This is a genomic window from Butyrivibrio hungatei (genome assembly GCF_001858005.1).
GTDB classification, from domain to species: domain Bacteria; phylum Bacillota; class Clostridia; order Lachnospirales; family Lachnospiraceae; genus Butyrivibrio; species Butyrivibrio hungatei.
Map to the genome: position 1 here is coordinate 1,149,043 of NZ_CP017831.1, position 57,671 is coordinate 1,206,713.

Annotated in this window: 58 protein-coding genes and 1 pseudogene (2 of these 59 only partly in view); 54 read left to right on the plus strand and 5 right to left on the minus strand. The window is 38.7% G+C overall.

Translation table 11 applies throughout. The features are described 5' to 3' along the window. The 18 genes from bhn_RS05555 to bhn_RS05640 all read left to right on the plus strand — a co-directional run. Window positions 1-325: the 3' portion of a hypothetical protein gene (locus tag bhn_RS05555; RefSeq protein WP_071175758.1), read on the plus strand. The gene continues 173 nt to the left of window position 1, outside the view; the window shows 325 of its 498 coding nt (coding positions 174-498); its start codon lies beyond the left edge, outside the window; its stop codon occupies window positions 323-325. Between the two features lie 222 nt (window positions 326-547). Further along, on the plus strand, window positions 548-1,039 hold the full coding sequence (locus bhn_RS05560) for a hypothetical protein (protein WP_071175759.1): 492 nt from the start codon (window positions 548-550) through the stop codon (window positions 1,037-1,039). A 337-nt stretch (window positions 1,040-1,376) separates the two neighbouring features. Further along, a complete protein-coding gene (locus bhn_RS05565; protein ID WP_071175760.1) occupies window positions 1,377-3,938 on the plus strand; it encodes a GGDEF domain-containing protein in 2,562 nt (853 codons plus the stop codon). Window positions 3,939-4,120: 182 nt separating this feature from the next. Beyond that, window positions 4,121-4,852, plus strand: a complete 732-nt coding sequence (locus bhn_RS05570; RefSeq protein ID WP_071175761.1) for a 4Fe-4S binding protein — start codon at window positions 4,121-4,123, stop codon at window positions 4,850-4,852. Between the two features lie 4 nt (window positions 4,853-4,856). Beyond that, window positions 4,857-5,399, plus strand: coding sequence for a PadR family transcriptional regulator (locus tag bhn_RS05575; RefSeq protein WP_071175762.1), 543 nt, complete (start codon window positions 4,857-4,859; stop codon window positions 5,397-5,399). Between the two features lies 1 nt (window position 5,400). Next, entirely contained in the window at window positions 5,401-5,889 is a 489-nt protein-coding gene (locus tag bhn_RS05580; protein ID WP_071175763.1) for a flavodoxin family protein, read from the plus strand. 23 nt (window positions 5,890-5,912) lie between these two features. Next, window positions 5,913-6,530, plus strand: coding sequence for an HAD-IA family hydrolase (locus bhn_RS05585; RefSeq protein ID WP_071175764.1), 618 nt, complete (start codon window positions 5,913-5,915; stop codon window positions 6,528-6,530). A 62-nt stretch (window positions 6,531-6,592) separates the two neighbouring features. Beyond that, window positions 6,593-6,805 (plus strand): hypothetical protein, encoded by a 213-nt coding sequence (locus bhn_RS05590; protein WP_236845973.1) that lies wholly within the window; start codon window positions 6,593-6,595, stop codon window positions 6,803-6,805. A gap of 1 nt (window position 6,806) precedes the next feature. Continuing rightward, window positions 6,807-7,367, plus strand: coding sequence for an AAA family ATPase (locus bhn_RS05595; protein WP_026487986.1), 561 nt, complete (start codon window positions 6,807-6,809; stop codon window positions 7,365-7,367). Between the two features lie 247 nt (window positions 7,368-7,614). After that, entirely contained in the window at window positions 7,615-8,592 is a 978-nt protein-coding gene (locus bhn_RS05600; RefSeq protein ID WP_071175766.1) for an aminopeptidase, read from the plus strand. A 3-nt stretch (window positions 8,593-8,595) separates the two neighbouring features. Next, window positions 8,596-8,952: a hypothetical protein gene (locus tag bhn_RS05605; protein ID WP_071175767.1), complete on the plus strand. Its 357-nt coding sequence runs from the start codon at window positions 8,596-8,598 to the stop codon at window positions 8,950-8,952. A 14-nt stretch (window positions 8,953-8,966) separates the two neighbouring features. Beyond that, window positions 8,967-9,521, plus strand: coding sequence for a DUF2087 domain-containing protein (locus bhn_RS05610; RefSeq protein ID WP_071175768.1), 555 nt, complete (start codon window positions 8,967-8,969; stop codon window positions 9,519-9,521). A 70-nt stretch (window positions 9,522-9,591) separates the two neighbouring features. Then, window positions 9,592-9,771: a hypothetical protein gene (locus bhn_RS05615; protein ID WP_071175769.1), complete on the plus strand. Its 180-nt coding sequence runs from the start codon at window positions 9,592-9,594 to the stop codon at window positions 9,769-9,771. A gap of 252 nt (window positions 9,772-10,023) precedes the next feature. Continuing rightward, on the plus strand, window positions 10,024-11,361 hold the full coding sequence (locus tag bhn_RS05620) for an ATP-binding protein (RefSeq protein ID WP_071175770.1): 1,338 nt from the start codon (window positions 10,024-10,026) through the stop codon (window positions 11,359-11,361). A 17-nt stretch (window positions 11,362-11,378) separates the two neighbouring features. Further along, complete coding sequence (locus bhn_RS05625) at window positions 11,379-12,158, plus strand: carbon-nitrogen hydrolase family protein (RefSeq protein ID WP_071175771.1); 780 nt, start codon at window positions 11,379-11,381, stop codon at window positions 12,156-12,158. 187 nt (window positions 12,159-12,345) lie between these two features. After that, the gene (locus bhn_RS05630) at window positions 12,346-12,927 is read left to right on the plus strand and encodes a low molecular weight protein-tyrosine-phosphatase (protein WP_071175772.1); all 582 of its coding nucleotides are present in this window, start codon (window positions 12,346-12,348) and stop codon (window positions 12,925-12,927) included. 217 nt (window positions 12,928-13,144) lie between these two features. Beyond that, window positions 13,145-13,993 (plus strand): DegV family protein, encoded by an 849-nt coding sequence (locus bhn_RS05635; RefSeq protein WP_071175773.1) that lies wholly within the window; start codon window positions 13,145-13,147, stop codon window positions 13,991-13,993. Window positions 13,994-14,094: 101 nt separating this feature from the next. After that, on the plus strand, window positions 14,095-14,469 hold the full coding sequence (locus bhn_RS05640) for a desulfoferrodoxin family protein (RefSeq protein ID WP_071175774.1): 375 nt from the start codon (window positions 14,095-14,097) through the stop codon (window positions 14,467-14,469). On the opposite strand, the gene bhn_RS05645 is transcribed toward bhn_RS05640, so the two are convergent. Then, window positions 14,470-14,793, minus strand: coding sequence for a YolD-like family protein (locus bhn_RS05645; protein WP_071175775.1), 324 nt, complete (start codon window positions 14,791-14,793; stop codon window positions 14,470-14,472). A gap of 1 nt (window position 14,794) precedes the next feature. Beyond that, the gene (locus bhn_RS05650; protein WP_071175776.1) at window positions 14,795-16,063 is read right to left on the minus strand and encodes a Y-family DNA polymerase; all 1,269 of its coding nucleotides are present in this window, start codon (window positions 16,061-16,063) and stop codon (window positions 14,795-14,797) included. 109 nt (window positions 16,064-16,172) lie between these two features. Here bhn_RS05650 and bhn_RS05655 point away from each other — a divergent pair, with 109 nt between their 5' ends. The 11 genes from bhn_RS05655 to bhn_RS05705 all read left to right on the plus strand — a co-directional run bounded on the left by bhn_RS05655 (window position 16,173) and on the right by bhn_RS05705 (window position 31,956). Continuing rightward, window positions 16,173-17,750: a helicase HerA-like domain-containing protein gene (locus tag bhn_RS05655; RefSeq protein WP_071175777.1), complete on the plus strand. Its 1,578-nt coding sequence runs from the start codon at window positions 16,173-16,175 to the stop codon at window positions 17,748-17,750. A gap of 234 nt (window positions 17,751-17,984) precedes the next feature. Beyond that, window positions 17,985-18,431: a hypothetical protein gene (locus bhn_RS05660; RefSeq protein WP_071175778.1), complete on the plus strand. Its 447-nt coding sequence runs from the start codon at window positions 17,985-17,987 to the stop codon at window positions 18,429-18,431. 353 nt (window positions 18,432-18,784) lie between these two features. Further along, a complete protein-coding gene (locus bhn_RS05665) occupies window positions 18,785-19,552 on the plus strand; it encodes a flagellin (protein ID WP_083385763.1) in 768 nt (255 codons plus the stop codon). A 398-nt stretch (window positions 19,553-19,950) separates the two neighbouring features. After that, the gene (locus tag bhn_RS05670; protein WP_071175779.1) at window positions 19,951-20,880 is read left to right on the plus strand and encodes an ABC transporter permease; all 930 of its coding nucleotides are present in this window, start codon (window positions 19,951-19,953) and stop codon (window positions 20,878-20,880) included. Between the two features lie 17 nt (window positions 20,881-20,897). Continuing rightward, a complete protein-coding gene (locus tag bhn_RS05675) occupies window positions 20,898-21,956 on the plus strand; it encodes an ABC transporter permease (RefSeq protein WP_071175780.1) in 1,059 nt (352 codons plus the stop codon). A gap of 42 nt (window positions 21,957-21,998) precedes the next feature. Next, the gene (locus bhn_RS05680) at window positions 21,999-22,985 is read left to right on the plus strand and encodes an ABC transporter ATP-binding protein (protein WP_071175781.1); all 987 of its coding nucleotides are present in this window, start codon (window positions 21,999-22,001) and stop codon (window positions 22,983-22,985) included. Continuing rightward, on the plus strand, window positions 22,985-23,971 hold the full coding sequence (locus tag bhn_RS05685; RefSeq protein WP_071175782.1) for an ABC transporter ATP-binding protein: 987 nt from the start codon (window positions 22,985-22,987) through the stop codon (window positions 23,969-23,971). Before bhn_RS05680 ends, bhn_RS05685 begins: the two co-directional genes overlap by 1 nt. A 65-nt stretch (window positions 23,972-24,036) precedes the next feature. After that, entirely contained in the window at window positions 24,037-25,923 is a 1,887-nt protein-coding gene (locus bhn_RS05690) for a peptide ABC transporter substrate-binding protein (protein WP_071175783.1), read from the plus strand. A gap of 426 nt (window positions 25,924-26,349) precedes the next feature. Next, a complete protein-coding gene (locus bhn_RS05695; protein ID WP_071175784.1) occupies window positions 26,350-29,487 on the plus strand; it encodes a toll/interleukin-1 receptor domain-containing protein in 3,138 nt (1,045 codons plus the stop codon). Window positions 29,488-29,513: 26 nt separating this feature from the next. Continuing rightward, window positions 29,514-31,157 carry a SulP family inorganic anion transporter gene (locus bhn_RS05700; RefSeq protein ID WP_071175785.1) on the plus strand — a complete coding sequence of 548 codons (1,644 nt, stop codon included), beginning with the start codon at window positions 29,514-29,516 and terminating at the stop codon, window positions 31,155-31,157. A gap of 34 nt (window positions 31,158-31,191) precedes the next feature. Then, window positions 31,192-31,956 carry a PHP domain-containing protein gene (locus bhn_RS05705; RefSeq protein ID WP_071175786.1) on the plus strand — a complete coding sequence of 255 codons (765 nt, stop codon included), beginning with the start codon at window positions 31,192-31,194 and terminating at the stop codon, window positions 31,954-31,956. Window positions 31,957-31,997: 41 nt separating this feature from the next. Here bhn_RS05705 and bhn_RS05710 read toward each other — a convergent pair whose 3' ends face one another. Beyond that, on the minus strand, window positions 31,998-32,501 hold the full coding sequence (locus bhn_RS05710) for a hypothetical protein (protein WP_071175787.1): 504 nt from the start codon (window positions 32,499-32,501) through the stop codon (window positions 31,998-32,000). Between the two features lie 177 nt (window positions 32,502-32,678). On the opposite strand from bhn_RS05710, the gene bhn_RS05715 reads away from it, so the two are divergent. The 5 genes from bhn_RS05715 (at window position 32,679) to bhn_RS05735 (ending at window position 36,636) form a co-directional block, all read left to right on the plus strand. Next, window positions 32,679-32,891: a CRISPR-associated endonuclease Cas2 gene (locus tag bhn_RS05715; RefSeq protein WP_071175788.1), complete on the plus strand. Its 213-nt coding sequence runs from the start codon at window positions 32,679-32,681 to the stop codon at window positions 32,889-32,891. 178 nt (window positions 32,892-33,069) lie between these two features. After that, entirely contained in the window at window positions 33,070-33,918 is an 849-nt protein-coding gene (locus tag bhn_RS05720; protein ID WP_071175789.1) for a hypothetical protein, read from the plus strand. A 1,180-nt stretch (window positions 33,919-35,098) separates the two neighbouring features. Continuing rightward, a complete protein-coding gene (locus bhn_RS05725; protein WP_071175790.1) occupies window positions 35,099-35,290 on the plus strand; it encodes a hypothetical protein in 192 nt (63 codons plus the stop codon). Beyond that, window positions 35,287-35,856 (plus strand): hypothetical protein, encoded by a 570-nt coding sequence (locus tag bhn_RS05730; RefSeq protein ID WP_083385765.1) that lies wholly within the window; start codon window positions 35,287-35,289, stop codon window positions 35,854-35,856. Before bhn_RS05725 ends, bhn_RS05730 begins: the two co-directional genes overlap by 4 nt. Window positions 35,857-35,991: 135 nt before the next feature. After that, window positions 35,992-36,636 carry a PD-(D/E)XK nuclease family transposase gene (locus bhn_RS05735; RefSeq protein WP_071175791.1) on the plus strand — a complete coding sequence of 215 codons (645 nt, stop codon included), beginning with the start codon at window positions 35,992-35,994 and terminating at the stop codon, window positions 36,634-36,636. Window positions 36,637-36,695: 59 nt separating this feature from the next. Here the strand turns inward: bhn_RS05735 and bhn_RS15410 are convergent. Beyond that, window positions 36,696-36,866 (minus strand): annotated as a pseudogene (locus tag bhn_RS15410) (HU family DNA-binding protein); the annotation flags it as partial. A 395-nt stretch (window positions 36,867-37,261) separates the two neighbouring features. Here bhn_RS15410 and bhn_RS05740 point away from each other — a divergent pair. The 13 genes from bhn_RS05740 (at window position 37,262) to bhn_RS05805 (ending at window position 51,292) form a co-directional block, all read left to right on the plus strand. After that, the gene (locus tag bhn_RS05740; protein WP_071175792.1) at window positions 37,262-37,552 is read left to right on the plus strand and encodes a hypothetical protein; all 291 of its coding nucleotides are present in this window, start codon (window positions 37,262-37,264) and stop codon (window positions 37,550-37,552) included. 800 nt (window positions 37,553-38,352) lie between these two features. After that, on the plus strand, window positions 38,353-40,092 hold the full coding sequence (locus bhn_RS05745; RefSeq protein WP_071175793.1) for a DUF6709 family protein: 1,740 nt from the start codon (window positions 38,353-38,355) through the stop codon (window positions 40,090-40,092). Window positions 40,093-40,468: 376 nt separating this feature from the next. Next, on the plus strand, window positions 40,469-41,959 hold the full coding sequence (gene trpE, locus bhn_RS05750) for an anthranilate synthase component I (protein ID WP_071175794.1): 1,491 nt from the start codon (window positions 40,469-40,471) through the stop codon (window positions 41,957-41,959). A 17-nt stretch (window positions 41,960-41,976) separates the two neighbouring features. Beyond that, entirely contained in the window at window positions 41,977-42,555 is a 579-nt protein-coding gene (locus tag bhn_RS05755) for an anthranilate synthase component II (protein ID WP_071175795.1), read from the plus strand. A gap of 118 nt (window positions 42,556-42,673) precedes the next feature. Next, window positions 42,674-44,065 carry a PhoH family protein gene (locus bhn_RS05760; RefSeq protein ID WP_071175796.1) on the plus strand — a complete coding sequence of 464 codons (1,392 nt, stop codon included), beginning with the start codon at window positions 42,674-42,676 and terminating at the stop codon, window positions 44,063-44,065. A 1,004-nt stretch (window positions 44,066-45,069) separates the two neighbouring features. Then, a complete protein-coding gene (locus bhn_RS05770; protein WP_071175798.1) occupies window positions 45,070-45,282 on the plus strand; it encodes a FeoA family protein in 213 nt (70 codons plus the stop codon). A gap of 30 nt (window positions 45,283-45,312) precedes the next feature. Further along, window positions 45,313-45,534: a FeoA family protein gene (locus bhn_RS05775; protein WP_071175799.1), complete on the plus strand. Its 222-nt coding sequence runs from the start codon at window positions 45,313-45,315 to the stop codon at window positions 45,532-45,534. Window positions 45,535-45,594: 60 nt separating this feature from the next. Beyond that, window positions 45,595-47,883 carry a ferrous iron transport protein B gene (gene feoB, locus bhn_RS05780; RefSeq protein ID WP_071175800.1) on the plus strand — a complete coding sequence of 763 codons (2,289 nt, stop codon included), beginning with the start codon at window positions 45,595-45,597 and terminating at the stop codon, window positions 47,881-47,883. A gap of 305 nt (window positions 47,884-48,188) precedes the next feature. Continuing rightward, window positions 48,189-48,368: a hypothetical protein gene (locus tag bhn_RS05785; protein ID WP_071175801.1), complete on the plus strand. Its 180-nt coding sequence runs from the start codon at window positions 48,189-48,191 to the stop codon at window positions 48,366-48,368. 30 nt (window positions 48,369-48,398) lie between these two features. Next, window positions 48,399-48,662 carry a heavy-metal-associated domain-containing protein gene (locus tag bhn_RS05790; protein WP_071175802.1) on the plus strand — a complete coding sequence of 88 codons (264 nt, stop codon included), beginning with the start codon at window positions 48,399-48,401 and terminating at the stop codon, window positions 48,660-48,662. Window positions 48,663-48,674: 12 nt separating this feature from the next. Beyond that, complete coding sequence (locus tag bhn_RS05795) at window positions 48,675-48,914, plus strand: Fur family transcriptional regulator (RefSeq protein ID WP_071175803.1); 240 nt, start codon at window positions 48,675-48,677, stop codon at window positions 48,912-48,914. 67 nt (window positions 48,915-48,981) lie between these two features. Beyond that, the gene (locus tag bhn_RS05800; RefSeq protein ID WP_083385769.1) at window positions 48,982-49,929 is read left to right on the plus strand and encodes an RluA family pseudouridine synthase; all 948 of its coding nucleotides are present in this window, start codon (window positions 48,982-48,984) and stop codon (window positions 49,927-49,929) included. 58 nt (window positions 49,930-49,987) lie between these two features. Beyond that, complete coding sequence (locus tag bhn_RS05805) at window positions 49,988-51,292, plus strand: DNA polymerase Y family protein (RefSeq protein WP_071175805.1); 1,305 nt, start codon at window positions 49,988-49,990, stop codon at window positions 51,290-51,292. Window positions 51,293-51,685: 393 nt separating this feature from the next. Here the strand turns inward: bhn_RS05805 and bhn_RS05810 are convergent, their stop codons facing one another. Continuing rightward, window positions 51,686-52,627, minus strand: a complete 942-nt coding sequence (locus bhn_RS05810; RefSeq protein WP_083385772.1) for a CPBP family intramembrane glutamic endopeptidase — start codon at window positions 52,625-52,627, stop codon at window positions 51,686-51,688. Window positions 52,628-52,708: 81 nt separating this feature from the next. Between bhn_RS05810 and bhn_RS05815 the strand changes: the two genes are divergently transcribed. The 7 genes from bhn_RS05815 to bhn_RS05840 all read left to right on the plus strand — a co-directional run. Continuing rightward, complete coding sequence (locus bhn_RS05815; protein WP_071175806.1) at window positions 52,709-53,485, plus strand: class B sortase; 777 nt, start codon at window positions 52,709-52,711, stop codon at window positions 53,483-53,485. 165 nt (window positions 53,486-53,650) lie between these two features. Further along, the gene (locus tag bhn_RS05820; RefSeq protein ID WP_071175807.1) at window positions 53,651-54,208 is read left to right on the plus strand and encodes a CAP domain-containing protein; all 558 of its coding nucleotides are present in this window, start codon (window positions 53,651-53,653) and stop codon (window positions 54,206-54,208) included. A 121-nt stretch (window positions 54,209-54,329) separates the two neighbouring features. Next, complete coding sequence (locus bhn_RS15705; protein ID WP_161487301.1) at window positions 54,330-54,500, plus strand: hypothetical protein; 171 nt, start codon at window positions 54,330-54,332, stop codon at window positions 54,498-54,500. An 18-nt stretch (window positions 54,501-54,518) separates the two neighbouring features. Further along, window positions 54,519-54,860, plus strand: coding sequence for a PilZ domain-containing protein (locus tag bhn_RS05825; RefSeq protein WP_071175808.1), 342 nt, complete (start codon window positions 54,519-54,521; stop codon window positions 54,858-54,860). A gap of 107 nt (window positions 54,861-54,967) precedes the next feature. Further along, entirely contained in the window at window positions 54,968-56,152 is a 1,185-nt protein-coding gene (locus bhn_RS05830; RefSeq protein ID WP_071175809.1) for a nucleotide sugar dehydrogenase, read from the plus strand. A 5-nt stretch (window positions 56,153-56,157) separates the two neighbouring features. Beyond that, window positions 56,158-56,943, plus strand: a complete 786-nt coding sequence (locus bhn_RS05835; protein ID WP_071175810.1) for a biotin--[acetyl-CoA-carboxylase] ligase — start codon at window positions 56,158-56,160, stop codon at window positions 56,941-56,943. 178 nt (window positions 56,944-57,121) lie between these two features. Continuing rightward, window positions 57,122-57,671, plus strand: the 5' portion of a protein-coding gene (locus bhn_RS05840) for a biotin transporter BioY (RefSeq protein ID WP_071175811.1). The gene runs 14 nt beyond the window's last position; the window shows 550 of its 564 coding nt (coding positions 1-550); the start codon lies at window positions 57,122-57,124; its stop codon lies off the right edge, out of view.

Below are 57,671 nucleotides of genomic sequence, written 5' to 3' on the forward strand. Positions count from 1 at the left end.
GGAAACAAGGGATAACTTTTCTTCTGCAAATCTGGTCATAGGAGAGCATCATACCAGAGATAATCTTAATGTGTTCATTGATATGCTTCAGAATCTTAAGTTTGATAATGAAGTGACACCATATGCCGTATGCTACAGCATACTGGGGATGAGAAATCTAAAGGTTAATTGCGGAATACTGGATTATGCCAAGGAATCAAAGGACGAAGAACTCTATAGATCTTTACTGGAATTTACGAGAGTACTTATAGAAAAAATACAGATAGATGACGAGAAAAAGCAGATAATTGACGAGATGAAGGAACTGCTAAGCTACTACAAATGAGCTCTAACCTCCGTCCCTAGGGCTCATTAGCTCAATGTCTTTTCAGTAAATGAACCCGCAAGGAAATGCTATCAAAAGATTGGATTTGTTGAGAGAAATGTAACAAAAGAAGCGGTTAATTTCGGGGATGAAACATGGGACCGCATAAATATGTTAATTAAATGCTAAAATTCTCTGTTATAATAGGACGGAAAATGATCTATGACATGGAGGGAGAATGTTATGAAAAAATTTAGTGTTATCTTAGCTGCGACAGTTATGGCTGCTTCATTAATGGCATGCGGAACAGGCGCTTCTGGAACTGGAGAATCAGCATCTGAATTATCGGTTGAAGCATTAAGTACTGAAGAAACAGCTCCAGAGCAGGCTGAAGACACAGCTCTTGGAGTTCCTGAAGTAAAAGATGGTGTAATGCAGGCAGGAGAAGATTGCGTAGAGACTTATTTTGAGTGGAGCCCTGTTGATGGTGCAGATGGATATGAGGTTTCTGTACTCAACAAGTACTATGCTGAAACAGAATTCACAGAGCCAGCAGAGGTTTATGAGACAACTGATTGCAACTATACATTAGGAGCTCAGGATTACTGGGATTTCCTTATCAAGGTAAGAGCTTATAAGGGAACTGGCGCTGACAGAGTTTATGGTGAGTGGAGTGAAGAGGCAGCAGGCTTTACTTATGATGATAGCGAGATTGCTAATGATCCTACTACATAAACTCAGGTCTTGGACTTAGTTTTAAGATCAGCGGCGGATATCTTACAGAGATCGGCATCTGGTCATAATTTGATGTGTTTATTAGTCATTCCCAGCTAGTTAATGGTTTTTTAATGAACGCTTTATTGTTAAAATGCTATACTTTATATTGAAAATAATATATTCAATGAGCGTTTCTGTATTCATGAACATGAAGAGAGCCAGGATATTAGCTTGGGACATGACGGTGTGTTTTTAAATGCTCTATATTTTTTTCTCTATGGCTTTAATATCAGCTTTCTTACTGATGTGTGATACCTGAAATGATCACATATGGAACGTTAGAGCGAGGTTCTAAGTGGGTAAAGTTTTGGTAGAAAGCAGAGAAGAATATTTGCTTACAAATTTAGAGCGAGCAATTAATAGTGGCTGGATTGAAGTATATTCTCAGCCTGTAATCCGTGCGTCTAATGGCAGGGTATGTGAGGAAGAACTATTTGCTCGATGGGATGACCCTGCTCTTGGAATTCTTAACCCATATGATTTCATACCAGTTTTAGAAAAAAACGGTGTTGTTGAACGTTTGGATCTTTATATCTTGGAAAAAACACTTGATAATATCAAGCAACAATCTAGTGTTGGAGTTAATTTTGCAACTACATCCATCAATATCTCATTGACTGATTTTCAGAACAAGAATTTTGTAAAAGAAATAGAAGCCAGAGTATCAGCGGCAGGCGTTTCTAGAAGTAAGATTGCCTTCGAACTATCTGAAAATACAGCTTTGATAGAAAATCATAAAATAGCAGTTCAGCTAGCAAAACTTAAGAAATTAGGTTATAGGTTAGAAATAGATGATTTCGGCTATAACTGTATTCCTCTTATGCTATCCCCGTTATTCCATTTTGATGCATTGAAATTGAATATGGAATTGATAAGACATGTTCCTACCAGCCAGAAAGCTGTAACAATCGTGGATGGTCTTATTAAGATGTCCAGAAAGCTTGGTATGGATGTTATTGCCAAAGGGGTAGAAGACAAAAAACAGGTAGATTATTTATGTGAGATAGGCTGTGCCAAGTTTCAGGGCTTTTATTATAGTAGACCTGTAGCTACTGCTGATCTTTATGACTTTGCCAGAACAAATAAACAATTCCTTACAATTGAAGATGCCCGGGAAGAGGAATATTACACCCAGGTAGATAAGATCAATATTCATGAATTGTATTATACAAAAGAAAATAGTGGAAAGATCAAAAATAGAGATAACGAAGCACCTATCGCTGTACTGGAGATAAGTGATGATGAAATGAATATTATCAGAATGAATAATGCGTTTACACGTTTTATTAGCGAGAATTTTCCAGAGAAAGAGAAAACCCGCAGCATCAGGTTTAGTTCAATGAGCGATGCTCCAGGAGCTTATGTCATTTCTACAATTAGGAATTGTGTTTATTCCGAGGAAAAGTCTATTATTGAGGATAGAACTCCAACTGGTAAAACGGTTCATATGATGATCCAGAAGATTGCAGAAAATCCCGTGACAGGTCGCGTTGCTGTACTATTTTCGATCATTTTCATCGAGAATTTATCAAAGAACGCAAAGTCTTTATCATACAACTATATCGCCAGAGCGTTATCAGAGGACTATGTTGCGTTATATATTGTTGATATAGAAACAAATAATTTTGTTGAATACCATACGGATGCACATAATCACAATATAACCATAGAAAAGACGGGTAAAGACTATTTCTATGATGCGCGCAATGATGTAGAAAACAAAACATATTATGAAGACAGAAAAATGTTCAGGGAACTGTGCACCAAAGAAAATGTTTTAAAGCAGATTGCCGAGCTTGGCGCTTTTTCCATGACTTATAGAGCTGATGATGAAGTGGGAGTGCGCTATGTTAATTACAAGGCAGTAATTGACAAAAGTGATGATAAACATATAATCATCGGAGTAAATAGCGTTGACAGACAGATAAAACTGCAGCAGGCTTTTAAATCACTTCAGGAAGAAAAGACCATTTTTTCCAGAATAGCAGCTCTATCTGGAAAGTTTTTTGCTATATATACGGTCAATCTTGAAGATAATACATATTCTGCGTATAAGACAGCGCAGGGAAAGCGGCTCATAGGAAAAAAAGAAGGCGGAGATGATTTCTTTGCTGATGCCAGTGAAAGAATAAATAAAGTAATTCATCCAGATGACTTAAAAGAATTTAAGAAATTTTTTAAAAAAGATAATCTTCTAAAGAAAATATCAGATGATGGCTTTTTTGAATATCAGTACAGACTGCTCGTTGGAAAAAAGCAAATATACATTAAGCAAAAAGGAATCACTATCACAGAAAATGATGAGCAGAAACTGGTCATTGGCCTCATAAATATTGATGAAGAGGTTAAAAAAGATAAAGAGTATGCTGAGAATCTTTCTGTTGCTGAGACTATGGCTTTAAAGGACGAGCTGACAGGAGTAAAGAATAAGAATGCCTATGCGCTGGCGGAAAAGGAATTGGCTAATCTGCTTAAATCAGGTGAGATCAAGAGATTTGCACTGGTAGTTTCTGATATCAATGACCTTAAGTATATAAATGACAATTTCGGACATAAAAAGGGTGATGAATTTATCAAAGCAGGCTGTAAGATCCTTTGTGAAACTTTCGCACATAGTCCTGTCTACAGGATCGGCGGTGATGAGTTTGTGATCATAGTCCAGGGAAAGGATTATGATGAGCGCAACTACTTAATGGGAGTTATAGAGAAGAAAAATAATGATAATAAACTGCGTGGTAATGTGACCATGGCAGTCGGCATAGCTACTGGAACCAGTAAATCAGTTATAAATGATATCTTTATTAAGGCAGATGCCAAGATGTATGAGAAAAAGAAGAAAATGAAAGAAGAGATGTAGACTAGTAATTCTTATGGAGAGTACGATACCTTAATTGAGAAAATGACACTTTTTGATAAAAAGATTCATCGAGATGATGGGTCTTTTTTTATTTGTTGACAGAAAAAGAAATTGGTCTCATAATATATCAAAATGATATATATCATTTTGATATATTACTTTAACAAGAGGAGTATAAAATCATGAGACAAAAAGTAAGAAAGTGCCTATTACTTATTTCTTTTCTGTTATTTCCTATTACCATTTGGTATTTTTCTCCATATCTGATCATCAATGCAGCTATGGAGCATATCATAAATGGTAGCTTTATTGTTTTTTGCTTGATGCTTGTTTTATCAATGTTTTTTGGAAGGGCATGGTGCGGATATTTTTGTCCTGCTGGAGGACTTCAAGAATGCGCCATGAGAGTAAATGACAACCCAGCCAAGCAAAAAAATAGAGACAAGATAAAATATGTTATCTGGACAGTGTGGATAATTGCAGTGATAGCATCATTTATCTGTGGGAAAAATGATGTTAGAATTAATCCATTCTATATGACAGATCATGGCATTTCTGTTTCGGGCATAACTAATTATGTTGTGTACTACGCGGTGATCATGCTGCTTGTTATACCATCAATTATTCATGGACGAAGGGCGGCTTGCCACTATATTTGCTGGATGGCGCCGTTTATGGTGATCGGAAGTACAGTCGGTAGGTGGCTGCGCCTTCCTCAGCTGCATGTAGAGGCAGAAGCAGAAAACTGTGTCAAATGCGGCCTTTGCAATAAGGCTTGTTCTATGGGACTTGATGTTAGAGAAATGGTCCAAGCTAACAGCATCTCTAAGAATACGGAATGCATACAGTGCGGAGCCTGCGTTGATGGATGCCCCCAAAAGGCTCTAAAGTATAAATGGACATGGAAAAGGTGAAAAGATGGCAAAAGATAGAAAGATAGACGTTGTAATCCTAGGTCTTTTAGCACACGAAGATCTAACAGGATACGACATTAAAAAACAGATCGATGGCGCAATCTCTTTTTTCTGGAAAGGGAGCTTTGGGAGTATTTATCCAGCTCTTGGCGAAATGGAAAAACAGGAACTTGTAAAGCGAAAGAAATCGGATAAGAGTAGCGGCCGCGAAAAAATAGTTTATCAGATCACCAAGGATGGAAAAGAGACCCTAAAGGCGTGGCTAAATGATGAGAAGGCTATAAACGACCTTAAATACGAGACTCTTTTAAAAATGTATTTCGGCGGCATACAAGATAGAAGCGTGACAATCCGAAATATTGAGATTTTTGAGCAGCAGGTAAAAGAGAATCTGGAAGTCCTTAAGTTTTATAAGGGAAATCTGGAGAAGGTTCTTGATAATGAGGACCATGTTCATTACTATCTGACAGTTTTGTTTGGAATTGAGACTTATGAGGCTTATTTAAAATGGTGCAATAAGGCCAAAAAGATCATGAAGGAGAAATGATATGAGTACAGCGGTTGTTTATTATTCAATGCTTGGAAATAGTGAGATGGTAGCTGAACATATAGCCAAAAAGCTTGGCGCAGATGTTATACGAATTGAGCCTGACAAGGCTTATCCTGACAAGGGCGCAAAGAAATTCCTGTGGGGCGGAAAAAGTGCAGTGATGGGCGAGATGCCAGTACTTAAGCCTTACGAATTTGATGCCTCCAAGTATGATAAAGTCATTATTGGCTTTCCTGTTTGGGCTAGCCGACCTGCACCTCCAATCTGGACATTTTTAAACGAACAAAAAGATGTGCTCAAAGAAAAGAAGATTGCAGTGTTTGCTTGCCAGAGTGGAAACGGCGCAGAAAAGGCTTTTGACAGGATCAAAAAGCAGATTGGCGTGGAAAAGTTTGAAGCAGAGCTCATACTCATCGATCCAAAGACCAGGGGTAATGCGGATAATGATGGTAAGATAGATTCTTTTTGTGATAAACTTCATAATTAAGAAACGATGGCAAGGTTAAATATATGAATAAACAGCATAAAATAAAAGGCTTGTTTTTTGATTTTGATGGTGTCATCACAATTGAAAAGCAGGGCTCACCAACGATAATTTCTTATATTTCAAAAGAGGCAAATATTCCAATTGAAGTTGTTGAAAATGCGTATTACAAGCATAACGATGATTTGCTCTATGGCGATATTACCCATAGAGATATGTGGGAACAGTTTTGTTCTGATATAGGAAAAACATTAGATTTTCATATGCTTGAAAAGGCATTTATGAATGTTACTTTCGATGAGAAAATGCTTGATCATATAAAAGATAAGCATAGCGATTATCTCATTGGAATGATAACTGACAACAAGGCTGACAGAATAAATACCATTGTTAATAACACGGTACTTAAGGATTTGTTTGATGTTGTTATAATTTCAGCAGATGTTCATAGCAGAAAATCTGAAAGAAAAATTTTTGAGGAAGCTTTAAAGCAGTCTGGACTTAAGGCAGAAGAGTGCGTGTTCATCGATAATACTGAATCTAATTTGAAGATTCCGTCTGAAATGGGATTTAAAACAATTTTCTTTGATGATGAAAAAAGGGATTATAGTGATTTGTATACTGGTCCTGGGGGACGGGGTTAGTGGACCATTATTTAGGGATGGCACAGAATTAAAAATTGTTTCCAACTTTATGAATAGTATTTATGGTAAAATATAGCAAATGCGAGGTAAATGCTATGTGTGATGTTAAGAAATATAGTGACATATATAAAGAAATATCAAAGTTAAATGCTCAAGATACATTACAGCTTGTGCTAGAGAGCGAGACAGAAGACGAGAAGGATTTCTATGAGATGATAGGGGACTATCTTCTTCAAAAAAAGCAGCAAGAAGTACTAGAGAGGAATACAAACTGAAATGAAAAAGTACACTATTGTTGCTGGCGTCAACGGAGCGGGAAAAACTACTCTTTATGATGCAGAACAGCTTCAGAAATCTGAATATAGAGTTAATGCTGATGAAATATTAGTAGAAGCTGGCGGTGATTGGAGGAATGCCTCTGACGTGATGAATGCTGGTAGAACAGCAGTAGAGAGGCTAAAGCATTATATAGAGGATGGTGTAAGCTTCAATCAGGAGACTACGCTTTGTGGCAATTCTATTCTTAATAATATCGCAAAGGCGAGAGATAATGGTTACTTAATTGAGGTGCATTATATTGGACTATCCAGTGCTGAACTAGCAAAAGAAAGAGTTGCGAAAAGAGTTGCTGATGGAGGCCATGGAGTAAGTGAGGCGGATATAGAAAGAAGATATGAGCAATCTTTTAAAAATCTGATAAAGATTATTCCAATATGCAACTTGGTTGCTCTTTATGATAACACTGAAGGGTTTAGGAGATTTGCAATTTATAAAGATGGTGTGCTTGTAAGGAAATCTCATAAAGTTCCGGACTGGTTTGAAAAAGTTTGCATATAATAATGTCGGGTGAAAAGAGGCTTTGGCGATAGCTATTCTTGAAAAACTCTTAATAAAGAAAACCTAATATTATTGATAAAACGCAGTTTATAGGAAGGCTAATCCAAATTGATTTAGGATTGGCCTTTTTTTAATGCAAATAATTAGATAGATATCAAAATAAAATTGACAACTTAAATTTGTTGATGTAAAAATAATATAAAATAATTAGATAGATATCTAAAAGAAAAATGACTGGAGAATAGACATGAATCAAAATACTATTGGGAAAATGATAAACGCCATGAAGATATCGACTGACGATATAGTCCTGCTCAATTATTGGAGTGAGGGAGATGACAGTGAACTTAAACTGTTTGAAAACGAGTTAAATAGTAAAGGGATTAAATACAAGACGTTGAACTTTACAGAGGAATTTCTTATAGAGCTTGCGGGTAAAGGTGCTGAAAATATAGATGACAGCTTTTTTGAGCCGGTCAAAGATTGTACAATGGTCATAGATGTTCTTCAAAGACCTGCCGGAATGCCTCCAAGAGGACTTGAGAAAGATAAATATGCAGAGTTTTCTAAGGTTCTTAGATCGCTTTTTTCGTTCATGAGTAGTCACGAAAAGCTTATTCAGATTACTATGCCGTCACAGACTAATGCTGCACTTGCAGGAGAAGACTATGAAGATTATAAGGTCAGGATGGATAAGGCTTTGAATATTGACTACGAAGCACTTGCCTTAGAATGTCAGAAGAAGATCGATAGCTTTACTTCAAATATCATAACAATAAGAACCGGTGAAGATAGTACACTTAATATGGATGTTACTGGAAGAGAGTGGATCATTGATGCGGGAGAAGGCGCTTTTCCGTGCGGCGAGATTTATATAGCGCCATTAGAAGATAAGACAAACGGAACTGTTTTTTACAAGAATCTGTTTATTGAAGATGTTGGCTCTTTTGACAATATAACAATAACAATAAAGAATGGAAGAGTAACAGATTCTGACTGTGATGCGTTTAATGAGCTTCTTTCCGGACAGGAGGAAGGGGCAAGGATAGTCGGAGAACTTGGAATTGGCATGAATCCGGCAGTTGTATATTCAGGAAAAGGGGCTGCTCTTGATGAGGACGCACTCGGAACATTTCATATCGGACTTGGAATGAACTATTTGTTTGGTGGAATCAATAAATCAAGATTTCATATGGATTTCGTAAACGTGGGAGAGATTTTGTAAACTATGGAAAACAAGATTAAAGAATTAAAAGAATTTATGGCAGATGAAAAGCAGAAGACACAGTCCCGGATAAATTCTCTTATTGCTGATGACAGAGAGGATGAAGCCAGAGCATATAGGGCTGCTCTTAACATTTATGATGTTTTTACTTCACTCATAGATGTGCCATATAAGCAGGCAGCAGGAGATGAGAGGGTCTTCAGAGACGGCTTTAAAAAGCTATCTGTTAATGTCCCTGCGCAGTGGAGAAATTCTCTATCGAAAGCAAAAGAGCATGATGATGCAGAGAAGATCATGATTGAAGAAGCCAAGCTTAAAGTGGCCGACAGTATCATAGAGAAATTTGATGAATTGTTTTGAAACGGGAGGTAATCATGACGGATAAGGAAGCAATTGCGTTTTTTAAATGCCTTGCAGATAAGTCAAGACTGTCCATACTAAAGTCACTTATGGTAGAAGATATGTACGTTGAGCGCCTTGCAGAGCGCCTTGAACTGACCTCTGCCACAGTTTCTTTTCACCTGAAAAAACTCGAAGATGCCGGGGCTGTTAAGTCTTACAAAGATCAGTACTATACTATGTACTCCATCAATAAGGATCTTTTTGAGGTTAATATCATTGATATCTTAAGTGAAAAGACATCTGAGAGTGAACTGCAAAAAGAACGCGACGATGCATACCGCAAAAAGGTAATTGATGCTTTCTTTGAATATGGCAAGCTTAAATCAATTCCCAGTCAGCGCAAGAAGGAAAAGATTGTTCTTGAAGAAATTGGAAAAGCATTTAAGAAGGGCAAAAAGTATACAGAGAAAGAAGTAAACCTGATTATCGCTGATTTTCATGATGACTTTTGCACTATCAGGAGGGATATGGTAGCAGAGGGAATCTTAGAAAGAAAAGACGGGGTATATATTCTTACTGTGATATGATAATTTAGCACTATATCAAGGAGATAAAATCAATGATAAGAATTCTTTTCGTCTGCCACGGCAGGATTTAATGCCAAAGCAAAGAATGGCGGAAATAAGCCATTGGCAGGCAGAGTGGTATCTGATTTACACCTTGTTTACACCTTTTGATTTGGGAAGGAGCACACCTCTGAAAGAGAGAACCAAAGATATGATCAAAATACTGTTCATCTGCTGGGGCAAGAGATTTCAGCAAAGCGGAAAGCCTTGAAAATACGGCATTTTGAAGATTTTTCAAACGGATTTACACCCCGTTTACACCTTTTAAGGTGAACTACCCGATGAGATGAGAGCACTCTGCGTTATGCAGGGTGCTTTTTTGCGGTGACTTGGAAGAAACGGTACTATAATCAGAAATAAATTTTGAATAAACGGAACAATGTCCTTGAAGTATTGAAGAAATGGTACTATAATTCATTTATAAGTTTGAAGAAATGGAACTATGTTGTTTTGAGGAGATAGTATGTTTAAGAGAAAAGCTTTAGAAAAGCTAAAATATTGGAAAGAAAAAAAGGCACCAAAGTATTCTGTGCTTCTGGAAGGGGCCAGGCGTGTTGGGAAATCGACAATTGCCGAAGAATTTGCAAAGCAAGAGTATAGGTCATATATAAAAGTGGATTTTGCTAACATAACGCAGGATGTTCTTGATGTGTTCGATGACATAGCAAATCTGGATATTTTTTTTCTTAGACTGCAAACTGCAACTGGGATAACGTTGTATAAAAGAGAATCCGTTATTATATTTGACGAGATCCAGCTTATGCCTAAAGTGCGCCAGGCTATAAAGTATCTGGTTGCGGACGGAAGATATGACTATATTGAGACCGGTTCTCTGATCAGTATAAAAAAGAATGTCAAGGATATAGTGCTTCCATCTGAGGAGATGAAAATACAGATATATCCGATGGACTATGAAGAATTTATGTGGGCCATCGGAAATGATACCTATGGCGTATTGCGGGATTTATATAAGCTTGGGAAGCCGGTTGGAAATTCCTTAAACAGAAAGCTGATGCGGGATTTCAGAATTTATATGGCGGTAGGCGGAATGCCTCAGGCTGTAGAAGCTTATGTGGAAGGCAGGAATTTTACAGAAATCGATGAAGTAAAGAGAGAAATCATAGATTTGTACAAAGACGATTTTTTCAAGATCGATGATACCGGACTGATTGGAAGAATGTATGATTCCGTTCCGACGCAGTTGGCAACGGATAAAAGAAGCTATGTTATTTCGGCAGCTACAGGCAAAAAAAAGATCGATAAAGATTTAGAGCGTTTACATGATCTGCTAGATTCAAAGACGGTATTATCATGCCATAATGTCCTTAATCCGAGCGTTGCTTTACCTCAAACGAGAGATGATGATACGTTCAAACTCTATTTGGCTGATACAGGGTTATTTACTACCATGATTTTTAGATCATCAGGAAAGACGGATGAAAATATTTATACGAAATTGTTGAGCGATTCACTTCCTGCAGATTTGGGATATTTATACGAAAATGCAGTTGCTCAGATAATTGCCGGATCGGATATAGACCTTTATTATCACACATGGGAGAAAGAAAACAGTTCCCACTACTATGAGGTTGACTTTTTGCTTGCTTCGAAAACAAAGATAGTTTCGATTGAAGTTAAGTCATCCGGAATCGGTAAGCATGAATCAATTACAGAATTTCAGAAAAAGTATTCTAAGCATGTTTCGAAGGAAATATTGTTATCACAAAAAGATATAGGCAATAGTGAAATGCTGAAATTATATCCAATATACATGCTGCCATTTTTAATTGAAGACCTATGAAAGGATGAGAAAGAGTTATGAGGTTGGCGGCCTATCAATTTGCCGTATGTGGTGATATTGATCATAATCTTGAAATAATAAAAAAAGCTATAGTGAGCGCATCAGAGAATAAGGTGGATTTGATTATATTTCCTGAATGTGCTTTGACAGGGTATCCGCCTCGTGATATTGCCGGTTCAGACAGAATCAATGTCAATGTGGTTTCTGAAGCTATACAGGAGTTACAGAAACTGGCAGACGAACTGGATATTCACATTATAGTAGGTACAATCGATTACGTTGATTCAAAATATTATAACAGAGCGTACTTGATTTCACCTACCAAAGCCAAACGATGGTATGATAAACGGGCACTCTATGGATGGGATGAGGATAATTTTGCACTCGGCGATGAAAATGGAATATATGAAATAGATGGGATAAAGATTGGCGTAAGAATTTGCTTTGAAGTACGGTTCCCTGAGTATTTTAGAGAACTGTATAGGGAAAATACCGATTTGGATATTGTGCTGTTTTATGATGTGGCTGATAAAGAGGATGAGATTCGGTACCAGATGATTCGTGGACATCTGATTACAAGAGCTGTAGAAAATATCACACCCGTATTATCTGTAAATGCGATTCATCCCTATCAGACAGCGCCTACCTGCTTTATCAATGCATCAGGGGGAGTAGGTAAAGAACTGGATAAGAATAGTGAGGGAATGCTCATATACGATTTTGAAAAACAGGAATTAAACTTTGGCGAAATTGGGCGTAAGCGATATTCGGACCAATTGTCAGGATCTTCGACCTGAAGTTTATGGAGTTTAGAAAATGGAAATTGTTACGGATTATTCAGAGGTCGTGATAGAGACAAGTACCTAGTTTAGATGAACAGAAAAAAATAGTTCGGGTCTGTCACCGTGATATATGAACACAATTTTTATCCCGTAACGGTGCGCATTACAGGGAATAACTCGGAATTTCAAGGAGCCAAAATCAATGATAAGAATCCTATTCGTCTGCCACGGCAACATATGCCGTTCAACAATGGCGGAGTTCATAATGAAGGACATTGTAAACAAGCAAGGGCTTTGGGGCAAATTTCATATTGAATCCTCAGCCACACATACAGATGAAATCTGGAACGGAGTTGGAAGTCCGGTATATCCGCCGGCAAGAGCAAAACTTCGTGAACACGGCATAGGCACAGATGACAATGAACTAGGCGTTGCAAACAAGAGAGCAAGGCTTACTTCCAGAAATGACTATGACAAGTTTGACTTCATCATTGGCATGGATAGTGCTAACATTCGTGACTTAAACCGGATTTTTGGCGGTGATCCTGATAAAAAAGTTTTCAAGATGCTCGACTTTACCGACAGAGACGGTGATGTGGCAGATCCTTGGTATACAGGCAATTTTGATGCTACCTGGAGAGACTGCTCTGATGGATGCCATGGACTTTTTAGACATATCTTAGTGGACAAGAGATTTGCAAAAGAACTGGCAGAAGATGAGGAAAATGAAATGATAAACAATGATGATCTAGGTCTCATTCACGACGATTTTCCTAGAGGCTAACGTAAACAAAAGCTAGATAGCACGTATTAGGAGTTGTAACTAAAAAGTTGCAACTCCTATTTTTTTATGCTATTCTTCATGTTATGTCTGTGGAAACTTGTTTTATGACCATTGGTCATAAATGACGATAAAATGTAAAGTAAGCGGAAACTAGAACACTAACAAGGCAAACCAAAAGACAAAAAGAATAAATAAAGCAACAGTTAGGGATAATACAATGGCAGTAAGGATAATTACAGATTCAGCAAGTGATATATCACAGGAAAAGGCAAAAGAATGGGGGATAACAGTACTCCCATTAAAAGTAAGATTTGGAGATGAAGAGTTCCTTGATGGGGTAACCCTTTCAAGCACCGATTTTTACAAAAAACTCGTGGAAACGGACGAGATACCAAAGACAAGTCAGATATCTCCATATGATTATTCAGAGGAATTTAGAAAGGCGGATGAAGCAGGGGATGAAATAATATATTTCAGCCTTTCTTCAGGAGTATCAGGATCATATCAGAGCGCATGCATAGCAGCGGAGGATTTTTCTGACAACATAAACATCGTTGATACCAAGCAGTTCTGTATCTCGGAATATATAATAGTTCAAAGGGCTGTGCAGCTGCGAGATCAGGGACTTAATGCTAAAGAAATCATAGATACCATAACACCGGAGCTTCAAAAAGCTCACGTTATCGCAGTATTTGACACTCTTGAATACTTAAAGCTTGGCGGAAGAATATCATCTGCTGCGGCTTTTGCAGGCAACATTCTTATGATCAAGCCGGTCATAACCATAGAAGAGGGTGTTGTTAAAGTAATTGGCAAGGCCAGAGGTTCCAAGAACGGTCACAATATGCTCATGGAGTTTGTCAAAAAAACTGGAGGCATAGATTTTGATAAACCAATATGCCTTGCTTATTCTGGTTTTTCAGATGAAATTCTCAAAAAATACGTGGAAGATTCCAAGGTGTTGTATGAAGGACAAGAGGATAAAATCCAGTATGCTGTAGCGGGAGCTACTATAGGCACCTATACAGGACCTGGAGCGATTGCCTTGGCTTATTTTGAAAAGTGATATTATTTAGTATAATTATTCACTCACGTATGATAAAATTAATTGTGAACTTACTGCGATATTTTGCAGGCAAACGCGGGTTTATTTCAGGAGGTTTCGTTATGAAATTTTACAGATGTGAGCATTGCGGCAATATTATTACTAAGCTTAATGATTCAGGTGTTCCTGTAGTTTGCTGTGGAGAGCCTATGAAGGAGCTTGTTCCTGGCGCTACTGATGGTGCATTTGAGAAGCACGTTCCAAAGGTTACTGTGGATGGCAGCAAAGTAATCGTGGAAGTCGGCGAAGTTGAGCATCCTATGATGCCAGAACATTATATCCAGTTTGTGTGTCTTGAGACAGACAAGGGATGTATGGTAAAGAACTTAAAGCCAGGCGAGAAGCCTTGTGCAGAATTTGTTCTTGCAAGCGGCGAGAAGGCAGTTGCTGCATACGAGTACTGCAATCTCCACGGACTTTGGGTGAAAGAAATTTGATCATTCAAAAATAATGTCTAATATATCATCGAAGGATATTTTGGTGTTAACAATCTGAAGTATCCTTGCTACTTCATCAAGCCTTGCGACCATACCTGTTACTTTCAGGTATTCGCCCTTGTGAAAGTAGACGCAGCTGATAATGCTGCCTTTTCTAATATCGTGCATTTTTTTATCGAGCTCTTCGAACATTTCCTCGGAGAGCTCGATTTTTGGTACTGTGATCTTTTCTTTTGCTCTCAGAGCCTCATCAAGTCCCTTGACAGCCTGAAATGGGAGGAACTGAGCAGCTCTTTTGTCAGGTGACATTTTCTGTCTAGGCATATTACGCTTTGTGTCCTCCAATCTGATTATTTCTATCTCGGGTAGTGGCGCCGGGTTCAAAGTTGAGCCCCTTCAAGATGGCATTTTTGCCAAATTTATTTTTTATCTCCAAAACAGCCTTCTGGACCTTTTTGTCCCTTTCTATCTCTTCAGGAGATACAAAGAAAGAGTACTGCATGAACTCTTCTGGAACAACATTGTTACTTACAATGTACATGCGCCTAATGAGGTAGTCCTTATTTACAAGCTGACTGTATAGCTTAGCAATCTCTGGAATCAGGATAAATGAGGCATTAGTCTCAGTATCCAGTGAAAAAGAGCCGTGAACTCCCGGAACAGGAGTATTCTTGGCGTAGCCTACAGACAGGGTAAAAGACTTGCTGACAAGCTCCTTGTCTACCATATCAAGGCACATTACGTCCATCATCTCCTTGGCGATAACGAGGCCTTCTTCAAAGGAATAGTCCTTCATAAGGACCTGACCCTGAGTGAGGGAGCGGGATTGTGAACTATAGTTCCTAATATCTGCAATAGTAGTAGATTCACGGCCCCAGGCGTGATCGATCAGGAGCTCTGCGTTTACACCAAATAGCTTATAGAGAAGATCCTCGTTGCCATGGGCAATATCCTTCATAGTCATCATGCCGTAGGTGGCAAGACGCTTGGATATTCCGGGACCTACGCGCCAAAAATCAGTAAGGGGGCGATGTTCCCATAGGGTCTCCCTGTAGCTCTTTTCATCAAGCTCTCCAATGAAATCAGGAGAGTGCTTGGCGGTGATATCAAGGGCAACCTTAGTAAGAAAAAGATTAGTGCCTATGCCGCATGTGGCACGAAGACCGAGAGTAGCGAATATATCATCAATGATAGTCTGACCCAATTGCCTTGCAGTCATGTGATACAAGGAAAGATACTCTGTTACGTCCATGAAGGCCTCATCTACGGAGTAGACGTGAATATCGTCCTTGGAAATATATTTGAGGTAAATGGCGTAAACTTCCGCCGAGTAATCCAGGTATTTTTGCATGCGGGGCGGAGCCATGATGTAATCAATTCCCTTTGGAATCTCAAAGACTCTGCACCTTCCAGGTATGCCAAGAGCCTTAAGAGCAGGAGAAACAGCAAGACAAATAGTCTTGTCGGATCTCTCAGAATCAGCTACGACAAGACGGGTAGTCATAACATCAAGGCCTCTTTCCACGCATTCAACAGAAGCGTAGAAGGACTTAAGATCTATGCATATGTAATTTCTTTCTTTTTCTGCGGCCATGCTTTAATTATATCGAACAAAAGTTCGAAATGTCAAATCCTCTTTCCTCATGGAAATTTGTGATACAATATTTGAAGGGGTTTTAGTATTCGTGTTGGAGGAGGACAAAATGCTTAAAGACGGTAAAATTTGGGTAGCAAATAATGAAAAAGGTGAGAATGTATTTCTTTTACCTAAGATGGCAAATCGTCATGGCCTTATAGCTGGTGCAACTGGTACTGGTAAGACGGTAACACTTAAGGTATTGGCTGAGAGCTTTAGTGACATGGGGGTGCCTGTATTTCTCGCAGATGTTAAGGGCGACCTTTCTGGTATGGTTACAGAAGGCCTTGATTCTGAGGATATGCAGAAGAGAATACAGAAGTTTGGCCTTGAGGAGGCTGGATTTAAATATCAGAAATATCCTGCAACATTTTGGGATGTATTTGGCAAAAATGGTATTCCGCTCAGAACAACTGTATCTGAGATGGGACCACTTCTTTTAAGCAGGATCCTTGGTCTTAATGACCTTCAAAGAGATATTCTTACGATCGCATTCAAGATCGCAGATGACAATAGTCTTCTCCTGGTTGATACCAAGGACTTAAAGGCTATGCTCAATTATATTTCCGAGAATAAAAATGAATTTGCAGCAGATTATGGAAACATCAGTCCTGTATCAGTAGCAGCTATCGTAAGAGCTATCGTTTCTCTTGAGATTGCAGGAGGAGATAAGTTCTTCTTTGAGCCAGCTCTTAATATCAGAGACTTTTTTACAACTGGCGAAGGTGGAAAGGGTATGATAAATATCCTTGATAGCACAAGTCTTATCAACAATGGAACTCTTTATGCCACATTCCTTTTGTGGATGATGTCAGAGCTTTTTGAGACACTTCCTGAGGTTGGAGATCTTGATAAGCCCAAGATGGTATTTTTCTTTGATGAAGCGCATCTTCTTTTTGACGATACACCAAAACTCCTTATGGACAAGATAGAGCAGGTTGTTAAGCTCATCAGATCTAAAGGTGTTGGAATTTACTTTGTGACTCAGAACCCAAGGGATATCCCAGATGGGGTTCTTGCTCAGCTTGGAAACAAGATCCAGCACGCACTTCACGCATATACTCCTTCAGATATGAAAGCTGTTAAGGCAGCTGCTGATTCCTTTAGAACAAATCCTGACTTCAAGACAGCAGACGTTATTCAGGAACTTGGAACAGGTGAAGCTGTTTGCTCATTCCTTGATGAGACTGGAACACCTACTGTTTGCGAGAGAGTATTTATCCTTCCTCCACAGTCCAAGATGGGCGGAATAGATGAAACTCTAAGGGACAAGGAGATAAAGGGAAGCGTTATGTACAGTAAGTATTACGAGCCCGAAGATCCTGATTCAGCTTATGAATTTCTTGAGAGAAAAGGCCTGGCTGACGCAGAGGCTTTACAGAAGGCAAAAGAGGAAGAGGCTGCAGCCAAGGCTAAGGCAAAGGAAGAAGCTGCCGCTTTAAAGGCAAAAGAAAAAGAGGAAGCCGCTGAAGCAAGAAAGAAAAAGCAGGCAATGAAGAGTGTAGGTAACTCCGTTGCAGGAACTGTGGGCCGCGAAGTTGGTAAGACAGTAGGCGGTAAATTTGGTAAGTTTGGGAAGACTTTAGGCGGAAATCTTGGTGCAAGCCTTGGAAGAGGTCTGTTGTCTACACTATTTAAATCATAATATATTCACACGAAAAACCAGCTTCTATATTATTATAGAAGCTGGTGTATTTTTGGGAGGAGGGGTTGTCCAGTGGGGAACCAGACAACCCGTGTATGAAAAAAAGTATTGTTGGGGGTTCAGAAGTTGTCCTTCTGATAGGTACTATATTACAATGTAACTGTTGCAAAATTGTGACTGAACTATAAAAGAAATATAATCATTTCTAAAATAAAAATTGGAGCATTAGAAAATATGTCAAAAAATAATCGCAAAAAAGTAAATAAGAAAAAGAAGAAATACGATCCAAATGGAGCATTTGGCCGCTTTATGCTGGCAATGATAATTCTGGGAATCGTAATTTTATTATTCATAAATGTTGCTCTTCCTATCGTAAAAGAGAAGTTTAAGAAAGCTGCAGCAGAAAAAACTGTTGATATCCTAAGTGAGAATATTGAGAAGATTGCTGGTGATAGCCCGGAAGCTCAAAAACTTACTGAAACTCTTGAGAATATGTCTGAAGAGGACAGAGAGACTGTTACTGAGATAGTAGCAGAGCATATGGATACAGAAACAGTTTCTGAAGTAATGGAATATGTAACTGATGGAGATCAGCAGGGGCTTATAGAATACGCTTCAGAAAATCTTTCTCCAGAAGAAGTAATGGAGCTCATGGAAATTTACGGAAAATACGCTGACTAAAGCGTGAAAAATGAATAATTATAAAAAATAATCCTATAACGCAAAAACACCCACGGGGGGACGTGAGTGCCTGCGATTTTCTTATGAGGGGGAGATAGTGATTATCTCTAAACGGCTTAGAGAAGTATTGCATCACTAACCTTGACTAATACTATAAACAGAAAATGTGTACAAAAAGTGAAAAAAATGTGGAAAAAAAGTATAAATATAATTTCTTTTCTTCATCGTATTCATTCGAATGTAATTTCCTTTCAAAATTGATTAAAAAACATAAATTTGAGGCTAGCACATCCTAATTATAATGATATTATGACTTATAAGGCGTAGTTTTGTTTTAAGAAAAGGAGGGCAAAATGAGCAGCATTTCATCAGTCGGTGGATACTCGAGTTACTCACCATACTCCACCATAGCAGCTGGCGGAACATACACTAGTGCTTCTCAGGGTGCTTCAGAGCTTGCTATTCAGGAAAAGACAGAGTCTCAGGTTCGTGGACTTGATGCAGGAAGTGAAAATCTTACTTCTGCAAAATCTGTTCTCAATATTGAGGATGGCGCGCTCGATGGTATTACTGATTATCTGCAGTCAATAAGAGAGCTTTCAGTAAAAGCTATGAATGGAACAATGTCAGATGATGACAAACAGTACATTCAAGATCAGATAGAGCAGTATAAGCAGGGAATAGAAGACATAGCTAATGGCACAACATACAATGAAAAGCAGCTGTTAAACGGTAAGACACAGGATATGTCAGTAGCTACAGACAACAATGGTTCAGAAGAAACTGTTTCTACTTACAATACAACATTAAAGGCTCTTGGAATTGAAGATTACAATGTTACAGGTGATTTTAATGTAAACGACATCGACAAAGCTCTTGAGAAGGTAACAGGCAATAGATCAAACGCTGGTGCACAGACAAACGGCGTTGAGCATGCACTTACTTACAATTCACATGCAGCTATGGAACTTAACGGATACCAGATGGACAAGGAAGAGGACAATGCGACAAAGGCTCTTCAGCAGCTTAAGACTCAGCAGGCACTAAATTCCTATCAGACTCTTTTACAGAAGAAAGAGCAGGAAAACAACGAAAGACAGTCACTTATGGTATTTGCATAATTTGTGTAATGAACATTATAGTGTGATGAGAATCTACGAAAATGTGATATAATTTTCGTAGATTCTTTTTTTATGTGTCTAAATGTTCGAAAAAACAATCTAACAAATATGTACGCCACAGACGGACATATGTTTTTTAGTCAAAGAAACTTGATCTATTTTAATCAGATAGAGCGATTTTAACCCCGTGTACTTGACATAAAGTAATCATTTCGTTAACATTATTGTTGTTGCATGATTATATGCGTGTATACAATCTTGAATTATTAGTGCAATGACGCACATTTACTGGCTGTCATTGCAATTTTTTTATAGGGTTTAGCGCGTTGAAGTTATGCAACTTTGAACCATGACAATGGTTCAAAAAAGATCAAAAAAATGGGTGGAGAAACTAGGGTATGAACACAAAGACACTAATGTACATTGTCAAAAGGATCTTTTTGGCAATAGTTACGATCTGGGTAGTCATCACGGTTACCTTTTTTGTAATGCACGCTGTACCAGGAGGACCATTCACTGGTGAGAAGGCAGTCACAGAGTCCGTTAAGGCAGCTATGGAAGCTAAGTACGGTCTGGATAAACCTCTTGGAGTACAGTATCTGACTTATCTAAAGGATGTTGTGACCAAATTTGAATTTGGCCCATCATTAAAACAACGAGGCAGAACAGTCAACGATATCATCGCTGATGGTATGAAGACATCTGTTAAGATTGGTCTTATTGCTGCGGTCATCGCACTTGCTTGCGGTGTAATCCTTGGTTCTATTGCAGCACTTCGCAGAAACAAGTTAATAGACAGGATCATCATGATCATTACAACGGCTTTCGTATCAATGCCATCATTTATCATGGGATCACTTTTACTGATTTTGTTTGCCATCAAGCTTGGAATCTTCCCGGCTAACGGAGCAGCTAGGAACGGTTTGGTACTTCCTGTGATAACACTTTCACTTTATCCAATGGCTTATATCACAAGGCTTACCAGATCATCAATGCTTGAAGTTTTGGGTCAGGACTATATCAGAACAGCTAAGGCAAAGGGTGTTTCAGGAATGAAGATAATCTTCGGACATGCTCTTAAGAATTCACTTATTCCTGTCATCACATATTTTGGACCGATGTTAGCGGGTATTACAACAGGATCACTTGTTGTTGAACAGATCTTTGCAGTTCCCGGAATCGGAAGAGCTTTTGTAAACAGTATCACAGGACGTGACTATCCACTTGTTATGGGCACAACTATCGTACTGGCAACACTTATCGTAATCATGAATCTTGTTGGAGACATCTTGTATAAGGTTGTTGACCCACGAATCACACTGGAATAATGAAGGAGAAATGACAGATGGATATCACAAAGTTAAGCGCGCAGGTTAATTTAGAAGATTTTAATCCTGCTACAGAAGATGAAAAAGAATACATGGTCCAGATGCGTCCTTCATCTACATTCTTTAAGGACAGCGTCAAAAGACTTCTTAAAAATAAAGTAGCAACAGTTTGCTTCTTTATCATAATACTTATTACTTTAGCAGCTATTTTGGTTCCAATATTCTGGCCATATTCATATGATCAGATGCTTGGAATGACACCGGGTAAACCGGTTGATAATTCATTCAATGATCTTAAGCCTTTTGAGTATGGCAGATCAGAGATCAGAAGAATGGAAGCTGGAGAGTCAGTTATTCCTCATATCTTTGGAACAGACTCACAGGGTAGAGATTACTTCATAAGAGTAGTGTACGGAACACGTATTTCACTGGCAGTTGGTTTCTTTGCCAGCATCATCGTTCTCATTATAGGTATGACTATCGGTTCTATCGCAGGTTATGCGGGAGGCAAGGTTGACCTTATCATAATGAGAATCGTAGATATCATCTATTCATTACCTGACATGCTGATGGTTATTCTTTTATCTTCGGTACTTAAGGTAGTAATGGAGGGAGCACTGGACGGAACTGTCCTTGCCAAGATTGGATCAAATATCATCAGTTTGTTCATTGTATTTGGTGTTCTGTACTGGGTATCAATGGCAAGACTTATAAGAGGTCAGATCTTGTCACTTAGAGAACAGGAATATGTACTTGCTTCTCAGGCTGCAGGTGCTAAAGGTAAATGGATCATCTTAAAGCACCTTATTCCTAACTGCTTCTCAGTAATCATCATTTCAACAGCACTTCAGATTCCTAGTGCGATCTTTACTGAGAGTTACCTTTCATTCCTTGGACTTGGTGTTAATGCTCCTATGCCTTCACTTGGCTCACTTGCTTCTGATGCACTTAATGGTATTTCATCATATCCATACAGACTGGTTATTCCAGCACTTGTTATTTCGCTGATAGTTCTTTCACTTAACCTTTTTGGTGACGGACTTAGAGATGCCTTTGATCCAAAGCTGGATACATAATTTGAGAGCAGAACTACATTAAGAATGTATGGGAGAAAAAAGATGAATTTATTAGAAGTAAGAGATCTGCATACCTCATTCTTTACTGATGCAGGAGAGGTTAAGGCAGTTAATGGAATATCTTTTGACCTGGATAGGGGAAAAGTACTTGGAATAGTAGGAGAGTCTGGCTCTGGTAAGTCAGTTACTGCATATTCAATAATGCAGATTTTAGCTGGAGCAGGCAAGATCGTATCAGGATCGATAAAGCTTGATGGACAGGAACTCGTTGGAGCTGGCGAGAAGGTTATGAAGACCGTTCGCGGCAATAAGGTGTCTATCATCTTCCAGGATCCTATGACATCGCTCAATCCTACTTATACGATCGGACATCAGCTTATGGAAGCAATCTTGCTCCATACAGATAGAAATAAAGAACAGGCTAGAGAAAGAGCAATCGAAATGCTTAAGCTTGTTAATGTAAATGAGCCTGAAAAGAGAATGAATCAGTATCCATACGAGTTTTCAGGCGGTATGAGACAGCGTGTAATGATCGCTATGGCTCTTGCCTGCGAACCGGATATCCTGATCGCTGACGAGCCTACAACAGCTCTTGACGTTACAATTCAGGCACAGATCCTTGACCTTATGAAGTCACTTCAGGAAGAACTTGGAATGGCTATCATCATGATCACACACGATCTTGGCGTTGTAGCTCAGATGTGTGATGAAGTTATTGTTATGTACGCAGGTTCAATCTGTGAGCAGGGAACAGCAGATGAGATATTCTACAATCCTTGCCACGAGTATACAAAAGGTCTTCTCCGTTCTATCCCAACTGAGGGAAAAGAGGGCAAGAAGCTCGAACCTATTGCAGGTACACCTATAGATCTTTTGAATATGCCAAAGGGATGCCCTTTTGCACCTAGATGCGATGCAGCTATGAAGATATGCCTCAGAGAAAGATGTGAGCGCATGCAGATCAATGATTTCCATGCTGCAGGCTGCTGGATGAATGTTAAAAAGCTTATGGAAGGCGGTGCAAAGTAATGGGTGATTCAAACGAAAAGAACCTTGTTGAGATCAAGCATCTCAAGGAATATTTCAATGTAAATGTTGGATTTTTTAAGACCAGACCACTTAAGGCGGTAGATGATGTTTCTTTTTCCATCAAAAAAGGTGAGACCTTAGGACTTGTAGGAGAGTCAGGCTGTGGTAAGACAACAGTTGGACGTACGATCCTTAATCTCTACAAGCCAACAGCTGGTGAAATCTGGTATGACGGCAAGCTTATTAAGTCAAATGAAGATATCAAGGAATTTAGAAAGAAAGCGACTATGGTTTTCCAGGATCCTTATTCTTCACTTAATCCTAGAATGACTGTATCGGATATCATAGGAGAACCTCTCGATATCCACAATATGTACAAGACTAAGGAAGAGAGAAGAGAGCGCATTCTTGAACTTATGAGTTATGTAGGACTTAACTCAGAGCATGCTTCAAGATATGCTCATGAATTCTCAGGTGGACAGAGGCAACGTATCGGAATTGCAAGATCTCTTGCAGTAAATCCGGAGTTTATTGTGTGTGATGAGCCTGTATCTGCTCTTGATGTATCAATTCAGGCACAGGTTATCAATATGTTTGATGAGCTTCAGGACAAACTTGGACTTACGTATTTGTTCATTGCTCATGATCTTTTGGTGGTGAGGCATATCAGTGACAGAATAGCTGTTATGTACCTCGGTAAAATGGTAGAGCTCGCAGATGCAGAAGAGATTTACAAAAACCCACTTCACCCATACAGTAAATCGCTTCTCTCTGCAGTTCCAGTTCCTGATCCAAAGATTGCAAGAGCAAATAAGCGAATCGTGTTATCAGGTGATATACCAAGTCCTTTAAATGCACCATCTGGATGTCCATTCAGAACAAGATGCCCATATGCAGATGAGCAGTGCTCATGCTCAATGCCAGAGTTTAAAGAGGTGTCAAAAGGACACTTTGTAGCATGTCATCACATGGAAAATGTCAACTAAGTCGTTAAAAGATGCAAGAGCATTTTTTATAAAAAACACTTTATTATCTTATAAGGAGGATAATTATGAAAAAGAAGTTATTATCAGTATTACTTGCTTCATGCATGGTCTTAAGCCTTGCAGCATGCGGTGCTTCTTCTGAGACACCTGCATCAAACGGCACAGATAATGCACAGCAGGCAACAGATTCAACAGAATCTGATGCAACTGCTACAGACAGCGCAGCAGCTGGAACAAACACAGGTGTTATCAATGTTTGTCTTGCTTCTGAGCCTGCTACACTTGATCCAGCACTTAACTCAGCTGTTGATGGTGCTACAATGATCAACCACCTTTTCTCAGGTCTTGCTAAGTGGGGACTTGATGCAAATGGTAATCTTGAGCTTCAGCCAGATTGCGCTGAGGAACTTGTAGAAGGTGTAGAGAATGAGGACGGAACAGTTACTTATACTTATACACTTAAGGATGGCCTTACATGGTCAGACGGACAGCCTGTAACAGCAGGTGATTTCGTATTTGCATGGAACCGTGCAGCAGGACAGGCTCTTGCAGCTGACTATGGTTACATGTTTGAAGTAGTTGATGGATATGCTGATATGTGGGCTGATGATGCTAAGGGCGACGAGACTCTTAACGTTAAGGCCATTGATGACAAGACTCTTGAAGTTACTCTTGTTAACCAGGTTGCATATTGGAATGAGCTTCTTGCATTCCCTACATACATGCCAGTTCGTGAGGATGTAGTTTCTAACGAGTCATGGGCAACAGATCCTTCAACATATGTTAACAACGGTGCATATGTAATGTCTTCTTGGGAGCATAACTCAGTTATCACTCTTACAAAGAATGATAAGTTCGTTGATGCTGACAAGGTTACAATGAACGAGATCAACTTCTACCTTTCAGACGATGCTAACAACCAGCTTGCTAACTTCGAGAATGGTGACTGGGAGTTCATCGACGACGTTCCTACAAACGAGATCGCATCTCTTAAGGACAAGTATCCTACACAGTTTGTAACAGCTGGTCAGCTTGGTACATACTATGTATGCTGGAACATCAACGAAGAGATTCTTCCTTCATCAAGCACACTTACAGGTGTTGAGAAGGCTAATGCTGAGAACGAGATCCGTAATGCACTTGCACTTCTTATCGACAGAAATTACATCGTTAACGATATTGCACAGGGTGGACAGGTTCCTGCTTCTTCATTCGTAGCTATGGGTCTTACAGATGCTGACGGATCACAGTTCTATCAGAATGCTGGTCCTGACAAGAGCATCACAGGTTACTATGATGTAACAGACGCTGCTTACGAAGATAACTGGACAGCAGCTATTGAAACACTTAAGAAGTACTACACATTTGATGAGTCTACACAGCAGTTTACAGACTTCCCAACTCTTACATACCTCTACAACACATCAGAGGGACACAAGGCAATTGGTGAGGCTATTCAGTCAACATTTGCTGGTATCGGTATCACAATGAACCTTGAGAATCAGGAGTGGGCTACATTCCTTGATACAAGAAAAGCTGGTAACTATTCAATCGCTCGTAACGGTTGGCTTGGTGACTACAATGATCCTATTTCATTCCTTGATATGTGGACAACAGCATCAGGTAACAACGATGTACAGTTTGGTAAGGGCGACAACGCAGATGTTAAGGCATACTCACTTGATATTACAGATCTTGGATATGACACAAAGGTAGAGAATGGAACATGGGCTGAGACATACGATGTACTTATCGGCGACATCAAGACTTGCACAGATACAAATACACGTTATGAGCTTATGCACAGAGCAGAAGACCTTCTTATGTCAACAGGTTGCATCTGCCCAATCTACTACTACACAGACCTTTACATGATCTCTGACAAGGTATCAGGCTTCTTCTCAAGCCCACTTGGATACAAGTACTTCATGTACTGCTCAGTAGCTGAGTAATTGGCTTCGCGGACGCATATTTAGAATCCGTAATATAGTGATTTGTTCACTCCGATAGATTTCGTAGTGATACATAAGACAATAATTAAAAGAGCTATGGTTTATTTCATGTTATTCAGAACATAAACCATAGCTCTTTTAATTATTGCCATGTATCTACTACAAAATCTAAATCGTTCACAAATCACTATATTTACGGATTCTAAATATGCTGTTCGTGTAGGAATACGATACTTAGTAATTGAGAAAAATGAAGGTAAGAATAACTAATAAATTTAGATTAAAAGTGGTGTATTTATTTGCGGGAAAAATAGAATAAATAGTACTCAAATTAAGTCCATTATAAAGAAAGTATGTGATATACTATAAAACGTTTGGGGAAAATTATTAATAATAAGAAACAATTAGTAAAGGTAAGAGCTAGGAATGAGTACACATTATAACGCGTTTATTTCGTATAAGCATGCGGACCTGGATAATAAGGTGGCAGCGCTTATTGAAAAGGATTTAGAGCGCTATCATATTCCGAAGAAATTACAGAAGAAAACGGGATATAAGAAGATTGAGAGAATCTTTAGAGATACGGATGAGCTCCCCATCACTAGTGATCTTAGTAGTACTATTGAGGAGGCACTGGCTAATTCAGAGTATCTGATCGTTTTGTGTTCGACTAATACACATCTTTCAACATGGGTTGAGAGGGAGATAGATATCTTTTTAAGAAATCATACGAGAGATCAGATATTTACTGTAATTGCAGATGGTGAGCCCCATGATGTAATGCCAAAGGTATTGCAGACAAGGGAAGTTGTAAGAACAACAGCTGACGGGCATGAAGAGACTGTTGTGGAGGATGTAGAGCCTCTTGCCTGTGACTACAGACTTAGCAGAAAAGAGGTTAAGTCTACTGAGGTTCCAAGGCTTGTTTCTGCCATGATTGGTTGTAATTACAACGAGCTTATGGACAGACAGCGTCAGTACAAGATGAAGAGACTGACTGCGGCTGCAGCAGCTGTTATGATGCTTTCTCTTGGCTTTGGCGGATATATGTTATATAGCAATCAGAGGATAAATGAGAACTACAGACAGGCACTTATCAATCAGTCCAGATATCTTGCTAAGGAGTCAGCATCTCTTTTAGACGATGAACAGAGGATTCCTGCTCTGCAGCTTGCTCTTGCGGCTCTTCCAAGTGAAGAATATCCTGATAGACCGGTTATTCCTGAGGCTGTAAGTGCTCTTTGTGATGCATCAGTTGCCTATCTTACAAGGACAGGGTCAAATATCCTTTCAGGTTGGGTGTACAAAATGCCTGATACTGTGGATAAGTTTGTTGTAGATCCTGATTCCACTTCGCTTGCTGCTCTAGATTTTAGAAACAATGTTAAGGTATGGAACAAGGATAATCACGAGCTTGTTTATGATTATGCATCCAATGATTTTGAAACAGAGGTTAGCGATATAGAGTATATTGCTGACAATAAGCTTCTCGTAAGAGGATCACATTATCTTAGATGCATCAATTCTAAGACTGGAGAAGAACTTTGGTATGTTGATGATCTAAGTGAAGATATTATCACAAGCAGGATTGTTGCTATTGATGATGAATACTTTATGATTCAGGATCTTAAAAATGTAATTTATAAGCTTTCTACTGCAAATGGTCAGGTTGAAAAAACATATGAGCTTCTTGTAGATAATGAAAAGCAAGAAACTGCTGGACTTACAGGAGCGGTCATATCACCATCAAAGGATAGAATTGCGTTTCTTTCTAAGATTGGTGAAGATGATAAAGGGGTTATTGTTATATGGGACTATGTAAATGAGGAATTCTCAGTATTTGATATGACAGAAATTGATACCTTTGACGATGACGATTATCTTGATAATCTCTACTGGGTAGATGATGAGCATTTATGCGTTTCTTGTGATACATATGATGATTCGGTCACCAATTCAAGTTATCTGAATATGCGTACTTATGCTATAAATCACACTATTTTGTATTGCATTGATCCTAAAGAAATGACACTTCTTTGGAAAAATGAATTTGAGTATTCTGATCTAGTGATCGATGATGGTTTTGTTAAGGTTCCGTATTGTCATGGTGTTGCTTACTATGAAGGGAATGTCTGCAATATCATGGATATTGATACTGGTGAAGTACTCTTTTCACACAATGTTAACGAGCCATTTGTTTGTATGAGAAGTTCTGATACTTATCCTTTTGGTATTACAGCTAATGGTGGAATGACAGATGTAAATGATACGCAAGGCAATGATGTAGTACAGGTAATGTACTATTTTGCAGATGATATCAAAAAAGCTGTGTTCAACAGGGGAGTTTATCTGAATCAGTATAGCAGCAACGAGATAATCTATTATGAATCAGATGTGCGTGATGATAACTGGCAGATGTATGAGGATGCGCCTGTTACATCTGGATCGCATCAGGATTATTTATATGATGACAAGATCCTAAGTTTGGTAAAAGAAAATGGAATCTATCTTAGGGTATATGATCCAAATAATAAAAAGCTTATAAATGAAATTGAAGTAAATAAGGATGAATCGCAGTACTATAATATAAATATTTTAGGCCTGAAAGGTGATCAGGCTTATGTTAGCAGCTGGATCGATCACAATTATAATGTTTATACAGTTAATGTAATTACTGGTGAAGTAACTGGAAATACTTTAATTAGTGATGGTAGCTCTTATTCTGAGCCACTTGTATCTTATTCAGATGGAAAGCTTGCGGTTTATTATATAAGTGCAGGAGAAACAATCTATATATATGACATTGCTCAAAGTGATGTCACTGGAGAATATCCTTTTGTTGAGGAGGGAAGCAAAGGATTCAGTTCAAAGAATCTCATTAGATATGATGCTGAAAGCGGCTATGTATATGTGGGAGGAACTAAGGATTATCTGATAAATCTTGAAACAAAGGAAGCTAGAGAAGTAGCTTTACCTGATAACTGGGATGGAACTGACGGAATAGTAATTGATTCCAAGAACCAAAGAGTTATTACTTCAGATGAAGATACAGTACTTGTCAGAGATTTTGATGGTAATACCATTTTTGTGATAGATGGAATAAAAGTTAAATTCTTTGACCCTTACGTTTATAACCCTACTGGAAACATAGAAGATGCTTATCTTTTAATAGCTTTTACCGATGGCAAACTTAACAGATATAGCTATGTAGATGGTAGTTATGTTGGATATAACAAGATCTACGAAGTAACGATTTATTCTGACGATAAGCACAAAGCAAGCTGGTATGTTGATTCTGCAAACAACTCTTTATATGTGACTACAAGAAATATGACCGACATAATTGATACAACTGAATGGATCAAAATCAGATCTATTCCATATAGTATCGGTTATCATGCAGGATCTGATAGTTTTGTTGTATACTCAAATGATGAAGATAGAGAGATGCATCTTGGCTATTTCAAGCGATATACTCTTGAAGAGCTCATTGAGAGAGGACGTAAGATGCTTGATGGTATTGAGATGTCTGAGGATTTTAAAGCTACCTATGGAATAGGTTAATATAAAAGCTTTATGTGGAGGAAATTATGGAAAATGAAAGATTGAAACCGATGTTATTTACTGTACTTAAAGGGTACACAGGCAAGCAGTTTGTTACTGACCTGATCTCAGGTATCATTGTAGCGATCATTGCACTGCCTCTTTCAATTGCCCTTGCCCTTGCTTCTGGCGTTGGCCCACAGGAAGGTCTTTACACAGCAATTGTTGCTGGATTTATCATCTCTTTCCTTGGTGGTAGTAGAGTACAGATTGCAGGTCCTACAGCAGCTTTTGCAACTATAGTTGCAGGAATCGTTGCTACAAAGGGCATGGAAGGACTTGCACTTGCAACTATATTTGCCGGCATTTTGCTGATACTTATGGGCGTGTTCAAGCTTGGCTCACTGATCAAGTTCATCCCATACACAATTACAACCGGCTTTACTGCAGGTATTGCCGTTACTATTGCAATTGGCCAGGTAAAAGACTTCCTTGGTCTCACATACCCGGCTGGAACTACAACAATTGAGACAGTAGATAAGGTTAAGGCTATTGTTTCAAATATTGGAACACTTAATATCTGGGCTTTAGTTGTTGGACTTGTTTGTCTTGCGATCCAGATCGTATGGCCAAAGATCAACCAGAAGATCCCTGGTTCACTTATTGCGGTAATCGTTGGAATACTTATGGTTAAATTCCTTGGACTTAATGTGAATACAATTGGTGATCTTTATGAGATAAGTGGAAAACTTCCTACTCCTCATATTCCAGCATTTGATTTTAGGACTATCCAGTCTGTAGCAGGTGATGGCTTTACAATTGCAATCCTTGCTGCAATTGAATCTCTTTTGTCTTGCGTAGTAGCAGACAGCATGATCGATTCCAAGCATAGATCAAATATGGAGCTTGTAGCTCAGGGCGTTGGTAATATTGGTTCAGCTTTGTTTGGTGGTATTCCAGCAACAGGTGCTATTGCACGTACAGCAGCTAACATCAAGAATGGTGGTAGAACTCCTGTCGCAGGCATGATCCACTCTATCTGCCTTGTTCTTGTGCTCGTAGTACTTATGCCTTTTGCAGCACTTATTCCAATGCCAACTATTGCATCAATTCTTTTCATGGTTGCATATAACATGTGCCAGTATAAGGTATTTACTCATCTTGTAAAGACAGCACCAAAGAGCGATATCATTGTACTTGTAACTACATTTATCCTTACAGTCGTATTTGATCTTGTAGTAGCTATCGAGATCGGTATGGTTCTTGCCTGCCTTCTCTTCATGAAGAGAATGAGCGAGGAGTCAAGAGTTCGCGGCTGGAAATACTATGATCCAGAAGATGATCCAGACGGACCTGGACTTAAGGATATTCCTAAGCATGTAAGAGTTTATGAGATCAGTGGACCTATGTTCTTTGGTGATGCAGAGCAGATTGCAGAGATCAGCTTCAAGGAATTCACAAGAGCTCTTGTAATCCGTATGCGTGGTGTACCAGCTATCGATGCAACAGCTATGCACTCATTTGAGCAGCTCTACGAGAAGTGCAAAAAGAACAATGTTCAGCTTGTTTTTTCTCATGTAAACGAGCAGCCTATGAACACCATGGAAAAAGATGGTTTCGTAGACCTTGTTGGCCGTGAAAACTTCCAGCCACACATCGACGATGCATTGAAGAGAGCAGCTGAGATTTGATTTAAGATCATATGGATGACAGCGAGGGAAAGACATGAATAAGATTGAGTTACTTTCAGATTATCCATATTTGTATGAGACACACATGCACACTTCTGAGGGAAGTAAGTGCGGTATGTGTCCGGCAGAAGAAATGGTGAGAGCATATAAGGAAGCAGGATATGCTGGAGTTATGGTTACTGACCATAACTGGGGAGGTAATACTGCGGTAGATAGGAATCTTCCTTGGGAAGAGTGGCTTGATAAGTTCTTTATGGGATATCATAATGCCAAGGCGGAAGGCGATAGGATCGGACTTCCGGTATTTCTTGGATATGAGGCTACACAAGGTTGTGGTCATGATTTCCTTATTTATGGATTTACTATTGATTGGATGAAAAAACATCCAGAACTTCGAGAGGCTGGAATTCCTGAGCAGTATGAACTTATTCACTCAGTTGGCGGAATGGTGATAAACGCTCATCCATATAGAGAAGCTGATTATATTGATGAAGTGCTTACTTTTGAACAGTACGCAGATGGCATAGAGATGTTTAATGCTGGGCACCTTCCTCACAGAGAGGGGGCAGCAGATCACAGCATTTGGAATGAGAAGGCTGTTAAACTTGCTAACGACAATAATCTTCCTGGAACTGCAGGATCTGACCAGCACAGTACAAGTCTATTTGGCGGAGGTACAGCATTTAGAACACCGCTTAGGTCCATAGAAGATTATATGAACAGGATAAAGAATCATGAAGATTACGTTCTTACTGATGGCAGACATTGGTACGATAATCGTGGACATATGATCAAATAAAAAGAAAGGCTAATGTGATCAAGATCACATTAGCCTTTTTATTATGCGTTCTGCTGTTTGTACTGTTCGTTCTTGTTTTCTAACATCTGGATGTAATTTGGACTGCTCCAGATGTTCTCAATATCTTTTTTGTATAAGACATCTGTATGCCAGATATCTGAGCCGCAAACCTTACATGTGTTAGTAACTTCTACTTCATTACCGCACTTTGGGCAGCTGATGTAAAGGCAACGACCATCGATTCGTGTAGGAGAGATGGTGATATCTTTTACAGGGCCTCTTGATAAGATGATCTTTTTGGCTTTGCCAGTAGCGAGATAATCAGCAAGCTTTTTGATTCCAAAGCCTAAGGCTAATCCGATAACACCTGCGACAGTGATAATTTTAGAATCTGTCTGGTCTACGGCTGAAGATGAAGTGAAAAGATAGAAGATTCCAAGAATAGTACATGGAATTCCGATGGCCACTAAAAAGCCTCCGATCCAGCTTAGAAATGTGCAGGCTGGTGCGTGTGCGTACTTTTTGTAACGCATGACAGTATACATATTTTTTTCCTCCCAATATAAGCGTTTTGTATCAAAAATAAACTAATGGATATTTTAACAGACTGAACAAAGATTATCAAAGTCTGAGCGACAGCTATAAGAGAATGCTCATGCAAGAGCCATATGAGAAGCTTGCTCTTCTGACGATACTTCTTGTTGAGAGCATGGAGGGGATACATGCGCATAGCCCCAGAGGTGTTTATGCGTATAACACCTACAAGAAGAGCTAGTGAAAAACATTATCGTAGACTTGAAGAATATGCTCCAAGAAGTGGAACTGTACGGGCCCTGAGGTTGACTGAAAAGCAATATGCGGGAATAGTAATGTTATCTGGAGAAAATGATTATCAAGAGAAAATTGTAGGAAAGAACTGTCTGATAATGTTATAATGCTAAACATGAATGGGAATCTTGTAGTGATTAGAATCGATATATTGTGTGTTTATTTTTATAAACTACAGAATGTACTACAAATACGAGGGTCAATTTTTTGCCCCTCGTTCAACATAATAGTGTGATATAAGTACACTAATATTTTTGATATATAGTTTTTGAAAGGAAATAACAAATGAAAAAATATAGAAATATAATTATAGTCTTGTCTGCGACATTATTTATAGGCACAGCAATCATGGCAATGAATAGTGTAGACACCTACGCTGTTACTGATTATGACGGAAATGGGATCATTACTCACGATGAGAAAAAGAGATATTACTTGGAGGTGTATGGTGTTGATATGGATGCTCCTAATGCTGTCGAGCAAATGCAAAACGCTATGAACACGTTAGGTGAAAAATATAATACAAACAACACTGAAACCCTAAACTCTACTAAAGAAACTCAAAAACAAGAAACACACACTCATTCCTACACCGCTACTGTTACTAAAGAGCCTTCTTGCACTGAGGCGGGCGAAATAACCTACAAGTGCTCTTGTGGTGATAGCTACACAGAAGTAATTGCTATGAAGCCACATGATTATGAGTCGTCAGTAACAAAAGAACCCACTTGCACTGAAACAGGTACAGAGACCAAAGTCTGCAAGAACTGTGGTGACACAATAGAGTCGGTGCTCCCCGCACTTGGTCACAAGGCAGGGGATTGGGTAGTAGAAAAAGAACCTACTTGCGCCGAAGAAGGACGCAACGTTAGATACTGTACCGTCTGTGGTGAAGCGGTTGAGACAATGATAGTCGATAAACTTCCTCACACCGAAGGTGGGTGGGAGATCATTCAGAAACCTACACTCACCAAAACAGGCTTAAAGGTGATAAAGTGTACCGAATGCGGTGAAATCCTACAGGAAGAAGAAATCCCTGCTAACACAACCTTACTCTACATACTTATCGGAGCAGGTATTGTGGCTTTGATTGGTGTTATTGTGGGAATTATCGCTTACAAGCGAAGACACTAACAGTCCACAAATACGAGGGTCAATTTTTTGCCCCTCGTTCAACGGAATATCAAGAAGCTAGAAAAATGGAAGAAGTTTCCTAGAAAAATGGAATAAAGTGCAAGAAAAATGGAGCTTTTTAGCTAGAAAATTGGAATAACTGGCTAGAAAATTGGAATTTGGCGGTATGGAAATGGTAAAAAGCCATGAAATACCGCTATTTTTATGGAGTTTTTGGAAGCACTATAAAATGTGCAGAAAAACATTTAGAAACACAATATTTAGTTAGAAAAAAATAAATTGATTTTATTTGAGCTAGAAAATTGGAATGTATAAATGTTTTTGGCTAGAAAATTGGAATGAATTTGGATAGAAAAATGGAAGATTATTTATTGCTAACGAAAACCTTTGAAAAGCCATAAACAAATACGAGGGTCAATTTTTTGCCCCTCGTTCAACTTCATCTGAATCTAATTAACCATACCCTTTCTAACCATAATACATAAAGATATGATGCAACATAATGCATAGGCATAGCAAGGGATTTGATTTAAAAATTTATAGAACTAATTTTTCAATGTAAACGCAACACCGTGTTCGATTTACTATGATGGGAACCTTCTGTTGCATTTAATCTGACATTACTATCTATAACTAATACTTGGTATAGAATCCTAAATAGCTGACTAATTGATAAAATATAGGGTTTATGCTACTATAATAGCATAAAGTATTTAGTAAATTTATTCATTTAATAACTGAAAAAGTGGTATTGTTGGAGCTGTAGAAAGATAGACAAATGTATATCTTACTATGGCTTTTGTAAGCTTTGGACGGTATTGATAAAATAAGAAGCTCTGCTATAATACAGATATATTATTTTGAGTTATATTTCAGCTACACAATTACTATGTGAGCAACTTCGTTTAATATCGACAGCGGATGACTCATGGACGATTCTGTACTGGGCGAAGAATACAGGTTTCATCTTTGCAGAGCAAAAAGTGACGCTAAGAAAAGAACTGTTCCGTTTTTATCGAGTTCTAATTATTACATACTTAAAAATGATTTGAATGAGATGAAATGGAGGAAATAGAATACAGGTTAATCGCCTGAAGAATAACTATTAGTTATCAAGTAGGGCGAGGTTGACCTCCCCTATTTTGATATATAATTCAATTTAGGGAAGGAGGAAAGCCAGATGAGTGAGGTGATACAGATGGCAAAAGCACAAGAAGTTCATTTCTACAAACCAAACATGGGTGCATTACGAGGCAAAATTGGCGAGAGTATTTTGGAGACAATTCGCAACACACCAAGACCTGATCATTCTGCGCTAAAAAAAGAGGCAGATGAATATTTAAAGGCTCGTATGGCTGAGAAAAAAGCATGAATCCAAATTTTTATGATCTGTACGAATGTAGGCATTTATGTAAAAACGATATTGATAAACTCCACGAGTTTACCGTGCGAAAAGATGGTGGAAATTTAGCCAATTACTTAGACTCTCAAGCTATTTATGATGAAGAGGAGCATAATGCAAGAGTTTACCTTGTTATTGATAAGGAAACACAAGAAATTGCTGGCTATTTTGCACTTAAAGCTGGATTTGTCGCAGTACATGCAAAACGCAATCTTTTCTCAAAAGAGTTTGATTCTGTTCCTGGTGTTGAGTTAGCAAACTTTGCTGTTAACTCATCTTATATACAGAATCACGAAAACAGAAAAGGTTTAGGTGCTGCAATGTTTGAGTATTGTATTCTACCGATTGCAAGACAAGCTCAAGAAATAATAGGTATAAAATTTATCTATATTTTTGCCTTGCCTTATCAAGCACTGATTAAACGATATGAAACATATGGTTTTGCACGTTTAAATAAGTTGCAAGAACGCAATACTCACCTATTAATTCGCCCAAGATATGACGAGGGCTGTACTTTCATGTATCAGACACTTTAATGTATTCTAAAGCAAAAGAGATTCTGTCAGTTGACAGAATCTCTTTTTATTTCTCGTATTTTTACCAAATACTCATATAGACGTATATTTCGGTCATCTTTCCTCACTATACTGTTCTCTATATAGATACCTACATTGTCTATAGCCGTTTCAGGTAACAATCCTTTATTGTCTAACGCAACAGAAGCCCTTGATATCAATGCCATTGACGAAAATGGACGAATTTTTGATGTGGAAATACAGCGAGCTGACAAGGGTGCTGTGGCTGAAAGAGCAAGATTCAACAGTAGTATCATTGATGCAAACCAGCTCAAGAAAAAGCAAACCTACACTGATCTAAAAGAAAATTTTGTTATTTTCTTTACAGAAAATGATATTCTAGGTGGCAATCTGCCGATATATCATGTAGAAAGAGTTATCCAGGAAACAGGAAAACTTTTCAATGATGGAGAACATATCATTTACGTGAATGGAGCCTATCGTGCTGATACCCCGCTAGGAAAACTGGTACATGATTTTAACTGTACAGAAGCGAAGGATATGTTCTACAAAGAACTTGCGGAACGCGTCAGATACTTCAAAGAAACTGAGAAAGGAGTGGAGGCTATGTGTAAGACAATGGAAGTAATGAGAAATGAAGCAGCTGTTCAAGCATCAATACAAACAGCAAAGAGTTTTGGTGTGACGAACGAGAAAATCGTGGAACATTTGCTTTCCACATATAATTATCTCAGTGAAGATGAAGCTATAAGACTTGTTGAGGATTTCAACGAGGACTAAAGTCACTATAACGAAGGAGCGCTCACGATGGTGAGCGCTTTTTTGTTAGTTTTTCCAAATTAATGTTTACCGTTTACGACATCTTTAAGGACCTTACCAGCCTTAAATTTAGGAACTGTAGCAGCTGTGATCTTAATAGATGAACCTGTCTGAGGATTTTTACCTGTTCTAGCGGCTCTTTTAGCTGTTTCAAATGTTCCAAAACCAATAAGCTGAACTTTGCCTTTCTTTCAAATACGAGGGTCAATTTTTTGCCCCTCGTTCAACAGAAGATACGTTTAAAAAGGCGCAAAGTGCCGTTCAATTTGGAGAAAAAGAATGCTATAACTGGATGCAAAAAAGGACTTGATGTTTCTATGACGCTTAGATTAAACTCCTTACTGGTTTGTCCAGTAAAGAGGGTACATATCATTAGAATAGCACAGCTCTTTTTTCTTACAAAAAAGAGGAAATGCTATGGGTGAAATTAGAATACACCTTATAAATAATAAAAGCTAAAGCCGGGACATACGTCAAATACGGTGGTATTTTTCAGTCCTAAATAAAAAATTTAAAAAAATGTATTGCTATAACTCGACACTTATTAATATATTGAAAATATAAAAAAGAAAGGAAAAAATAAAATATGAAAAAAAAAGAAACAATAGAAGCGCTAATAAATATGTGGACTTCCCCGGTGATTGAAAAAGAGGATGGAACAAAAAGCATTGTTGTTCATGTTTCGGATGACGGCAAATATTGTGGAATTCAGCTTCCTGAAGTTCATCTAGTATATAATAGTGGCTTTGTAAAAGAAGATTTTAGGGAGATTTTGGAACTTATTGATTCAGAATATGACTCGTTATGGTTTGAAGCAGAAAACTGCGATCCCGATAGTGAACGAAAAGATGATTTGGTTCTTTCTTGTTTGGTGTGATATATTACTTAGGCCATGAACTAATTAAAGTTAGTTCATGGCCTAATTTTAATTATTCTGTTTTTGGGAGCAATTACAATGTTAGATAATGATATCTATGTGAATCATTCGGAGCTAAGATTTTACATCAGCACAAGAAGAATTATTATTCATTTGATTCTCCTTATCAAACACGGGGACCAATTTTATGACCCTCATTCAAAACTATCATTGATTACATCTATTCATATTCTTCCTGTTGTTTTTTGCCACAGAAAGCTGATGTAGGCCGAAGCTTTAGTATATTCTGGTCGGATTCTGGAATAACTGATTGCTGTGCTTCTTCTTTTTAATGCTTTTGCTTCTATTTTTATATCTTTATTAACTACAAATTCTCAAATGAATATCGTTACTCATATTCAGTCCATTTCTGCTTTATTATATATGTTATTTCATCATAATATAAGCATGTCCAAATACGGAGGTCATATTTCTTGCCTTGTTCAACATAGCAAGTGAAAAAAGAGCCTTCTTTGTGGGGGAATTCAAAAGGTGCCTTTGGGGAAATATGTCAAAAATTTGAGATAATTGGTCTGAAAGAGCAAAAAATACATATCTCAGACCAAATATCTCAAAAAAATGGAGATATTTGGTCTGAGTAAATGCGAACGTCAAGTTTCTACCCTTGTTTAACTCAGTGCTTCATCTTACTGATTTAGTAAAATACAAACGGTTAATCGAGAGAATCCATGAGTTTTTGTTGATTAATATAGTAATAAACTAGTACTATATAAAGGCATTATTTTGGAAGGAGTTTGGAGATGAATAACGGGGAAAAGAAAGGTTTTATATGGTGCTTTTTACTGGCAGGAGTATTTATAGTCCTTGGAGCATGGTACTACATTTCAATGTGGGGGAATATTGTTAATGCCTATAATGACAGCTTTGAAAACTATGATACGGTTCTTGCTGAGAGAAGTGTTGATGAGTCAATAAATAACTATTATGAACTTGATATAGATGCTTCCTTTGGATGCTTTGCCACTGAGACCAAAGATGGAGACGTTGATAAAGCCTATTATCTTGTGTGGTTAAATGATGATTCTATTGCAGCTGTCGAGGTTAACAGAAAAGCAGACATTACTGAACTTGATAGAATCGTAGATGAGACATGGGCATATCTAAACTACGAGTCAGATACTCTTTCAAAGGATAAGTTCTCTGGAACAGTAAAGGTTACAAGCTTTGGCGGTAATCTTCATACTATGTACAGACAGACTCTCGATGAGATCGGAATCACTGATGAGAACTATGTTATAAGAGATATTCTTTTTGATTATTCTGAGGGCAGGATCATCAAGCATGATTCTATTGTATTTGGCGTTTTTGGAGTAATTGGAATTGCCATGCTTATTTTCTTTATCGTAGCGGCAGTTTTACCAAACAAAGGAAAGATTTCAGGCACAGCTCTTTTACATGAAAAGATGGACCTTGTATCTTACAAGCATGCAAAGGAAAGAATTAAAAATCCGGAGATCAAGGCAAGTTATAAGAAATTAAAAAGAGCGATGATCCTTTGGTTTACACCAGGAATACTTTTGCTGTTAATACCAGGTTGTCTCTACGCTTACACAGCCCATGCTAATAAAGCAACTGCAGCAGAAGATAGACAGGCACAATATGATCTTGCTGATTCTAATAAAGTTAACCAGGCAAAAGAGAATGAGACAGCCCAGATCACTCTTACAAAGGTGCCATCACTTATCTTTTCTGAAAATGATGAGACATACTACATTCTTGATTACAATGGATTTTATTTTGTGGCAATCATAGATAGCAATGACTTCAACAAGATTCGCCATGAAATAGATGAAAATGGAAAATATACTCTCTATGGCTTTCTGCAGGAACCATCAGATGGAGCCAAGAATAAGGCTTTAGAGTATGTAAATGAGATTACTGGAAAAGAGCATCAATATAGCGAATATGATCAGCTTCTTGGAAAGTACGCTCTTAACGTAGAAGAGGATTACGCTGGCGTTGGCGTTCCTATTGAGAAGATAAAGAACTTCATGATAGGCGCTGCGATATTTATCATATGTTCATTTATCTTTGGATTTAGTGCCCTTTCTAAATATAGATATATGGTCACTAGCATGAGACATTTGAGCGATATGGATTATGAGCAGATGGAAAAAGAGCTTGAGAGCGCAAATGTAACAAGATATCCTCAGAACCTTATTTTTACTGAAAACTATCTTGTACATCTTCATTCATCATCAATCTATAGAGACTCAACTGACAAAGAGAGTCTGGTATTATTTACCAAGTACAGCGACATTAAATGGATATATCCATCAAACAGATCCATGAACGGAACTGTGACTAATTATGGAATTGCGGTTTATGGACCACAGATTGGAACCTGCAATATCTTAAGCCTTCCAACAAGTGAAAAGGATGTTCAGATCATAAATGGAGTCATAAACCATCTTCTTTCAAAGTGTCCACAAGCATTGTTTGGATATAACGATGAGAACAAGCAAAAGCTAGGAATGTGATTACTTTTTTGCTTTATCACAAAAAAGTAATTGACAGTACGTTCGCGCCGTTAGTATAATTTTTCTAAATTAAAAACTTTTGAAAACCGATGAGACGGGAAGATGCGAAAAGGGCACTCACAGAGAGTCCGGGTAGGTGCGAGCCGGGCAGAACGCTGATTTGCAAATGGTCCGTTGAGGGCATAGCGAAAGGTTTTTTACCCAGTAGCCTATGACGGTATGGCTGCCGTTACCAGCCGGGGATATGTTGGTATCCTTAAGAGCGTGTGTATGACACAAATAGAGGTGGCACCACGGGTATACTTTAATTACTCGCCCTCAGTAAAACAATTAGTTTTACTGAGGGCTTTTTGTATTGTCAAAAAAGGAGGCATGTATGATCCAGACATCATTAGAGGAAGTAAAGAAAATAGCTGAAGGCGGCAAATACAGACTGATCCCAGTCATCAGAGAGATCTTGTCTGATGTGGCAACGCCTGTGCAGGTCCTAAGGAAGTTAAAGAACGTAAGTGACCATGTGTTTTTGCTTGAAAGTGTTGAGGATTCAAGACAATGGGGCAGATATTCATTTCTTGGCTACAATCCCACATTAGAGATTTCATGTAAGGGAAAAAAGCTATTGGTAACTGATGAAAATGGAGTACAGACCTCCATGGATACAGATAGTCCAAGCTCCTATATCAGGAAGCTGGTTGAAGAAAACAAAGCTCCAAAGCTTAAGGATTCTCCTACATTTACAGGCGGTCTTGTGGGTTATTTTTCTTACGACTACATGCAGTATGCAGAGAAATCCCTTCATTTCAAGGCGCAAAATGACTATGACTATAATGATCTTGATCTGATGCTCTTTGATAGCCTTATCTGTTTTGACAACTTTAAGCAAAAGATCCTTTTGATAGCCAATGTGAAGGTTCCATCAGCAGATAATTGTGAATTTGAAGAAGCCTATGACAGAGCAGTTAAAAAGCTGGATGAAATGCAGGATCTTATTTTACATGGAGAGATGAAAGATGTTGAAAAAGGAAAGCTTCTTTCAGAAATCAAGCATGTCTTTTCAAAGGAAGAGTATTGTCAGAAGGTGGAGAAGGTAAAGGAGCACATCATAGAAGGTGATATTTTCCAGCTTGTTTTATCAAATCCCATGGAGGCTGATTTTGAGGGAAGCCTTTTTGATACCTATAGGATATTAAGGACCACAAACCCTTCTCCTTACATGTTCTATTTTTCTGGTGATACTGAGATTGTAGGAGCTTCACCAGAGACTCTGGTTAAAGTAGAAGACGGCGTTATCAGAACGTTCCCGCTTGCAGGTACAAGGCCAAGGGGAGCAACCTTTGAAGAGGACCAGGCCTTGGAAAAAGAGCTTCTTGCAGACGAAAAAGAAAGAGCTGAACACAACATGCTGGTGGATCTGGGAAGAAATGATATTGGAAAGCTTAGTGAGTTTGGAACTGTTGAAGTGGAAAAGTACATGGAAATTGAGAGATACTCACATGTCATGCATATTGGATCATCTGTTAAGGGCAGGCTTTCAGATAAGTTTACTGCAATTGATGCAATAGACAGCGTGCTTCCGGCAGGAACTCTTTCAGGAGCTCCTAAAATAAGAGCCTGCGAGATCATAGATGAACTTGAGGGTATTAAGCGTGGAATCTACGGCGGAGCCATTGGTTACGTCGACTTTACAGGAAACCTTGATACCTGCATTGCCATCAGGCTTGCCTACAAGAAAAACGGCAAGGTCTTTGTAAGGAGCGGAGCAGGGATCGTAGCAGATTCTGTTCCGGAAAAAGAGTTTACAGAGTGCGTAAACAAGGCAAAGGCAGTAGTCAATGCAATCAAAGATGCCTGCGAATGTAGCGATTAAAGAAAGGGAAAGCGACTATGATCTTGATAATTGATAACTACGATAGTTTTACATACAACCTTTTTCAGCTGATCGGAACCATAACTCCAGATATAAAGGCAGTCCGTAACGACGCTTATACGGTAGATGAGATAAGAGATATGGATCCAAGTGCCATAGTTCTTTCACCAGGACCAGGCAAGCCTTCTGAAGCGGGCATCTGTGAGGATATAGTAAAAGAGCTGGGAAAAGAAATACCAATCCTTGGAGTTTGCCTTGGACATCAGGCTATCTGCGAAGCCTTTGGAGGGACAGTTGATCATGCAAAAGAGCTTATGCATGGCAAACAGTCTGAGGCAGAGCTTGATACAGAATCTGTTATGTTTAAGGACCTTCCAAAGAGAGCAAAGGTTGCAAGATATCATTCACTGGCTCTTTTACCAGAGACTCTTCCAGAGTGCCTCAAAGTCACAGCTACTGCCGATGATGGTGAGATCATGGCGGTAGAACACAAGGATTATCCTATATACGGACTTCAGTTTCATCCTGAATCAATAATGACGCCTGATGGTCTTTCAATGTTAAAAAACTTTGTGTTAAAAACTAAAACAGATTAAAGTTTGTACTGGAAGAGAAGCTGTGAATGATAATGGTAAACTGAATATTTTTGATTGTCGTACCACAATATGTGGTATAATAAGATAACAAGTCATACAAATAGAGGGGGACCTACGCATGAAGAAGATCTACGTACTGGACACCAACGTTTTGATTCAGGCACCACACGCCTTGAAGTGCTTTGATGATAACGAGGTCGTTCTTCCGCTGGTAGTCTTGGAAGAGTTGGACGCCCACAAGAGAGATGAGGGCGAGAGAGGAGCAAATGTACGTGAGGCGATCAGAATCCTCGATCAACTAAGGGGAGCAGGCGATCTGGTTGCAGGTGTGAAGCTCGACAATGGAGGACTTCTTAGAGTAGAAAAGAACTTTAAGGATGTGGAGCTTCCAAAGGATATGGCAGACTATAAGTCTGACAATCGTATCCTGAAAGTGTGTAAGGGACTTAGTGACAAGTCCAAGGAACAGGTAATTCTTGTTACCAAGGACATTCTGATGAGGATTAAGGCACAGCTCCTTAATATCAGATCAGAAGATTTCACCACAGAACAGGTGGCAGACCACGGTGAGCAGTACAGTGGACGTATTGATGTCTTCGCACCTGAAGATGTCTTTAAGGATTTCAAGAAAAAGGGAATTCCTGTGGATAAGGTGTATTGCTGTGATGAGAACGGCAATCAGTATGCACCTGAGCTTTATGAAAATGAATTTGTGGTAGTAAGAGCGGATCAGTCCACCAACAAGACTCAGATGGGGCGCGTCTGCAAAGGCTTTATCAAGAAACTGGAGTTTGAAAAAAGCCAGCCTTATGGCGTTAAGCCTAGAAATGCAGGTCAGTACTTCCTTCAGGAAGCACTCATGCAGCCAGCTGATGTGGCACCGCTTGTAATCGTAAAGGGAATGGCAGGTACAGCCAAGACGTTCTACTCTCTGGCAGTTGGTCTTGAGAAGATGATCAACAGACCTACAGGAGAGTACAGAAGGATCCTAGTCTGCAGACCAAATTCCCAGTTTGATGATGACATCGGATTTCTTCCTGGTGATGAACAGGAAAAGATATCTCCTCTTATGAGGCCTATAATCGATAACCTTGAGCAACTCATAGATTCCAATGAAGAAGAGCGCTACAAGGATGAAAAAGAGCTTCAGGACAAGACTGACGAAGTCTTTGAGAGAGGAATTGTTCAGTGTGAAGCATTGAACTTCATTCGAGGAAGGTCAATCCTTAAAACCTATCTCATAATTGATGAAGCTCAGAACATGACACCTACTCAGGCTAAGGGTATCATTACAAGAGCAGGTAAGGATACCAAGATTATCCTTCTTGGTGATCCAAATCAGATAGACAGACCATTTCTTGACGAAAGGACTAATGGTCTTTCCTATGCCGCTGAGCATATGAAAGGCAGCCCGCTCGCATGGCAGATATCTCTTTCAGCTGCAGAGTGTGAGAGAAGCAGACTTGCTATGGATGCTATCGAGAGGATGAAGGATAAAAAATACTTCTAATCTAATATGTAGATTATTAAATGGCTTACGCAGAAAAATGCGTAAGCCATTTTTGAGCCATGGGGACGGGGTTAGTGGCTCATTTTTTTGGTATGGCAGGAAGCATGCTGTTGGGGGCGACCACAGACCAGCTGTAGCTACCCTGCAGTGTATTTTTTCTCATCCTTCGAATTTTGTAGTTCATGGCATTTATTTTTCTTTTGAAATTCTTTGAAACAAACTCGTCTTTGAGGCACATTTTTGGCTGTAAAGTTTTGGATTTGAACGATTTTCAAAAAATGACATTTTCTTATGCTCATAAGCAGCTTTTGACGCGCATGCGGTTTGCGTTGTTTGAAGCAGGGCGTTAAGAATTTATAATAAGTGGTCACGCCCGCTTTAGCGGGCTTTGCAAACAGGAATAAGAGGTGACTCTGCAAGCTAGCTTGCGAGATCACCTCTTTTCCTGTTATGGGAGCGTAGCTCCAATGACCACTTATTATAAATTCCGCCCTGCAAGTCTGTAGCAAGAGCATGCGCATTAAAGCAAAAGCTGCATGAGCATATAGAAAAGTTTCTTTTTTTGATGAGGGCAAAACAAAACTTTATAGCAAAAATGGCATCAAAGACTCAGACAGTGTTTCAAAAACAGAATTTCAAAAGGAAAATAAAAGCTCATGAACTAAGCAAAATTCTCAGAGATTCGAAAATAATACACTGCAGGGTAGCTACGGCTGGCCTGTGGTCGTCCATCCCAAAACAGCATGCTCCATGCCATACCAAAAAAGTGAGCCACAACCTCCGTCCCTAGGGCTCATTATTTTGTAAATATTAAGAAAAATGTAATTGACATTTATTATCAAAAAGAATATTCTATACATGAGTTAGCAAAGGGTAACAAACAAATATAGATTTAAAGGTGGTTTTTACGAATGTTAGTTATATCTAACTACGGAATATAGTTAGCGATTACTAACGCGTGCAGGTTAGCTGGGACTAACTTATGAATATGAAAAGGGGTGAATATGATGCCTATAACAATGGCTGATATTGGACAACTGGTCACTATCAAAAAGATTACAGGTACAGATGAGATCAAGCAGCATCTTGCTGTCCTTGGATTTGTTGCTGGGGAAAAGGTTAATGTTGTGAATAAGAATGGTGGAAATATGATTGTTAATGTTAAAGACAGTCGTATAGCTCTTGATAAGAGCCTTGCAAACCGCATTTTTATCTAAATACATATTTGAAGGGAGAATTGAGATTCAATGAAAACATTAAAAGATGTTGAAATTGGAAAAACAGCTACAGTTGTTAAGCTGCATGGGGAAGGACCTACAAGACGCCGTATCATGGATATGGGTCTTACTAAGGGTGCAGAAGTTTATGTGAGAAAGGTTGCACCACTTGGAGATCCTATCGAGCTTACTGTACGCGGCTATGAGCTGTCTGTTCGTAAAGCTGATGCTGAGTTTGTTGAGGTTGAGTAAGATTTTTTGCACGCATGTAAGCGTGGGCTAACAAGAAAAAGTTTATTTTAGGAGGCAGAAATGGAAATCAAGATTGCTTTAGCGGGTAATCCTAACAGTGGTAAGACCACTTTGTTTAATGATCTGACAGGTAGCAGGCAGTATGTTGGTAACTGGCCTGGCGTTACTGTAGAAAAGAAAGAAGGTAAGCTTAAGGGAGCAGAGTACAAGGATGTAGTTATTCAGGATCTTCCTGGTATCTATTCTCTTTCACCTTATACACTTGAAGAAGTAGTATCTCGTACATATCTCGTAACTGAGAAGCCAGACGCTATCATCAATATCATTGATGGAACTAATATCGAGCGTAACCTTTATCTTACAACACAGCTTCTTGAGCTCAACATTCCTATGATTGTTGCTCTTAACATGATGGACCTTGTTCGTAAAAATGGTGATAAGATCGATGTAAAGGCTCTTTCAGATGCACTTGGATGTGAAGTTGTTGAGCTTTCAGCACTTAAGAGCGAGGGTACAGATGCTCTTGTTAAAAAAGCTGTTGATCTTGCCAAGAACAAGAAAAAGGCAGAGGTAAAGGAAGTAATTACTGGAGAAGCTAAAGCAGCCGTTGAAAAGATCGAAGAGTTATTAAAAGGATCAGTTGATGACAATTTCCTTAGATGGAATGCTATCAAGGCTTTTGAGCGTGATGAGAAAGCTATGGAAAAACTTGAGCTTTCTGCAGCTAGAAAGTCTGAGATTGAGGAAATTATCAAGGCTTGCGAGAAGTCACTTGATGATGATTCAGAGTCTATCATTACAAATGAGAGATATACATATATTACAGGCGTAACATCAAAGGCAGTTAAAAAGGGACGTGCTAAGGGTGAGCTTTCAGTATCAGATAAGATTGACAAGATCGTTACTAACAGAATCCTTGGTCTTCCTATCTTTGCGGTTGTTATGTTCCTTATCTATGCTATCGCAATGGGCGGCTGGAGCGTATCAATCGGTACTGCAGCAACTGATTTTACAAATGATGTTATCTTTGGTGAGTGGGTACCAGGCTTCTTTGATACTATTCTTTCAGCACTTCATGTAGAAGAAGGAACAGTTCTTTATGGACTTATTCAGGACGGTATCGTAGCAGGTGTTGGTGCTGTCATCGGTTTCGTACCACAGATGCTGGTTCTTTTCCTCCTCCTCTCAATCTTAGAGGATATCGGATATATGGCTCGTGTAGCTTTCGTTATGGACCGTATCTTCCGTCAGTTTGGTCTTTCAGGTAAGTCATTCATCCCTTGCCTTGTTGCAACAGGATGTGGTGTTCCTGGTGTTATGGCCAGCCGTACAATCGAGAATGAGCGTGATCGTAAGATGACTCTTATGACAACAACATTCATGCCTTGCGGAGCTAAGCTTCCTATTATCGGACTTATTGCAGGTGCTGTTTTTGGTGGATCACCACTTATCGCTGCATCAGCTTACTTCATCGGTATTGGTTCAATTATTCTTTCAGGTATCATTTTAAAGAAGTTTAAGGCATTTGCTGGAATGCCAGCACCATTCGTTATGGAGCTCCCAGCATACCATGTCCCTTCATTTGTAGGTGTTCTTAGAGCTACATGGGAGCGTGGATGGTCATTTATTAAGAGAGCTGGATCAGTTATCGTTATTTCTTCAATCATTATCTGGTTCCTTTCAGCTTTCGGAACTGTAAATGGACATTTTGGACTTGTTGATAATCTCTTTGAGGATGAGACAGTTATTACTGATGAATATGTATCAGAGCTCGCAGCTAAGATGGATATTCCTGAAGAAGATGTAAACGCTATGGATGCTTCACTTCTTGCAAGTGTTGGTAATGCTGTATCATTCGTATTTAAGCCACTTGGTTTTGGTAACTGGAAGCCTACAGTAGCAACAGTTACTGGTCTTGTAGCAAAAGAGGAAGTTGTTGGAACATTTGGTGTTCTCTATGCATATGATGATACAGAAGAGGAGCTTGGAGAAGAGGGTGAGCAGATATGGGCAAGAGTTGCAGCAGACTATACACCTATTGCAGCATTCTCATTCATGATCTTTAACCTCCTTTGCGCACCATGTTTTGCAGCTATCGGTGCTATCAAGCGTGAGATGAACAACGCAAAGTGGACATGGGCTGCTATTGGTTATATGACAGTTTGGGCATATGTACTTGCACTTATCGTATATAATTTAGGTGGACTTATTCTTGGAGAAGTTGCATTTGGATTTGGAACTATCGTAGCTGTGATCCTTCTTGGAACACTTCTTTACCTCCTTTTCAGAAAGGGCTACGTAGCTTCAGAAAACGAAGGCAGAGAAATGGCTGTAAAGGCTAATGCATAAAGGTTATGGGCAATTTTGAGGAATACATATTCCACTTGGATGACGCTTTCGCTTGGTAAAAAACGTAACGGACACTAAGGCACTAAAAAACAGTGCCTAAGTGCCGACGTTTTTTAACACATCCTCGTGAAATATGTAATTCCTGCAAAATTGTATATAAGTCTTAGATTTGCTAATAAGAATTACTGCTTATATATAATGAAAACCAGAAAATAGGCAGAAATGATAAGCTTTAAAAAGAACAAGATTAAGAAATGAAAGTGTAATATATTTAAAGCTCTAGGATGTACTAGAAAGGAGCGAATATGACAACAATTTTGGGAAATGTAATAGCATTATTATTGGTTGGTGTTCTTGTTTTTATTTGTGGAAAAAATGTAGTAAATCAGATTAAATCTGGTGGATGTGCAGGATGTTCTGGTGGATGTAATGGTCACTGTTCAGGATGTAGTAGTTGCGGTACAGAGCATAGAACCAAGAAGTAAGCAGTTCGGAAAAGTATAAGGACAAAGCTTATGTATAAGACGACAGTTAAAATTGATGGCATGATGTGCTCCATGTGTGAGACACATATTAAAGAAACGATAAGGAAGACATTTCCATCTGCGAAGAAGGTTACTGCTTCCAGCAAAAAGAAGGAAGCAACCTTTATCACAGATGATGTGATAGATTTAAGTATTTTGGGAGATTCTATAGAGAGAACCGGTTATCAGTATCTGGATTCTGAGACTATACCTTATGACAAGAAGAGTGTATTTGATTTTTGGCATCACAGATAAGGGGAGTAAAGCATGAGTAGTGAACAGGTAATCGACAGACTTAAAGATAATGGCTGCCGCATCACCAAGCAGCGACGACTTATAGTTGATGTGATCATGGGCAATGACCACAGCTCCTGTAAGGATATTTATTATCAGGTAATGGCCAAAGACAAGACTGTTGGAATGGCCACAGTCTATAGGATGATCAGAGTCCTGGAGGACATCGGTGTAGTTAACAGGATCGATATGATCGAGATCAATAATGAATAAACATTTATAAGGGCATGGACTTTATACCATGTCCTTTTTTTGACTTTTTTCAGCATCATCATTTATTATGAGTTTTATGAATAGCGATTTTAGAGAACTAAAGTTTACAGTTACAACTGAAGATGGAACTATGTCAGCCCGGGACATAATGAAGCAGAAGATGAAGCTATCAAGTAGAGAGATAACTCGCTGCAAGCTTTTTGAGGATGGCGTTATGTGCCATGATGCAGGAGATTCTGATCCTTTGGGGAAAAGAGCTATATTTTTAAAAGATGAGCTCATGGTGGGCGATACACTTTATGTGCGAATCTATGAAGATATAGATAATGGCTCAGAGATCATTCCAAGCGATCATCCCCTTGATATTGTTTACGAAGATGAAGACCTCATTGTGATCAACAAGCCAGGAAATATGGTGGTCCATCCTTCTTATTGCCACTACACTGACTCTCTTAGTAATTACCTTGCAGGGTATTACAAAAAGACAGGACAGAATCATGTCATGAGAGTTATTGGCCGACTTGACAGAGAGACCTCAGGCCTTCTTATATTTGCCAAGAACAGGCATAGTGCAGCTCTTTTATCTGATCAGTGTCTCAACATGTCAAGGAGAAAAGAATATGTGGCTCTGTGTGAGGGAGTGTTCGAGGAAAAAGAAGGTACGGTAAATGAGCCTATCTGGGAAAATCCAAAAGAGAAGATGATAAGAGAAGTCAGACCTGATGGGAAAGAAGCTATTACTCATTATAAAGTTGAAAAACAGTTTGAGGATTTTGCAATGGTTCGACTTGTACTTGATACCGGAAGGACCCATCAGATAAGAGTTCATATGTCATTTCTTGGCCATCCCCTTCTGGGTGATAGTCTCTATGGAAAAGAAATACTTAATAACCACGGAATGGAGCGTGCAGCTCTTCATGCAGCGCATCTGGAATTCTTTCAGCCAATAACAGGAGAAGCTTTGGCATTTGAGGCTAAGCTTCCAAAAGATATTTGCAAAGCGTTAAATGGATGAACATTTATCTGATGTAATACTGCTTGTATCGAACTAATGTTTGCGGTATTATGTTTATATGAGTCAAATTGATGCAAGTAAGTACGAAAATATCATATTTCACGTGGATGTAAATTCTGCGTTTTTGTCCTGGTCTGCTCTTAAAAAGCTAGAGGAAGAGCCGGGAAGCGTCGATCTGCGCACTATTCCGTCAGCTGTAGGAGGAGATGTCAAGACCAGACACGGCATTATAACAGCTAAGTCTATTCCTGCCAAAAAGTACGGCATTGTTACAGGAGAGCCAGTTGTTAAGGCACTTCAGAAGTGCCCCAAGCTTGTTATGGTAAGAGGCGATTTTGCTACTTATCGCAGATTTTCGCATGCCTTTATTGAGATACTTAGGAAATATTCACCTACTATCCAGCAGGTATCTATAGATGAAGCATATATGGATATGACGGGTACAAGGTCTGTGTATAAAAAACTTGAGACACCAGAAGAGCCTTTTCCTATCTGCGTTGCCAGACAGCTTAAGGATGAAATCAGAGATACTCTTGGCTTTACTGTAAATGTAGGTATTTCCTGCAACAAGCTTCTTGCCAAGATGGCAAGTGATTTTACCAAGCCAGACAGGATACATACTCTTTTTCCAGAAGAGATTCCTGAAAAGATGTGGCCTCTTCCTATAGGAGATCTCTTTGGCTGCGGTAAGGCCACAGCAGAGAGACTTAAAAGTGTGGGCATCAAGTCAATTGGCGATGCCGCCAACGCTGATCCGATTTTTATCACAAATATCCTTGGTGAAAATGGCGGAGCCTATATCTACGCCAGTGCCAACGGCATCGGTAGTACCAATGTATCAGGGGAGTACGATGATGCCAAAAGCTATTCCAATGAGACTACAATTTCTTTTGATCTTAACTCTGATAACTACGATTCAGAGATCATACCTATACTCAGGCGCCTTTCAGAAAGTGTATCTAATCGCCTGAAAAGAGACGAGGTCTACGGCAGAACAGTAACTGTTTCAGTTAAGACTACAGATTTTAAGCGCCATTCCTGTCAGATGCAGATAGAAAGCTCTATTAACGATACAGACAAGATACTTCGCTATGCCAAGGAACTATCAGACAAGCTTCTTCTTGGTGATGACGGCCTTTTTATCAAAGGCTATGCTGTTCGTCTTGTAGGCGTAGGCGTTACCAAACTCGATGACGGCTCCTACAGACAGATGAATCTCTTTGATGACTTTAAAGAAATAAAAGATGTTTCATCTGCAATCAAATCTACAGCTATTTCCGATGAAAAGCGCAAGAAGCTTGATGAAATGACAAGAAAGTTAAATGATGCCTTCGGAAAAGATACTATTCACAAGGGAATATAGGAAAGTTGTGAGCAGCTTTTTACGTCTATAATACTTGTTTATTAGATATTGACGTAGTGTATTTGAGGGGGATTACGCTTAATTCGAGCTTATTCTTGATAAGACGTAAAGTAATTTGATGATTTAAGTCTATAGTGATTGTTTTACTGAAAAGACGTAATATATTTTCATTTTTTACGTCAGGATAGTGTGTTATTGGTAGAGAGACGTAATTGAATATTTGAAAATACGCCATAAATTAGAAGATATAGCAAACAGACGTAAACTTATAATTCAGATTACATCTCACACATTATTATGTATTTTAAAAGACACCTTTCAGAAATACTGAAAGATGTCTTTTTTGATGCACAAGACCGGGAAACCACTCAACCTACCGGGAAGCCAACAAACTCACTCACTCCAGATGTCTGTAGGCTTTTTCTTGTATTTCTCACCCCAAAGGATTGTGAGTACGCAGCAGATGATAAGTACTACGCAAGCTACAATTGTTGATTCAACGCCGAAGCCTACGTTGTATGCAAAGCTATCCTTAGCTGTTGCCGCGTCAAGCTTGAAAATTGAAAATGGTGAAACGATTCCGCTGTTTGGAAGTCCAAATAAAATGTTCTGTGTAAAGTTCCATGCAGCATGTGCAGCCATTGGAAGCCAGATGCTGTCGCAGTAGTAAACAAAAAGCGCATAGCTGATTCCAACTAATACAATGTTTGCGATAGCAAGAGGAGTAACACCACTGTTGAAGATATGAAGGAAACCAAATAAAACGGCATTTCCTATGATAGCAACAGCAGGATGTCTGTAGCTCTTTCTAAGACGCTGATAGAGGAATCCTCTGCACATAAGCTCTTCGGCTGATGACTGAATGAAGATGCATACAAATATAAGAAGAACTCTAAGTGGCTGGAATGAATCATAATAGATAAAGATATCTTTATGAAGTACAGCTACTAATATGCAGATAGCGTTTGTTCCAAATCCGATCAAAAGACCAAGTAAAAGGTGAACAATATTGTTTCCTTTGCACTTTGTCCAAAGAGCCTTATAAATAGGTCTGTTCCATTTGCACAAGAAATAAAGAAGGAATGCAGCCCAAATTCCCCAAAATGAAAAATATTGAGCTGTGATCGTGATGTAATCATAGTTTTCATTATTTAAAAAGGGAATAAAGACAACTGTTCCTAATTGTCCTAAAATCTGACCTGCTAATAAAAGGACAAGAGAAATAAGTGTTGGGAAGATAAAAATATCATTCCATTTAAAGTTATCATTGTGAATCTTCTGTAAGATATTAGGATTCTGATTTTCTGGCATATATCCACCTCCAATTTTTTTCATAACACTTTCCAATATAATACATTTGTTTGAACCTTGTAAATAGATTATAATTAAGTAAACAAGCCATTCGGAGGGGGATTTATGAATTTTAAAGTGATTCGTAACATTATTATAGTAATATGTCTTGTTGTTATTGCTTATGAAGTGGCCATGATCGGTATCAACAAAATGGAGTATAAAGAGGCTGCTGATGAATACCAAGATCTCGAAAATATTGCAGTTACTTATGTTCCCAAGGAAGATACGCCAGAAATCATCGATTATCCTCTACTTAATGTAGATTTTGACAAGCTTTCAAGGATCAATGGTGATATCGTTGCCTGGATATATTTTCCATGCCTTGATATCAGTTATCCTGTGGTAAAAGAAAATGAGATAGACGAATATCTCTATCTGACATTTGACAAAAATGAAAATAAAGCTGGCTGTATCTTTGAAGATGTGCTCAGTGATGCTAAGTTCTGTGGCTTTCATGATATTGTTTTTGGCCATAATATGAAAGATGGCTCAATGTTTGGAAGACTTAAGCAGTTATATCAAAAGGATGGAGCAGCTCTTTTGGAAGAGGATCCTTATGTATATGTATATACAAAAGACTATGTGTATCAGTACAGAGTATTTGCATATGCTATAACTGGTGTTGGAAGTGATGCATATTCAGTAGTTAACAGCACAGAAGAGTACAAGGCATTTACCGACTATGTAAAGACTCATTCTTCTTATCCAATACCTGATGGAATCGATCTTACACAGGGAAACAGTATTCTTACACTTTCAACATGCAGTGGAGCAGCAGGAAGTAATAAGAGATTTGTAGTACATACAATAAAAGTTTCAGCCTGGGAAATGAATGGTTGAAAATAAAATTTCAATGAAGGCTTTTGATGTTGAAATAAATTAGTGTATTTTATAAAAAAGTAATGATTACGTTATTGCATAGAAAAACCGGTTAAAGTAACATATAGCTAGAAATATGGATAAACGGATGAACTATGTTCATTTCTTAAACAGGAGAGATAAAAGATGAAAAAGTTTAAGAGTTTAGTAGCTGTTATGGTTGCCAGCGTTTTAGCTCTTACATTTGTAGCTTGCGGAGCCGTTAAGGACGGAGCAATCGATGATCAGGCTGCTACAAGAGGCATTCACGAAGGTGAAGGCGAAATATGGATTGATGATGAGGCTATTGCTCTTGCAGGATCTGCTTCATCTAGCCAGGCTTGTCTTGATGCCTGCACTGCTGTATTTAATCTTATGAACCAGCAGAGAACAGCTCAGGGGCTTTCTGCTTTAGTATGGAGCGATGCTCTTACAAACGCAGCTCAGGTTCGTGCAAATGAGATCACAACTTCATTCTCACATACAAGACCTAATGGTTCAGCTTTCTGGACTGTTGATAGTAATGTTCAGTATGGTGAGAACCTTGCTAAGTTGTATCAGTCAGCTGACAGCGTATATGCAGCTTGGATGAATTCTCCAACACACGCAGCTAACATTATGGATGGCGGATACAAAACAGTAGGTATCGCTATTTGCCAGACTGGTGATGGAAGTTGGTATTGGGCTCAGGAATTCGGATACTAATTTGAACTTTGTAGCACAGTGATTAGTTTTTAGTCGCTGTGCTATTTTTTTCTTTATATGAAAAACCGTGATATAATGTATGTACAGAGTAAGTGTTTGCTTTTATCAGGAGGTGCTTTTTATGTTTGGAAAATCATCAAAAGATATCTATGTAAACAAGGAAACAACACCTATTTCTGTTTCTGGAGCTAATGACAATCCTTATATGCAGGAATTGCTCAGAGGCGAAGAGAAACGCCGTGTTAAACATGGTGATGATGTTTACTATCGTCAGAACGGCTACATCAAATAATTGAATACGGGGGCTAGTATGGAAGAAAGAAGAAAAGGAAGAAGACTTGATCTTACTGGTGAGATCATCATTAAGGAGCTTGGTGGTGACGCAGAAGCTGTAGATATCAAGATTACAGATGCTTCTACAGAAGGGCTTGGTTTTATTTCTGACAAACAGCTTGTTATTGGGGATAATTATGAAGCTAATCTGACAATATGGACCAAAGAAGTTCTCCATGTGTTTGTTCAGATAGTTCGTGCTGAAAAACGTGATGATGGATTCCACTATGGCGGAATGTTTGTTGGTATGCCTGAAGACGTAAAGGTTAGGATCAAGGTCTTTGAAACAGTAGAAGAAGAAAAGGCAAAACAGAACTAACTATAATTTGATCTTAAGGGCTTCTATGCGCTTATGAAGGTAGTGCATAGAAGCTTTTTTTGTGGTAAAATTTCTTTATTATTTTGATTTCAAGAGGTATATAAAAAATGAAAATTGCAGTTGTTGGAACAGGCTACGTAGGCCTTTCCAATTCAATATTGTTATCACAGTTCAACGATGTTACAGCAGTTGATGTAATTCAGGAGAAGGTTGACATGGTCAACAACAAGATTTCCCCTATCGTTGACAAAGAGATAGAGGAGTACCTCAAAAAGGATAATCTCAGATTATATGCTACGACAGATGCTTCATCTGCCTATGTTGATGCTGATTTTGTTATCGTTTCAACTCCAACAAATTACGATGAGAAGCTCAACTATTTTGATACATCATCAGTTCTTAGTGTTGTAGATCAGGTTAGAAAAGAGAATCCTGACGCATATATCGTTATCAAGTCAACAATCCCTGTAGGATATACAGAGGAGCTCATGGAAGAATATCATACAGACCACATCATGTTCTCACCAGAGTTCTTAAGAGAAGGACATGCTCTTTATGATAATCTTTACCCTTCAAGGATCATCGTTGGTTACAATACAGATAGTGAAGAGGCAAATGAGAAAGCCAAGCTTTTTGCAGGTTTATTGAAGCAGGGAGCACTGAAAGAAGACGTTCAGACTCTTTTCATGAATACTACAGAGGCTGAGTGCGTTAAGCTTTTTGCTAATACATATCTTGCTCTTAGAGTTTCATACTTTAACGAGCTTGATACCTATGCCGAGGTAAGAGGTCTTAATACCAAGAATATTATTGAAGGCGTATGCCTTGATCCACGAATTGGTGACTTTTACAATAATCCTTCTTTTGGATATGGCGGATATTGTCTCCCTAAGGATACCAAGCAGCTTCTTGCAAACTATGAGGATGTTCCTAATAATCTCATTACAGCTATAGTTGATGCTAACAGGACCAGAAAAGATTTCATCGCTGACAGGATCTGGGCTCTTAAGCCAAAGAAAGTCGGCGTTTACAGACTTACAATGAAGGCAGGTTCAGATAATTTCAGACAGTCAGCTATTCAGGGGATAATGAAGAGGATCAAATCAAGAGGAATTGAGTGTGTTGTATACGAGCCAACCCTCAAGGAAGATGCTTTCTTTAACTCTAAGGTTGAAAGAGATATTGAAAAGTTTAAGAAGGAGTGCGATTACATCATTGCAAACCGCCTCACACCTGAACTTGAGGATGTCGTAGATAAAGTATATACAAGAGACCTTTTTGGTAACGAATAATTACTATGAATTCTAAAGATAAAGTTCTTGAAATCTTAAATTCGAATAAGGACAGATATATATCAGGAGAGAGCATTGCCTCTCTCCTTGGTATTTCTAGAAATGCTATCTGGAAAGCCATCAACGAGCTTAGGAAGTGCGGTTATGAGATTGAAGCTGTTAGTAACAAGGGATACAAGCTTGCTCTTGAAAAGGATATTTTATCTGCAGGGGGTATCTTGTCTTATCTGGATGGAAATGTTGCCACTATCTATCAGGATGTCAGCAATATGATCCATATCTTTGATACCACAACGTCTACCAATAGAATAGCAAAAGAGCTGGCTATTGCAGGTAATCCCCATGGAACAGTGGTGGTTTCTGCCAGGCAGACCAGCGGTAAAGGAAGAAGAGACCACAGCTTCTTTTCGCCGGAAGGAGGGCTGTACTTTAGTGTGATATTGTCACCTGATAAGATTCCATATACGAATCCCGATGAGATCACAACATTTATTGGCAATTCAGTCTGCGACGCTATAGAGAAGACATGCAATATCAGGCCCAGACTTAAGCCTATAAATGATCTTTATATTGGGGATAAAAAAGTCTGCGGTATTCTGACAGAGGCAGGAACTGAGTTTGAAACTGGCCTTGTTCAGTGGATAGTAGTAGGAATAGGAATTAACTTTGACTCAGATATAGAATGCTTTCCAGATGATATAAAAGATAAGGTAGTGACCCTGTTTGCGCCGGGAAAAGCTTCCATAACCAAGAACCAGCTGGTTGCCGAGATTCTTAATACGATCATTTAAAGTCATGATCCTGATCATGTATATTACTGATTTTTTCAGTAAAGATGCGTGTTTCATGAATTATGGCTTTTTTATCGTCTTTTTTAATGTCAACCAATCAATAAAACTGGTTGACAATATATGCCAGGGGTGATAATAATATACAAGACTAATAAAAATTTAGGAGACTAGATGAGACATGGAAAAAGAAAAAACAGTAACAAGACAGACAACAAATGTTAAAGACATCTGCTATATTGCTATTTTTACAGCTATCATAGCAATTATGGCGCAGATATCTATACCACTTCCAGGAGGAGTACCTCTGACACTTCAGACACTTGCTGTACCTCTTGCAGGTATCATACTCGGTGCCAAGAGAGGAACATTATCAACTCTTGTATATATTCTTCTTGCAATGGTAGGAGTGCCAGTTCTTGCAGGACTTTCTGGCGGTATTGGAGTAGTATTTGGAATGACAGGTGGATTTATTCTTTCATTTCCTATTATGGCTCTTATTTCAGGGCTTGTTTCAGATAAAGGAGTTAAGAGCCCTATCTACTGGCTTGGACTTCTTGGCGGCGTTATCATCAACTATATTGTTGGTACTGTATGGTTTGTGATCGTTGCAGATTCAACATTTGCAGTTGCTTTGGGAGCATGCGTTCTTCCATTTATTCCAACAGCAGTAATCAAGCTCGTGCTTTCAGGAATTCTGGGAGATACTCTCAAAAAAGCTATGCATAAGG

What these genes read in the sequence shown, in the direction of transcription:
- bhn_RS05745 (WP_071175793.1), top strand. Translation starts at nt 38,353, where the DNA reads ATGAATAACGGGGAAAAGAAAGGTTTTATATGGTGCTTTTTACTGGCA.
- bhn_RS05605 (WP_071175767.1), top strand. Translation starts at nt 8,596, where the DNA reads ATGGAAAACAAGATTAAAGAATTAAAAGAATTTATGGCAGATGAAAAG.
- bhn_RS05695 (WP_071175784.1), top strand. Translation starts at nt 26,350, where the DNA reads ATGAGTACACATTATAACGCGTTTATTTCGTATAAGCATGCGGACCTG.
- bhn_RS05710 (WP_071175787.1), bottom strand. Translation starts at nt 32,501, where the DNA reads ATGTATACTGTCATGCGTTACAAAAAGTACGCACACGCACCAGCCTGC.
- bhn_RS05775 (WP_071175799.1), top strand. Translation starts at nt 45,313, where the DNA reads ATGAAAACATTAAAAGATGTTGAAATTGGAAAAACAGCTACAGTTGTT.
- bhn_RS05700 (WP_071175785.1), top strand. Translation starts at nt 29,514, where the DNA reads ATGGAAAATGAAAGATTGAAACCGATGTTATTTACTGTACTTAAAGGG.
- bhn_RS05645 (WP_071175775.1), bottom strand. Translation starts at nt 14,793, where the DNA reads ATGCCTAGACAGAAAATGTCACCTGACAAAAGAGCTGCTCAGTTCCTC.
- bhn_RS05625 (WP_071175771.1), top strand. Translation starts at nt 11,379, where the DNA reads ATGAGGTTGGCGGCCTATCAATTTGCCGTATGTGGTGATATTGATCAT.
- bhn_RS05575 (WP_071175762.1), top strand. Translation starts at nt 4,857, where the DNA reads ATGGCAAAAGATAGAAAGATAGACGTTGTAATCCTAGGTCTTTTAGCA.
- feoB (WP_071175800.1), top strand. Translation starts at nt 45,595, where the DNA reads ATGGAAATCAAGATTGCTTTAGCGGGTAATCCTAACAGTGGTAAGACC.
- bhn_RS05825 (WP_071175808.1), top strand. Translation starts at nt 54,519, where the DNA reads ATGGAAGAAAGAAGAAAAGGAAGAAGACTTGATCTTACTGGTGAGATC.
- bhn_RS05660 (WP_071175778.1), top strand. Translation starts at nt 17,985, where the DNA reads ATGTCAAAAAATAATCGCAAAAAAGTAAATAAGAAAAAGAAGAAATAC.
- bhn_RS05785 (WP_071175801.1), top strand. Translation starts at nt 48,189, where the DNA reads ATGACAACAATTTTGGGAAATGTAATAGCATTATTATTGGTTGGTGTT.
- bhn_RS05560 (WP_071175759.1), top strand. Translation starts at nt 548, where the DNA reads ATGAAAAAATTTAGTGTTATCTTAGCTGCGACAGTTATGGCTGCTTCA.
- bhn_RS05680 (WP_071175781.1), top strand. Translation starts at nt 21,999, where the DNA reads ATGAATTTATTAGAAGTAAGAGATCTGCATACCTCATTCTTTACTGAT.
- bhn_RS05835 (WP_071175810.1), top strand. Translation starts at nt 56,158, where the DNA reads ATGAATTCTAAAGATAAAGTTCTTGAAATCTTAAATTCGAATAAGGAC.
- bhn_RS15705 (WP_161487301.1), top strand. Translation starts at nt 54,330, where the DNA reads ATGTTTGGAAAATCATCAAAAGATATCTATGTAAACAAGGAAACAACA.
- bhn_RS05655 (WP_071175777.1), top strand. Translation starts at nt 16,173, where the DNA reads ATGCTTAAAGACGGTAAAATTTGGGTAGCAAATAATGAAAAAGGTGAG.
- bhn_RS05610 (WP_071175768.1), top strand. Translation starts at nt 8,967, where the DNA reads ATGACGGATAAGGAAGCAATTGCGTTTTTTAAATGCCTTGCAGATAAG.
- bhn_RS05800 (WP_083385769.1), top strand. Translation starts at nt 48,982, where the DNA reads ATGAGTTTTATGAATAGCGATTTTAGAGAACTAAAGTTTACAGTTACA.
- bhn_RS05815 (WP_071175806.1), top strand. Translation starts at nt 52,709, where the DNA reads ATGAATTTTAAAGTGATTCGTAACATTATTATAGTAATATGTCTTGTT.
- bhn_RS05705 (WP_071175786.1), top strand. Translation starts at nt 31,192, where the DNA reads ATGAATAAGATTGAGTTACTTTCAGATTATCCATATTTGTATGAGACA.
- bhn_RS05670 (WP_071175779.1), top strand. Translation starts at nt 19,951, where the DNA reads ATGAACACAAAGACACTAATGTACATTGTCAAAAGGATCTTTTTGGCA.
- bhn_RS05570 (WP_071175761.1), top strand. Translation starts at nt 4,121, where the DNA reads ATGAGACAAAAAGTAAGAAAGTGCCTATTACTTATTTCTTTTCTGTTA.
- bhn_RS05685 (WP_071175782.1), top strand. Translation starts at nt 22,985, where the DNA reads ATGGGTGATTCAAACGAAAAGAACCTTGTTGAGATCAAGCATCTCAAG.
- bhn_RS05725 (WP_071175790.1), top strand. Translation starts at nt 35,099, where the DNA reads ATGAGTGAGGTGATACAGATGGCAAAAGCACAAGAAGTTCATTTCTAC.
- bhn_RS05635 (WP_071175773.1), top strand. Translation starts at nt 13,145, where the DNA reads ATGGCAGTAAGGATAATTACAGATTCAGCAAGTGATATATCACAGGAA.
- bhn_RS05720 (WP_071175789.1), top strand. Translation starts at nt 33,070, where the DNA reads ATGAAAAAATATAGAAATATAATTATAGTCTTGTCTGCGACATTATTT.
- bhn_RS05755 (WP_071175795.1), top strand. Translation starts at nt 41,977, where the DNA reads ATGATCTTGATAATTGATAACTACGATAGTTTTACATACAACCTTTTT.
- bhn_RS05790 (WP_071175802.1), top strand. Translation starts at nt 48,399, where the DNA reads ATGTATAAGACGACAGTTAAAATTGATGGCATGATGTGCTCCATGTGT.
- bhn_RS05640 (WP_071175774.1), top strand. Translation starts at nt 14,095, where the DNA reads ATGAAATTTTACAGATGTGAGCATTGCGGCAATATTATTACTAAGCTT.
- bhn_RS05650 (WP_071175776.1), bottom strand. Translation starts at nt 16,063, where the DNA reads ATGGCCGCAGAAAAAGAAAGAAATTACATATGCATAGATCTTAAGTCC.
- bhn_RS05690 (WP_071175783.1), top strand. Translation starts at nt 24,037, where the DNA reads ATGAAAAAGAAGTTATTATCAGTATTACTTGCTTCATGCATGGTCTTA.
- bhn_RS05620 (WP_071175770.1), top strand. Translation starts at nt 10,024, where the DNA reads ATGTTTAAGAGAAAAGCTTTAGAAAAGCTAAAATATTGGAAAGAAAAA.
- bhn_RS05595 (WP_026487986.1), top strand. Translation starts at nt 6,807, where the DNA reads ATGAAAAAGTACACTATTGTTGCTGGCGTCAACGGAGCGGGAAAAACT.
- bhn_RS05820 (WP_071175807.1), top strand. Translation starts at nt 53,651, where the DNA reads ATGAAAAAGTTTAAGAGTTTAGTAGCTGTTATGGTTGCCAGCGTTTTA.
- trpE (WP_071175794.1), top strand. Translation starts at nt 40,469, where the DNA reads ATGATCCAGACATCATTAGAGGAAGTAAAGAAAATAGCTGAAGGCGGC.
- bhn_RS05675 (WP_071175780.1), top strand. Translation starts at nt 20,898, where the DNA reads ATGGATATCACAAAGTTAAGCGCGCAGGTTAATTTAGAAGATTTTAAT.
- bhn_RS05830 (WP_071175809.1), top strand. Translation starts at nt 54,968, where the DNA reads ATGAAAATTGCAGTTGTTGGAACAGGCTACGTAGGCCTTTCCAATTCA.
- bhn_RS05585 (WP_071175764.1), top strand. Translation starts at nt 5,913, where the DNA reads ATGAATAAACAGCATAAAATAAAAGGCTTGTTTTTTGATTTTGATGGT.
- bhn_RS05630 (WP_071175772.1), top strand. Translation starts at nt 12,346, where the DNA reads ATGATAAGAATCCTATTCGTCTGCCACGGCAACATATGCCGTTCAACA.
- bhn_RS05760 (WP_071175796.1), top strand. Translation starts at nt 42,674, where the DNA reads ATGAAGAAGATCTACGTACTGGACACCAACGTTTTGATTCAGGCACCA.
- bhn_RS05615 (WP_071175769.1), top strand. Translation starts at nt 9,592, where the DNA reads ATGCCAAAGCAAAGAATGGCGGAAATAAGCCATTGGCAGGCAGAGTGG.
- bhn_RS05715 (WP_071175788.1), top strand. Translation starts at nt 32,679, where the DNA reads ATGCGCATAGCCCCAGAGGTGTTTATGCGTATAACACCTACAAGAAGA.
- bhn_RS05580 (WP_071175763.1), top strand. Translation starts at nt 5,401, where the DNA reads ATGAGTACAGCGGTTGTTTATTATTCAATGCTTGGAAATAGTGAGATG.
- bhn_RS05600 (WP_071175766.1), top strand. Translation starts at nt 7,615, where the DNA reads ATGAATCAAAATACTATTGGGAAAATGATAAACGCCATGAAGATATCG.
- bhn_RS05795 (WP_071175803.1), top strand. Translation starts at nt 48,675, where the DNA reads ATGAGTAGTGAACAGGTAATCGACAGACTTAAAGATAATGGCTGCCGC.
- bhn_RS05590 (WP_236845973.1), top strand. Translation starts at nt 6,593, where the DNA reads ATGGTAAAATATAGCAAATGCGAGGTAAATGCTATGTGTGATGTTAAG.
- bhn_RS05770 (WP_071175798.1), top strand. Translation starts at nt 45,070, where the DNA reads ATGATGCCTATAACAATGGCTGATATTGGACAACTGGTCACTATCAAA.
- bhn_RS05730 (WP_083385765.1), top strand. Translation starts at nt 35,287, where the DNA reads ATGAATCCAAATTTTTATGATCTGTACGAATGTAGGCATTTATGTAAA.
- bhn_RS05810 (WP_083385772.1), bottom strand. Translation starts at nt 52,627, where the DNA reads ATGAAAAAAATTGGAGGTGGATATATGCCAGAAAATCAGAATCCTAAT.
- bhn_RS05740 (WP_071175792.1), top strand. Translation starts at nt 37,262, where the DNA reads ATGAAAAAAAAAGAAACAATAGAAGCGCTAATAAATATGTGGACTTCC.
- bhn_RS05805 (WP_071175805.1), top strand. Translation starts at nt 49,988, where the DNA reads ATGAGTCAAATTGATGCAAGTAAGTACGAAAATATCATATTTCACGTG.
- bhn_RS05665 (WP_083385763.1), top strand. Translation starts at nt 18,785, where the DNA reads ATGAGCAGCATTTCATCAGTCGGTGGATACTCGAGTTACTCACCATAC.